Source organism: Leptospira borgpetersenii serovar Javanica (assembly GCF_003046425.1).
In the GTDB taxonomy this organism is placed as follows: domain Bacteria; phylum Spirochaetota; class Leptospiria; order Leptospirales; family Leptospiraceae; genus Leptospira; species Leptospira borgpetersenii.
The window spans coordinates 57672-115342 of sequence record NZ_QAJG01000012.1; the positions used below are offsets into that span (position 1 = coordinate 57672).

The window sequence follows — 57671 nt, forward strand, 5'->3', positions numbered from 1 at the left end:
GCCGATGATCCGAGACTTCCCAAGTATTCCGCAATTGCAAAAGCTCACGCTTCTGAGACTGCGATGAAATGCGCTCTGGATGCGGTTCAAATTTTCGGCGGATACGGTTATACAAAAGAATATCCTGTCGAAAAATTGATGAGAGATGCGAAAATTCTTTGTATTTTCGAAGGAACTACTCAGATCCAGAAAAACGAGATCGCGGCTTACGTGATTCGTGAAGCGGCGTCCGCTAAATAAGAATATTAGAATTTTTAAAAATGCGTTCTTACACTATGGGACGTGTTTAGAAATTACGGGGATTAGAAAAAAGTTTTCGAGAACCGTGACTGAATTAAAAGGCGTTCGACATTGGTCGGCGCCTTTTTTATTACGATTTTGAGTCTTTGAAGCGGAAGTTATCAATATTCACATCCAAAATGTTAAGTGATTTCAATGGGCATTGTGTTTTAATGTGAATTCGATATCAGAACCCGTCGAGCGCCAATAGAAGCGAGACGCTGAGTTTCCCGAGCGCCAATAGAAGCGAGACGCTGAGTTTCCCGAGCGCCAATAGAAGCGAGACGCTGAGTTTCCCGAGCGCCAATAGAAGCGAGATGGCTTGAGTTTCCCAAGGATTCATAAAGAGCGAAGATGCTTTCGTTTCCTTCGCGGTCTTTTTGACTCCGTCGATTAAGAATATCATACTCGGAACTGCCTTATGTTCAAGAATCATATTAATCTAAGGATCGCTTCCGCAGGCTTGGTACGTGCGGAGAAGTAAGTTTGGGCGAATTTCTAGCAAATCTCATAATATGTAATTAAAATTGTTTTCGATTCGAATTGACAGCGTGATCTTTCATTCGAACCATTGACCCAGGATGGTCCATATGTATAGGATTGTGTCCGTTTCGTTCTTTATTTTTTTTCTGCTCGTCTTTTATAACTGTAAAGAACCGGTTCAAAAAGCGGAACTGGAAAGTTTTGTTATAAAGAATATTGTTCATCCCAATAACAACCCTTATAATAAGGATAAAGTAGAGTTGGGAAAACTGCTCTACTTTGATAAACGACTTTCATTCAATGGGAATACAAATTGTGCGATTTGTCATTCTGTGGAAATACAAAACTCGGAAAAAAATTCTTTACCTAGAAATAAAATTCACAATTCCCCCGCTTCTTTTCTTACAAATGTAGGTTTGTATAAGGATGTGTTCATTGATCCTCAGGCGAAAGATTTGGAAGAAATTGTAAGAGAACGAATTTACACGGCGGTAATGCTCAAAGACGAGAAGACCATCGTAGCGAGACTCAGTCGAGTTGCAGAATATAGGGAACTTTTCGAAAAAGCGTTCGGTTCTCCGGGAATTACTATGGATCGGATCGTAAAAGCGATTTCCGCATTTGAAAGAACAATCATATCCTAGAATTCTAGATTCGATCGTTATGTGATGGGGGAAGAGTCTGCACTTTCCCCGGCTCAGAAACGGGGCTTAGACGTGTTTATGAACAAAGCCAAATGTTCCCAATGCCACAAGGGACCGAATTTTTCGGATTCTGAAAAACATACTACCGGCCTTAGCGGGATCACTCAAAGAGTAAGAACCCCGAGTCTTAGAGACGTGAGTAGGAAAAGCGAATTTATGCATAACGGAGGATTCACGAAGTTAGAAGATGTAGTGGATCATTTCGTAAACGGGGGGGCTAAGGATTCAATCGAAGATCCTCTTTTAAGACCTATGACGATTACGGAAGAAGAGAGAACGGATCTTATAGAATTCCTGAAATCTCTCGAAGGGGAATCTCATCCATTAGAAATACCTAAAATACCAAGAGCTTAAAAGAATTTCCGTTCGTTGTAAACTTGTCATACTTCGAGCCGATAGTTTTTTCTTCTTTCGACTTTTAGTCTTAATCCGGGCATAAATACTACTGGTTTAAAACTTAGAAATTTGCCCCAAAACCTTGGTAGAAGTATCATCGCGATTTTTTCACAAAACGAAGAAATTCCTCATTCTGAACTTTTCAACGATTCTAATGAAATAAGAGAAAATATCTTCGAAGTGAATTGTGTGGGATTTAGTAAAAAAAGAGGTGTGTAAAAAAAGGCTCTCAAAGAAGAGAGCCTCTTGGAAATGGAATTTTATAAATTCTATTTTTTAGAGTTCGTGTTTATAGCCAAATCTATAAATTTGCCCACCGACAACGATCGGATAAGTAGGAAAAGGAGCAAGAGTAGAAGCTCCTCCTATGGATTGCGTTTTACCGACTGAATAAGCCGCAGACATTATCGTTTCTAGTTCTAAAAATACGTGGCCTTTGTCAGTTACTCTTGCTTGAGTTCCGATTAAAAAATTCGGAGCGATTCCAGTGGCTCTGAATCGAATATGTTCTCGAGTAGTAATTGGATCGGTTCCATCGGCTAATAAGTTTGCAATGCTCGTAACTCCGGCAGCGGCTAAAATATCATGACCACCTTTGATGTTGTTCATTCCATTCAAAGACCATCCACCGTTAAAGTAGTTCAAACCAGCACCCATATAAACCGCGGCATCTTCGGTAACATTCAATTTGATACCTACGGTAGCGGGAATTACAATAGCACTGAATCCCCAAGTAATATCGACAATATTAAGACCTGCAATATCAGCCTTTGTAATACCACCTGAGATTTTCTGCGTATATTCTGCCGCAACTCTCCAAAAGAAATATTTTCCAAAATCAGACTCGTAACCTACCATTAGGTTTCCGCCGACCATTGCACCTTTGGTGGATCTTGCATTGATGATGCCGCCTGTTGTTCTATCAAGGGTAATCAGTCGGTTTTCAGCGGCAATTGCTCTTCTTGTTCCGACCCCTACGTAATTTCCTTCACCCGCCGGTTTAGAAGGGTTTTGAACACAGGTAGGATCATTTGCGTTCACGGTACAAGTATTGGTTGATCTAACCGGACCATAGTAGGTCGCAGCGTCCAAACCATCCTTAGTAATTGTTCCACCTAATTGGCCCAGGTCTAATTGTAACCCGAATCCTACAATTGCGTATGATTTTGCACTAAGACTCGCAGCCGAAGAAAACACCACAGCTAGGGCAAACAACACCTTACTCATGTTACGAATCATTGATAACTCCTTAACTCACGATTCAGTTAGAATTTAATTGTGTTTCCGGAAGCTTTTGTATTCGGTTTCCGAATCCCGGACACAGGATGAAACTTTAGAAGTTCATGGATTAGTGTCAAACAGGATTTCGTAAAAAGGCTGAAAAGTTCCTAAAATTCTTAAGGTGGGAGTAAAAATTTTTCTCATTTTATAACAATTGTTATGTACTGGCTTGAGATTTGTAAGTTGTTGTTGCGACGAAAATTTTTTTATCAATCTTTTGAGTGATTCCGAAAATTTCTATTTTATATTTTGATTTTAAAAAGAGGTAGTGGGATTTTCGGAACATATTTTGTGCCAAACGACCCGGATTGTTTTTCAAAGAATTTGAATACGATAACTTAAATTCGAGTCTAAGCAATTTTTCCACACATTCATCTTTTCCTAAAAATAAAATGTGGAAACTCTCCGTATTTGTTTTAGAGCTTACTACTTGGATGTATAAAAACAATACTGTGATAAACTGGTTTCAAAAATTAAAACGTTAGATCCCTTTCAAAAAGCCAACAATTCCCGGTTAAGCGCAATTTTTGAAAACTCCCTGTATCTTTGTAAAACCGCCCATTGATTTTTGATACTATCTTCATACATCCCAAGTAATATTTTGATTTTTGACGTTATACGTCTCCATAATAAACGACTTAACAATTCGGGGATTCACATTGACTGGCGACAACCAAATTCGTAAATAAGTGCTTCCGATTTTGTGGGAGTTTTGTTTTCGCATAAGATCCTGTCTCGCGCCAATAGAAGCGAGACGGGTTTTTGCATAATGTTACCCACAAATTAAGAAGGCTTTTGGGATCATAAGGATCAAAAACTGATATTTTTCAAGTGTTCCGACAAGAATGAGGCTTTTTACTTGCAAGAAGTATGATTTTGTGGTAAAGAAAACCTCCCGAGTCTTCCCACCGCCTCTCCCCTCCACCCAAAATCAGGGTGGGGCGTAAGTTTCACAGAGGATTTGTAGTAATTCCGACAGATTTATCTTCAGATCCAAGTATTTGTGGGTAAGGTTATGGGGTTTTTGGAGGCGCTATAAGTCGAACTCCGGTTTTATTACGCCAAACTCACGTTATGACAATGAAAAACAAAAAACTTTCCTTCGAAATGGGCAAAATAAGTTTCTAATGATTTGTCCGTAGAACTTGGAGGCTGTTTTTATGGAAACACGATAATCAGGCGAGTTGATTTCTGAAGGAACCTATTGTTCTATTTCTTTAAAAAAGAATAAAAAAATAAGAGCGAGAAATGTCAAAAGATTCGGACCGAAAATAAAAATCGGCCCGAATGAAAAAAAGAATCTACATTCTTTCTATGATTGTCGCGATTCCCATTCCTCCTCCGATACAAAGAGTAATAAGCGCATAACGCTTTTGTCTCCTTTCAAGCTCGTCTAATGCGGTCCCAAGAAGAATCGCACCGGTTGCTCCAAGAGGATGTCCGAGAGAAATAGAACCTCCGTTGACGTTGATTTTTTCCAAAGGAATATTGAGCGATTTCTGAGTGTAAAGAACCACGGAAGCAAACGCTTCGTTGATTTCCCAAAGATCGATATCGTCGGCCTTGAGTCCGGCTATTGCTAACGCTTTTTTAGAAGCGGAGACCGGCCCTGTTAACATGATCGTAGGGTCTTCACCTGTGGAAGCCATCGCGACAATTTTCGCCCGAGGTTTGAGTCCGTATTTTTTGATCCCTTCATCCGAAGCAAGAAGAACCGAAGCCGCACCGTCTACTATTCCGGAAGAGTTGCCTAACGTATGTATGTGATTGATCTTCGGAATTTCCGGGTAGGATTTAAGTGCAATCGCATCCAATTCCTTCTCACCGATTGTTTTGAAAACCGGAGCCAAATCGGAGAGCCATTCGAAAGTGGATTCGATTCTCGGATTTTCATCCGTATCGACTATAGTACCATCTTCGATTTTAACCGGGACGATGGATTTTTTGAAGTAACCTTCTTTGATTGCTTTGTCCGCTTTGATCTGGGATGATTCCGCAAAACGATCCGCTTCTTCGCGGGAAATTCCGAACTTAGTCGCGATTAAATCCGCAGAGATCCCTTGAGGCACCAAATTATAGTGTTTTTGAATATTCGGATTTCCGATATTAAAGTCTCTGCCGTTCATATCGGCTCCCATCTTTACGCGGGACATTGATTCGACTCCACCTCCGAGGGCGATTTGCATGGAACCGGATTGAACATGATTAGCGGCATTGTTGACCGCTTGAAGTCCGGAACCGCAGAAACGGTTTACGGTATAACCGGGGACCGAGTTCGGCCAGAGTGCAGACATGACCGCATAACGCGCAATACAAGCCGCTTGATCGTCCACTTGAGATACGCATCCCATAACGACTTCTTCTACTATTTCAGGCTTGATTCCGTTTCTTTCTTGGATCGCATTTAAGGTTGCAGCGGAGAGTTCTTGCGGGTGAATGCTCGCCAGGGCCCCTCTTTTTTTTCCTTTTCCTCTCGGGGTTCTGACCGCATCGATTACATAGGCGTTTGACATTGTGTTACCTCGCTGCCGATTTTCTCTTAGGATTAAATTGAACAGCTGTTTAGTGATTTTGGATATTCCGGTTTCTATTTTTGAGAAGCCAAGGAGTTTGCAATTCTTTTTGCGGGAATTCTATGAGGAGGGAAACCAGTATTGAGCTTTTTCCCACCATTCTTCTCATACTACCTGATAAGCAACTTTGTTCCGTTTCCGATGGATAAGTGTTCTCCCTTTTGATCGACTTATTTTAATTCTAAACTTGTCCTAAAATTCAAAATAAATCAACCATAATCATTTTGGTAAATTTGCAATGAAACAAAGTGCTTCTCACGGATCGGTAGGTTCTTGAATGGATAAACCCAAAAGGAAACGAAAAACCTTTTTCATATACTTTGATAATGATAGAGTGTTGGAAAACGAATTTTCCATCTGTTTAAGAACCCGTCTCAAAACCTTAGGAATGTGAGAGCTATTACAATTTTAAACGACAGGAGAAAACCTTCAATACGACGGTTTCTGTGGGAACTCCCATGTTTTTTAAAAACTTGCCGGATCGTTTAAAGATATTTTCTTTAGGTTTTGAGACAGACTCTTAGTAATTTTTCTCTGTGCTTGTTAGAGGTCATATAGCAGTAATGATAATTCGAAATCTAATTAACGTGAGTTCGGTATAACAAATGCAAATGTAGTAGAAATTCTGAAAGGATTGGAATATTAGAGTTGTTGAAAAATTAATTCTTCATCTGTTTCCGTTTCATGAAAACGGTCGATTAAAGCAGTTTTGTTAATCTGAATTATGGAGTTTTTCAACAACTCTATTATGCTACGATCTGTAGAAAGCAGCACTTTAGTTTTAGCTTGCGAGTCATTTTTGCTATAAAATTTGCGAACACTCGCCTGAACTTTCTTACACCGAACTCACGTTAATTAAAAACTTGTCCCAAAACTGTCTTCTGTGGGAGCGGCATTGCCGCGACACTGTCCTCAGTCCTCTGAATGTAAGAGTTCCTACAGATTGTACCCTACGAGCTTTCGAACAGATTTTATGATTGTTAAGTTCTCGTTGGAGCTCCTACATTTTGAGACAGACTTTTTTAATATTCGAGAGAAGCCGATTCCATGACCGAATTTTCTTATTTTTTACGTGAAAAATTATTTCGGAAATTTATTGATAAAACGGAAATTTTGAAAATAATCTCTTGAAATTTTAGGCAAGAAAATTATCTACTTCCAGTTCATAAGAGAGGAATTTTCCGTGGTTCAAAGATGGATTGAAAAAACGTTATTTGTTGCATTGATTTTAGCGGGAATTTTGTTGGTTCCCGGAAAAGTTTTTTCCCAAGCAAGCGACGCTGCAGCCGCAATTCAAGAAGCTTGCAACCGTTTGGTGAACGAGGGACTTTATAAAAGCTGTAAGGCCGCTCCCGGTTTTTCGGCGCACCAAGGTTATTACAGCCAATCCGCACAGGTAAAATGCGAGTGCATCAACAAAAAGGATAATAATAAAACCATCGTTACCATCAGTTTAGGACAGTACTACTAAGAGTTTTTGTGTAAAACGAACTCTAGAGTTCTTATCTTATTTCCGGCGTGTTTTCTCCGATGCGACTGAATAAGCAGCTCTATTTTTTTCAAAAGACTATTTAACGTGAATTCGATATAGGGTTCTGCTTGCAAAGGCTGACTGCGCTGAAACGTTTTCGTAAAAAGTGTTTCACCTGAATTTTTCAAACTAAGAGCGTGTCCCAAAACCATTCGATCTTATCGGAATTCTCACGGATTGCTGCGATTGTTCCTACATTTTAGGACAGACTCTAAAGTTCCGCTTTCTATAGATCGAAGCATAATAATTGCTTTTGCATTTGTTATGTCGAACTCACGTTGTTTAGAACTTGTCCCAAAACCTTGGAATCGTAAGAACTCCAACAAGAGTGCGCGAATAATAAAATCTATTCGAAAGCCCGTAAATTATCAAAGAGCCATGATCCGTAGGAACTCCTACGTTTTCGCTTTATTACGAGCTTTTGGAGCCGATTTCTTTTCTCAGGTTTTGGGACAGTTCTTATTAAAATCTTTTTCGAAGCCGCATTCGATTCGTTAGCCGTTTTTTCAAGGTCGTTGTTGATCTTGTTCAAGAGATTGTCGATTTTCCTTCGCCGCCTTTGATTCCCACTTTTAAATCTAGAATTTACCAACCGGTTTCATGTCGTCCATTCCCGGAAGTTTTCCGAGAAGAGACGTTTCAAAACCGCAAAGATAATTTAAAGCGACGTAATCTGTGGGGATTCCCACGTTTTTGTAAACTCGAGTTCCCATTCCCTGAACTTTCAAACGCAGAGCTTTCCTAAGGATCGCGTGAACTTAGGAGCCGCCGCTCTCTAAGGATCACGTTTCAAGTCGTTCGATGGTTTTTGAATGAGAAGTGATCTCAAAGCCGACATAGGATAAGTACGAATTAGTATTTTAGTTGTACTGAAATGGAAAAAAATCTTTTGAAAGAATGGATTTGACCAGCCAGCAATAGAAAATATTAGGGTTCCTCATGATTGAATCTCGTTGAAATTTTTTTGCTCGAAACTGTTTGCTAAAAAGTATCGATGAAAAAATGCAAAACTAATTCAGTGTGAGATCGTGGATCTTTCCAATAATGAAATTGAAAACTTACTCAAATAGGCTCTTATATGAAATCTCTTAAGGAATTAAGAATACCAGGGAATCAGATCAACCGTCCTCTGAATTTCTATGTGTCATGCCATTTATTGAACGGATCGCGGAAGTTCGATACCGAACGAAAACAAGGGAAAATGAGTGCAAAATCTGAAACAAAAAAATCCGAAACCTCAGATCAATTTCAAAGATGGATAGCGATTATGGGGATTAACATAATTAATAAAGAATTAATATTATGAATTTAGAAAGTAATTTGTTTTTGATCGCTTTGGGAGGAGCGATCGGAAGTGTGTTCCGTTATCTATTGCAATATTGGTTCGGTAACGTTCTCGGCTTTGCCCTACCCTGGGGTACATTGACTGCAAATTTACTCGGTTCTTTTGTAATCGGGACCGTATATGCCCTTTTTGATCGATTTCCGGTTTTAGATCCTCAGTGGAAGTTTTTAATTGCTTCCGGACTCTGTGGAGGTTTTACGACCTTTTCCACGTTTTCTTACGAAACCTTTCAATTGTTAAAATCCGGTCATTACGTTTTATTTTTCGGATACATCTTTTTAAGTGTCGTTGGTGGAATTGGGTTCGCTTTTGCGGGAATTTGGACGGTGAAAAATTTTTGAGAAATAACGAATAACTTCTTAAGTTATGCGTCTTTCAAAAATTCTTTCGTTTTCAATCGCTTGATTTGATACTTAAGACAACAAAATTTGAAAATCGATGCCCTTGATGGGTTGCTTAAGTATTAGATTTATTTGATATATTTTGTTTCTCCCGAATTGGAAAAATTTTTCTTTATAATTGTTTTCTTTCTCATCAATTTCAAGTCTCCTTCAAAAGAAGCTAAAACTTCAAAGGACGCAAAATGTCTGAAATAGGAAAACGAATACTTCAAAAAAAATAAATAGTATAAGGGACGTCGATGAAGAAAATTTTTTCTATTTTTCTTTCCTTGTTTTTTCAAGGTTGTATGGTTTGGCCTCTCGTAGTCGGGGCCGTGGGGTTGTCTACCGGTAATAAAGGCGGTAATAACCCTTTCTTTCTCCTTCTTGGGATCGCTTCGGATCCGGTTATCACTCGAATCGAACTGAGTGCTCGAGATTCCTCAATTGCTAAAGGAATGAGTACGGCTCTTCAAGTTACCGCGATCTTTGATGATGGAACGAATATGGATATTACGGATTCTACTTCCATCGTTTCCGATTCTCAAGCCGTCGTAGAAATTCAAGGGAATCGATCTCGAGGGATTTCGTTAGGGGTTTCCACGCTTCAAGCCGAATACAATGGTTTGAATTCTCAGCTCCGAATCACGGTAACGCCTGCGACTTTAGATTCGATCCAAGTTACGAGTTTAGATCGGGATTCCTTGCCGAAAGGTTTGAATCGTCAGTTTTCCGCAATTGGTATTTTTTCGGACGGGTCCCATCAGGATCTTTCCGACGATCCATTGACGATTTGGTCTTCCAGTGATTCGTCTTTGGTTCGTGTGAACGATTCCGGTTTGGCTTCCGGCGTTAATTTAGGAACTGCTCATATTCATGCATCCTTCGGGTCCAAAAGAGGTTCTGCAACTATGACCGTCGGGTCGGCGACTCTTTCTTCGATTGAAGTAACTCCCGTAAATTCAAATCTTCCCTTGGGAAAAAAGCAGCAATTGATCGCGACCGGAATCTATTCGGATAACTCGAATAAGGACATTTATTCTTTAGTCACTTGGGATATTTTGGATAATACGATCGCCACAATTCAGCCGAAAGGTATGGTGGAAACCGTTAGTACTGGCTCCACTACCGTTTTGGCTTCCTTCGGTTCTTCGGTCGGTTCTACGACGTTGAACGTTGTATCTGCATCGTTGGTTTCCATCTCCGTTTCTTCCGTAAATTCTTCTAAAGCCAAAGGTCTTAAGGAGAATTTTACCGCGACCGGTATTTTTTCGGACGATTCAAATTTGGATATCACGAATCAGGTTACTTGGAGTTCTTCGGATACGAACATTCTTACTATTTCCAATTCGAGCGGTAGTCACGGTTCGGGTTCCGCTTTGAATCAAGGTGTTGTTAAAGTTATTGCTTCCATCGGCGGAATCGAAGGTTCTATGGACTTTACGGTTACTCAGGCGGCATTGGTTTCGATCTCGGTTTCTCCGGTTCTTCTTTCGATGCCGAAAGGTTTGACTCAGCAATTTAAAGCGATGGGAATTTTTACGGATAACTCCAAGCAGGACCTCACTTCCTCGGTCACCTGGACTTCTTCTTCGAAGGCTTTAAGTGTGTCTAACGTATCAGGTAGGGAAGGAATGGGACAGGCTCTTGCGGTCGGAAGCGCGACTGTTGCCGCCACATTGGGGAGAACGTCCGGAAAAACTACCATTAAGGTGGCTCCTGCGGTTCTCACTTCGATTCAAATCAGCCCGATGAATACTACTACTCTCGCAAAGGGCTTAAAGAAAAGCTTTTCCGCTAGAGGAATCTACTCGGATAATTCCAGTTCCGACATCACTTCTTCCGTTACCTGGTTTTCATCCGATCCTTCGGTTGCTGTGGTTGGTAACGTTCTATCATACAAAGGAAAAGTTTGGGGAGAAAAAATCGGAACTACGAATATTAAAGCGGCATTGGGAAACGTTAGCAGTCCTATTGTCGCATTATCCGTAACTGAAGCGGAGCTCGTTTCTATCCAAGTCTCTCCCTATATAAGTGTAACGCCTAAGGGAATTACGAAAAACTTTAAGGCTACAGGTACTTTTACGGATTATTCTACGCAGGATATTACGGAACAAGTCACTTGGAAATCTTCGGATACGGAAATCATAAGTATCGAGAACGCTGCCGGAAACAAAGGATTGGCGCATATGCTCAAGCAGGGGGACAGTTATATCACCGCTACTTTAGGTTCGATTTCAAGTTCGCCCGAGTTGGCTATGGTGGCTTCGCCAACTATCGTCTCGGTTGCGGTGACACCGAGTAATCCGTCCGTTGTAAAAGGGCTAACGTGCCAATTCAAAGCAACGGCAACATATACGGATAATTCCACGGCAGATATTACAAATATGGTTTCCTGGTCCTCTTCCAACTCGAATAAAGCATTGGTTGGCAATGACATACTTTCGGGAGGTTTGGTTACCGCAGTTGCCACCGGAAGTGCGAACATTACTGCGAGATACGAAAACTTGTCGGGCTCTTCTGCTGTAAATGTCACTCCTGCGACTCTTACCTCTATCGAAGTGACGCCGGTTTTTCCCTCCGTTGCTAAAGGTCTTACGGAACAATTTACGGCGACGGGGATCTATTCGGACAAATCCACCCAGGATTTGACTCAGGTTGTGACTTGGATTTCTTCCGATTCCTTCCGTGTTGCGATTGAAAACACCGCCGGTAAAAAAGGCCTTGCACTCGCTTCTACTTTAGGAAGTTCGAATATTAGAGCAACTTACAATTCCATTCAAAGTTCTCCGATTTCGATGACGGTTACGGAGGCAAAATTGGTAAGTATTACCGTTAGTCCAGAGTCCACATCGAAAGCCCTGGGGCTGACCCAACAGCTCAAAGCAAAAGGAACCTTCACGGACGGTTCCGAGCGGGATATTACAAATCTTGTGACTTGGTTTTCCTCTGAACCGTTAGTGGCTAGTGCTCTTAACGCTGACGGGTATCAGGGATTAGTAAGCTCACTTTCCATCGGTTCCACCGAGATTCACGCGTATTACGATTCCGTAGAAAGCAACTCGGTGAATTTCAAAGTGACTTCGTCCGAATTGGTTTCTATCAAAATCAGTCCGGAGAACGGTGATCTTATAAAAGGACTTAATCAGCAATACACCGCGTTCGGTGTTTATTCGGACGGCAGTTTACAAGACATTTCCAACTCTGTTACTTGGTATAGCTCCAATACTTCATCGGTTAGCATTTCCAATGCGGTCGGAAGCAAGGGAAAAGCGACCGCTTTGCAAGTCGGAACAAGTAAAATCACCGCTACTTACCGTTCCGTTTCGGGAACTACCGATTTAAATGTCAGCGCGGCGATTCTTTCTTCAATCGTGGTATCTCCCACAAAGCCGAATGTAGAATCGACTTCAAAGACAAAGTTCTTCGCGGTGGGAATATACTCGGACGGAACCAAAAAGGATTTAACTTCTTCGGTTACTTGGTTCAGTTCCAGTACTAATGCAAGCGTGAGTAACGCTCTTAAATCGAAAGGATTGGTTGTTGCAGGATCCGGGACGGGATTTTCTACGATCACGGCGACTTACGGATCGATATCCGGAAATACGCTTCTTATAGTAAATAAATATAATAAGGCGGGTCCTACCGTTAAATCGGTTACGTCCTTGTCGCCTACTGCGATTCGAATCGTATATTCCGAATTGGTAAACAATAAGGAAGCGCTGAAACTGTCCAATTACAAGGTCGTGGATAGTTCTTCTTTGGTTGGAAGCTGTTTCAGTAGCGCGGATTTCAAAAAAAAATCTCAAACCAGAGATTTCTCCTTGAAAAGTATCAGCGGGGCCGGGGATACGTTTACGGTCACGCTTTCCGGTTCACAAAATTCGGGCAAGGTATACACGCTCATAGTAAACAAGCCGGGGATTCATGATCGCTCTTACGCTCCTAAATCCTTGGGTTGTCCGAATAACGCCGATTTTGTGGGAAAGGAGCAACTTAAACTAACAAATGCGGTTTGTAATTCCGTAAACCGGGTGATCGTTACTTTCTCCAAACCTTTATATACCGGAAAAGACATTGCAAAGTCGGCGGAATGTTCTAATCCGTCTCAATGTAAATCGAAGTATAAATTCGCAGGCGTTTCCGTTTTAGGAGATGTTACGAGTGCGAAAATTTTAAATGGGAAGGTTTGCGGCGGAGCGCCTGCGGATCCTTCTAAGGTATGTCTAACGCATACCTTACTTCAATCCGGCGGTCACTACACGGTGATGGCGGCAAATCGGTTGGACGGAGACGGATTTGACAACGACGTTTGGGGAGCGATCAGCGACTCGTCCGGTCAAGAGGCTTTGCAACCTTCTCCGAAAGATAGGGCGAATTTTGTAGGTTGCGGAGGTTCTCCCGTAAATTTCGCGGATGGTCCCGTAATTTCGGATCCTTTCGGAGATGGTTCGTCTTTCGCTTCTCTTACCAATTATGGATATCAAGTTTATCTCGGTCCGAATAGGAAAGGGAACCAAGCTGTTCGTTTTCGTTACGACGGAACCTCTCCTGAGTCGGTTTTCTTTTCCTTCGCAAAGGATACGGTTGGGGAACAATCGAGTAATACCGCTTTGTCGGGAATTTCCGCTAATTACGTTACGATGGGTCATGCAGGTTGCACTCGTAACAGCGCGGATATTGTCGCTGGATGTGGTCCGGATAACGAGGATGGAAGAGGGGTTTTCGCAACAGGATTGTTAGGCGCAAGGCCTTATATGTTCATAGCCGGTTCGAAATCATTAGGCGGCTTGGACTATCTCTATTACTCTTCGAGCATGGACGCCAACCTTGATTTTAAGTATATCGATATGGGAACGATTACCGGAGAATTGACTGCGGGGGCTTCGTCTATAGCTGTTTTTGATAGTCGAGTATATGTCGGTTTCGCTAAAAAAAATAACCGTTCCAACGCTCCCGATTTCGGTAAAATCACCTTTCATACTTCCGATTCAACTCGATGTGTGATCGACAGTAATTGTGATGCGACCGATGGACAGCGTGGACGTCGTTTTAGAATCGATAGAATGCCTTACTTCGGTGGAGAGAGTTTGGATGAGGAATATAAAGGCGGTGTAGGTTCGACTGCTCGTTCGATTCGAACTCTTGCGGCTAAAAATAACGATAACAAACCGAATCAGTTTGGCGATTCGACGATCAATTGGGGTTATTATGTGGGAATAGATTCTCTGTTTGTTTTTAAGGGAAAACTTTATGCCGCAAACGGGGGATTTCCGAATTCCTTACATAATGGAAGTATAATACGTTCCACAAGCACCAACCCCGCTCCCTGCGAGGGAAAAAATCAGTGTTCCGGTTGGGAGGATGTAGCCCCTAGATCCAATCCGAAATGGCATAACTCTCCTGATAACAATTGGTTCTCGCTCGAACTCGTAAAGGAGAGGGATTTGATTCCGGCGGATAAGGCGTTTTCCCAGTTCGCCGAATTTAACGGAAGGATGTATGCTACAAGAACGATCTGTGTAACTTCGGAGGACCGCTCCGGTCTCAGAAAAAGTTTACAAACTGTGAAAGGTTGTACGGACGGAAGTTATACGAATCGAAGACCTCAACTTTGGAAATGCGATCCGACTCTGAGCGGAAACAAATCTACTTGTGATTCTGGAGATTGGTCCGTGGTCGGAGATGACGGAACCGGTATTACGAATTTTGGAAACGTTTTCAACCACAGTATAACGATGCTGGTAGCGAATGGGTCGTATCTCTATGTGGGTTTTGATAACGAAAACGGAATTCAAATTTGGAGAACGAATCTTCAAAATCCGGGAAGTTCTTCCAATGGTTGGGAGCAAGTGGGAGGTGACGGATTGGGAGACGTTACCAACCGCCGGATTTATTCGGGTATTACCGTACCGAAATTAAGTTTAAATTACGTTTACGTAAGTACCGGGGGAAATAATCGACCGGTCAAGGTTTACAGACAACAAAACAGATAATATGCGAAATTCATTAAGAATCATTGTGACGATGACGGCTTGTATGCTTATCTACTGTCAAGTAAACGGAGGTTCCGAACGGCTCGTTTTTATTCAAAACGAGCAAGACGGAATCGTCCGTCTTCAGTCTTTCGTCCACGGGAAAATATATCCCGAAAAGAATATTCAAAATTATGAATTTACCCTCAATCAGTCCGAAAACGTGCAAGGAATTTTTCAAGTTGATTCCACGGATCCGGACTTGAGGGTTCGCTTTTTAAAAAGGGGATTTCTTTTTGATTCTAAGAGGGAATGTGCAGATACGAATTTAGGAAGCACGTATTCCTGTAAAATTGAAATTCCGTTATTGGAAAAAGGTCGGTACTATTTGACTGTTTATGGAAAAACCAATATGAATGAAACTGATTTTAATCTTTTTGTGGGAATATTCGGGAAGGGTTATGTCGATGTCGAAGCGTCTGTTGATAATTAATATTTCTATAATATTATTAATTTTAAATTTATCTGCGGGCTGTCAAAACGTAAGAGTAGGTTTTCCTCAAAAACCACTTAAATCTTGTATGCCGCCGGTTCTTAGGAGGCAATGTAAAAACGATTTAGAGGAAAGGGCCAGGCTCAACGCACGACCATCTAAAATGCACGTAGTCTCCCAATCCTTTTACTTTTGGGGAATGGTTCCGAGAGTGCGTCGGATTGACGCAACGATTTATTGTCCAAAAGGGGTTAAAGAGGCGCGTCAATATACTACGTTTTTGGATTCTATCTACGAGCAATTGACGCTCGGGATTTATTCCCCGAGAACCTTAAATCTGACTTGTTATAATTGAGTTGGGCTATGAAATTATTTAAAATAATATTCCTTATTCTTGTGATTTTAACGACCGAGGTCTGTTACAAAACTACATTACAAATTTATGATACTCCGAATTCTCTTTCTTCGAAATCTAAACCGGAGAAGACCTTTAAACAAGGAAGCTACTTGTTCGGTATCATTGACGCATTTGAGACTCCGAAGATTCAATGCGCTGAAGGAAACCCGGAAATTCTGATTCTGAGAAATTTTTGGGATAACGTCATTCATTGGACGATTGGTGGAATTTATACCCAAAGGACCGTACAAATATTTTGCAAAAAAGATACGGTTGGTCAGAAGTCTTTAGGGCCAGGGTAAAAAGTGGGATTCCAGGCGACTTCCCAGTAATATCCTTCCGGATCTTCGAAGTAACCAGAATAACCGCCCCAAAAAACGTCTTGAGGTTGTTTCACGATTATTGCTCCGGCTTGTTCCGCTTTTGCGATAACTTGATTCACTTCTTCCTTGGATTGTCCGTTGTAGGCGAGGGTAAATCCCCTGAAACCGTTTCCTTTTGCGGAAACGCCTACATCGGCGGCAAGTTCTTCCAGAGGGTACAAAGCAAACCAAGTTCCGTTTAACGTAAAAAAGGCGACGTTCCCCTCAAATTTCATTTTGGGGAATCCGAGACCTTGTTCGTAAAAACGAACTGCTTTTTCGAAGTTTTTTACACCGAGAGTGATGATGTTGATTCTTGGCTGCATGAGACTGAGATTCGGTCAATTGAATGGTTCGAAAAGTAAAAAATTAGATTTATTGTTTTTCGAAAAGTTCGAGTGGCATAAGGTCTGTATTTTTGTGAAGACTATCGAATTTTCTAAAAGCTAGAATTCGTCTAAGATTGTCGCTTCGACGAATTGATTCTCTTGAGAAATCGTCGATCCTAATTTTCAGAGTTTTTTCCAATTCCTCGAAATCAATATCATTAAAACTAAGGGGTGTTTTGTTTTTTATTTTGTTATAAGAAATCATCGAATGTGTCTCCCATTCACCGAGGATAATTTGTCCGACAAAAAAAAATGGAATCAATACTAACAATTTGCTTGGTCTTAACTTAAAATGTCTTGGTATGAATCGAATTCTCAATGGAGTTAATTTCTCTGGCTGTAATTTGATTTCAGGCTCTGTATTCAATGTATGACTGGGGTCATGCGTGTCTTTCTCCGTATGCAGAAATGCAGAATAAAATGCGGTGTAGTTTAAAACCGATTGTTGGATGCGGGAGATAATGAGATTTTCGCCGGAATACGAAAGTGGAAATAACATTGAAAAGAAGTTGGTTGGGGAATCTCGTTTTATGAATTGAATGTCTCTATAATTTTTCTTCAAAAGAAAGAATAAGGTTTTGTTGTTAAATAGGTATATTCCTTGAAGGAATTTAGATTGCATAATTCGAGTGATTCTATTCAATACTATGAATGGACTGTAATATTCCTTCTGCATGGCGATTAACTGATTTTTATGCTCTATGCATAAAAATCAAGAAAAAAATATTATTTTGTAATGCGATTAGATGGAACTAAAAACACCAGGGCAAAGGGTCAAATTCATTCGAACCGAAGGAACCGGGGAAAAAATAACGCAAAATCAATTCGCTTCTGCGATTTTTATTTCTCAGGCACTTTTGAGTAGAATAGAATCGGATGATATTGAGGTAACGGAACAAACCGCTTTTATTATTGAAGTAGTTTTTAATTATAAAAAAGATTGGGTCCTTAATGGAGCGGGGCCGAGAGTGACGAATGTTGCCAAATTTCGGGAGGATCTTGCAGTTAAAATAGAGGAGTGGAGTCGTTTAATCCGTAGGGTTGAAAGAATTCCAAACGCAAAGTCAATGATCGAAAAATATATAAATTTAATAGAAAAAGATCGAGACACGATTAATTTGATTGTAACGCGGCTTTCAGAGAAATAAAGTTTTCAAGACCGGAAAAGATAGAAAGATTACTTAATATATCGATAGTATTTTCTTGCTAATACTTCGGCTCGTCTATCTAATTCAAAATCCGTATTAAATAAAAGATTCATATCAGTATAAAGCATGTCCGTCGTGAGAGCCGTCTTGAACGCAATGGATTTATCTCTGAATTCGTTCGGATCTAAATAACGAAAAAGAATTAGAAATGGAATTAAGACTACTCGATTGAAAAAAGAAACCTTTTGACCGGAAAGAACGGCAGCTTTGATTTCAAAAGCATTGTATTGTAAAATGGCAACTGCCCAAAATGTAAAAAATATCAATGCACCTATCGAAGATAAGAATCCATAAAAGATTCCTAATAGAGGAAGTATATATATAAAGATAAGCGTAAAAATTAGAATAATAAAAACCCCGATTACCATCAAAGTTAACCGAACTCTTTGTTCCCCGGAGAATAAAAAGATGGATCTGATTAATTTTAGGATGTTATATCCCACAAATCCTATTTGGTACCCGATAAAGATATGATAATGGATCGTGGAAGTATATTTGAATCCGTCTTTGTCATCCAAAATGCTAAACGAGCAGGAAATTGCCGCCCATAAAAAATACATTACAAAAATCGAAATAATTACTAAGTGCCACTTCGGCGATTTATGATCTGGGTTGGAAATAAGAGAAACAATCCGATCAAACAGAATTGGAAAGAAAATCGTAGGGATTAACATCCAATCAAAAGCATAATGACGATACTCATAACTTATAAATTGGCGTATTACAAAGGCCGAAATCCAAATCGAAAAAAAACCAGATAATATCAGAAAATATCTTTGTATCTTTTTACGATCCGGAAATCTAAAAATATACATCCCTAAGAAGAAAATATACAGCGAGACGCCAATACAAAGATAATTCGAAAAATTCATGTCTATTTACAACAGAAATACTACAATTTTGACGCGATATTTTGTAAAGCGTTTTCTCTGATTTCGATCAACTGAAAAAGAGCTAGTTTACCATTGAGAAAACATCCGGGGTAATATACCATTTCTGAATGTTCCTTGGAAGGGATGGCTCCGTTGTCAAAATACACTCGTTGTAATCCTTTCCATGCTGGATTAATCATACCGTAAACTATGTTGAATTTTCGAATCAAGCAGTACTGAGCCAATTCACTTGCGGCAATTTTGAAAGCTTGAAATCCGATAATTGTTTGTTTAAAACTAACTGAATTCCAATCGGCAACGTTCATATCTTTGAGATTATAGTGTTCTCCGGATGGAAATCTTTTGACGATTTCCAAAGGAATCAGGTTTTCTTGTGTTTTTTCTACAACTCTAGTCGCAGCTTGAAGATGTCCATCGAAGGTTACAAAAAACCATTTTGACCAGTTGTCTAAGTCGACGGTTTCATATTCCGAGTAACCTGCATCTTTGTAGATTTGTTTACTAAATTCTTTTACCGGTCTTAAGGATTCTTTGTTTTGTGTGTTATCCCAAATGTGTAATTGGAATCCGTTTGATCTTGATTTGATTTTTTGGTTTTCTAAGGAGGTTTCTAGGGTTTTCATCATTATATAATTATGTCACATTGCAATATTAATTCAAATCTTTCTTAATTTTTGTATAATTACAGGAATAGGACGTTTAATTCGCTCAAATTCCTTCTTTTTGAATTTCTGTTTTTATATAAGTCTAAAATATGGCAAATTTGAAAAATTTTGGAAATAAAAGACTCTCAGATTTAACTTAGAAACCATCTCAAAAATATCTTGGAAGAGTCGGAATCGGTATTTTAAGCAAAGATAATAAAGTATTTTTGAGATAGGCTTTGGGGTAAAAGGGTTTGGCCTGAATCGAACCAAAAGGGAAAAAAGATTCAAAGGGCAATGGATTAGAAAAGAAACATCCATTCATAACGGTAATTTTGAGCCGGACTTTTATTTGTAAAGTCCTGAAATCAAATTTACGGAAATCAGGCTGCTTGATGAACGAAATGAGGAGTAAAAAACCCCAACACTTATCCACTAACGTATAGCGAGATTTTGGAACGGACTCAAAATATTGGAAAGGCGGCGCTTAAAAGCACTGAGTCATTTTTGTAGGATGAGTTGCACTTGTCGTTTCATGCCTTTTGCAAAGATACTTGATTTTAGAACAAACATGGTTCAATAAATGTATGATCGAAAAACGGCTTGGATTCGATATTTGTCCGAAAAGGAAATCTTATCGTTTCAGACCGTATCTTGCTTTTACAAGATGAATCTTTTTTTCCATTTCCGACCAAAGTGATTCTTTGTTCGGATGAAAAGAAGCGAAAACTCCCTGGCGGATTAGATCCACGATTTCATCCAAAGAGAAATCCAAGAATCTCCATAATTTATAATATTCGTATGTAAGATTTACGTTGAATATTTCCGGATCGTCCGTGTTGATGCTGAGAGGAAGTCCCTGATCATAATAATAACGAACGGGGTGGTTCTGTTCTTTTCGGACGTATTTTCCGGTGAACACATTAGACGTCACACAAATTTCAATAGGGATGTGATTCTCCCTCAGATATTTTACCAGTTCGGGGTCTTGGATAGCGGAGGTTCCGTGTCCTATCCTTTCAGCTTTGAGAAGTTCCACTGCTTCCCAGATTGCCCAAGGGCCGTCGTCTTCTCCGGAATGTGCCACCACTCTCAAACCTGCTTCTCTTGCCTTTTGGAAAACGGCTTGGTAGTCTCTTGCAGGTCCCATAAGCTCCGCGCCACCTAACCCGATCCCGATCACCTCGGGATGTCTGAGTTTCAAAACTCGGTTCAAATTATTCATCGCGTTTTCCGGTCCGAAAGAACGGGATACGTCGACTAACAATCGTATGGTGATTCCGTCGTTTTCCTTTTCCTCTCGGATGCGATTTACGAGAAAGTTTACCATCTCTTCGAAATCGAGCCCGTTCTGAATGAACTTCGACGGAGCAAAAAATACTTCCGTATATACGATGTTGTTGGCTCTCATATATTCCGAGAGACTTCCCACGAAAAATGAAAAATCGGCGGGTTCTTTTACGAGGGATTGGATGAAAAAAAATACCTGAATAAATCCATTGAGATCTTTGAAGTTGAATTTAGCTTCGAACTCTTCATCCGTTACACTGATTCCGTTCTTTGCCATCAACCGTTTCATCGTGTCTTTGTTGACGCAAGCCTCGAGATGGAGATGGATTTCCGTTTTGGGAAGTTCCCGAAGGAAATTGATTACGTCTTGGTCGTCCGGTTTTTCCTTGGATAAATCTCCGGATGGAAAAAGTCCTTTGATCGGAACCGGTGTTTCTTGTGGAACCCCGATTGTGGGAACCCCTAAAATCCAAGAAGGTGGATCTATAATTTCGAGCTCCATGAGCCCGACCCTCTCGTTTAAGAGTTCGTTGATCTGTTTGTCGAAAGAAATTTGTAAAGAAGACGAATAAGGTCGATCTGCAGGAAGCCTGGATTTTAGGCGACTCAGCTCGGTAACATCCCGGTCGATGATCCGAATTCTGTCTAGAATTTCCCCAAAAGTTAAAGCCACTAAGGCAAAATATATTTTCTGGGAAAAGATTTCAATTCTGATTCAAAACTTAGGTATAGGAACGGGGATTCCGGAAGGGGAATGGATATAGAGAAGGTGGGGAATCGCTTGCGAATTTCATAACAAAACTATGCTGAACACGTTTTCCAACTTCAATTTCGCCTAAAAATCTTTTTGAAGAAGAGTGTGCTCGGAATACGATCGCTTCACATTTTTCACTTTCACGATTCTATTTCCAACTCAGGAAAACCGCTAATCTGCCGAAATTAAAAAAGCACCGGAGGTTATGTCCGATATATGATTACAGCACGCCAAACCTTTCTACCATTTGCTCTTCCTTGTATTTCTGAAAGGGCCATCGAAGAGGTTTCCGCGGTCCTCCGCTCTGGATGGATTACTTCCGGGCCAAAAGTAAAAGAATTCGAGGAAGAATTTGCGCGTTACACCGGAGCCGATTATGCACTTGCTCTCAATTCAGCGACTGCCGGACTTCACTTGGCTTTGGAAGCGATCGGAATGAGTCGCGAAGACGCCGCTATCTGTCCTGCGGTGACATTCACCGCAACCGCTGAAGTAATCTGTTACTTCGATGCGGAACCGATTCTTACGGATGTGGATCCGATTTTCAATTTGATGACCCCCTCAACCCTTCGCACCACCATTGAAAGGGAATGCATTTATCAAAACGGAACCCTATTTCACAAAAAAACCGGTAAAACGGTAAGGGCGATTCTGCCCGTTCATCTTGCGGGAGTTATCTGCGACATGGAAGGTATATTAGAAATCGCTAAAGAATATCATCTTTATGTGATAGAGGACGCAGCCCACGCTTTCCCTGCCGTTCATAAAGGAAGAAAGATCGGAACTTTCGGCGATTTTACCGTTTTTAGTTTTTATGCGACCAAAGGAATCACAACCGGAGAAGGAGGAATGGTAACGACCAACCATTCTCACTTTGCAGAAAGAATCAAACTCATGCGCCTGCACGGAATCAATCGGGCAACCTACGATCGTCCGGGTTGGTATTACGAAGTTGTTTCTCCCGGATTCAAATATAATATGACCGATGTGGCCGCAGCTCTCGGCATCGTTCAACTTTCCGAAGCGGACGATCTTTGGAAACGAAGGATTTCAATAGCCGAGTTATACAAAAAAGAATTTTCCGATCTTCCATTTTTACACCTTCCTCTGAACGCGCCGGACGGGGAACATTCCTGGCATCTTTTCAGAGTGGAAGTGGATCGTGTTTCTTCGAAAATGGATCGCGATATCTTCTCATTTGAATTAAAAAAACGAAATATAGGTTCGAGTCTTCATTTCATTCCACTTTACGAGCATCCTTTTTACGGTTCTCGTTTCGGTTTTAAAAAAGAATTTTTCCCCAATTCGAACGCAATGTATGCGAGATCACTTTCCATTCCGCTCTTTCCCGGAATGAAAGAAGAAGACGTTCAAGACGTAATCAAAGCGGTCAAAGAAATTTTCAGCGGACTTTAAGGAGACCGTCTCAAATGTCTTCTGTGGAGCGGATTGCGGCGACACTGTCATTAGTTTTCTGAATATGGGAGTCCCACAGAAACCGTCTCATTAACGGTTTTTTCCTGTCGTTTAAAATTGTAGTAGTCTCTACATTTTTGTTAAACTCAAGCCGTCTCGCTTCTCCTACGTTTCTTGTGTCAAGTCCTTCCGCAATTGATTACACAAGACCATAAAGTTTATACTTACAAAACATAGAATCTTTACCCCTACTATTTATACGAAGCAGAGGACTTAACAAGCTCGAGTTCTAATACCCAAACTCCTATCGAGCGATTCATAAAGAGCGAAGATGCTTCACGGTCGACAGAATACCTCATAAGTTGAGTTGGAATAGTAAGGATCAAAAAGCACATTTTTTCAAGTGTTCCGACAAGAACGAGGTTTTTTACTTGTAAAAAGTATGATTTGCTGATAGAGAAAAATTTCCCGAGTCTTCCCACCACCTCTCCCCTCCACCCAAAACGCGGGTGGGGCCGAGCCTGTTTCACGGAGGATTGTCGGAAGAGATCTAAGTAATTGTGGGGATAGAGAGCATTATACCTCAAGTTCAGAAAGCGCCCCCGCCGGGAGCGAAGATGCTTTCGTTTCCTTCACCGGCCTTCTTGACTCCGTCGAATCAAGAATATCATACTCGGAACTGTCTTATGTTCAAGAAACATAGGGAATCTATTGTCGCGGGTAACCCAAGCCGTCTCGCTTCTATTGTCGCTCGGCGAGATCTAAAAAGACGATCACCGGGGAGTTTCACTCGAAAAAAATTCAGGATCTGTTTCGTTTAAAAAATCTCGGGCGTTGAATTCGGTATCGTTGGAAATCGCGACGGTTGCTATCCTTAGTTCGGGGTAAATCCTCATTTCACTATGGAAACCGGCTCCGCCACCTTCCTTGAAATAATACCTATTCCCGTTCAAAGATCGGATGTGCCAACCCAAACTCATTTCCACGGGTTTTCCAGTGTTGTCGTTTTGTTGCTGATAAAACAAATCCTTTGTATCTTTAGAAAAAAGAACGGAATCGTTCCTTAACTGATCCCTTAAAAAACGCTTACCGATTCGGCATTCGAGACGATTCCCCCGAAAGGCGGGCCGTTTAGATAATGATCTCGGACATGCAACCAATCCCCTTCGTATTTGCCGAAGAACTTGGAATCTAGTAAAAAATTTTTCAATAGATTAAAGAAAGAGAATTTTCTTAAATATCCTTTTACGTGCTTCGTTCCGGTTGGAATCAAAAATCCCATCTCAGAATCCGAAATATTTAATTTTTTGAATATTTCGGAAATCATATATTCCTTATAGGAAACGCCGGATACCTTTTCCACAATCTTGCCTAGAAGCCAATAGGATATGTTGGAATAGGCGTATTTTTTTCCCGGCTCGAAATTCAGTTTGGAATATTCTTCCAAGATTTCGCGGAGTGTTCGGTTCTCGTCGAACGAATCGTCCTCTTTTGCGGTATGAACCCATCTTAAAGGAATCGGATCAGGGATACCGGAGGTTTGCGACAATAAATTTCGGATCGTTACCCGCTCATCGTAGGGTATATACGGTAGATATTTGCGTGCAGGATCGTCGAGAGACAATTTTCCCTTATCTATCAATCGGAGAACAGCCGCCGCCGTAAAGATTTTCGTCATAGAATGGAGCATCATTTGTGAGTCCTTAGCCAAAGGTACATTTCCTTCTATATCCGCTGATCCCACACTTGAACTATAAATCAGGCCTTTCGAAGTCGTTACCGAATACTGTATACCGGGGCAATCATCCTTTCCGGCACGCTTCAAAAGATGATTGTGTATCCTTTTTTCCCTATCCACTATTTTATGACCTACCGGACTGCACGTTACAATAAACCAAACCACAAAAAAGAGGGAGATCAATTTGAATTTACGGGTCATGTTCATTTTTCGAAAAGACTGCTTCAATATGACGGATTTCAATTGAGATAACGGTTGATTTCCAAGGAAAGTTCTTCCGGTTTTTCCATGTGAATTGCATGTTTCGCTTCGGGAAGTAGAACGAGCTTGCTTTTTTTCAGATAGGAATGCAGTTTCTTTGTCATTGTGACGTCCGTTATCGGATCTTCTTTGCCCGACACGATCAAGGCCGGAATTTTGATTTCTCTCAGTCTTTTCCCGAGAAAAATTTCATCCTCTCTTTCCAAAGTGTTTACGGTAAGAAATTGATTCGGAAGTTCGTTCCAAGATCGAATGAGAGCCTTTCTGGCGATTTTTCCTGGCAATTCCGGAGTTTCGTAATACAAAGCCTCGATCAATTTTAAAAGATCGTTTTCGTTTTTGGGGAATAGAAGTTCCTTCATCTCGTCCCGTTGGGGATGCGGAATTCCTCCGGGAGAGATGAGAACTAATTTAGAAATTCTTTTTTCGCGGTCTCGGAGAGCGACGTGCATTGCAATCAAGGCTCCCATCGAATGGCCGCCTAATACCAGTTTGGTGAGCTTCAGTTTTCGGATCGCCTCGTAGATCAAATTTCCAAATACGTCTATTTGATACAGATACTTTAACGGCGGGAGTTTACTTTTCCCGAATCCGGGTATATCCGGAATCAATATTCGATAGTCCTGCCGAATTTTAGGAGCCACTTTTCTAAGCCCCGTTGCCGAGTCCAGAAGACCGTGGATCAAAAGAATCGTCTTATTTTGCTTCTGGTTTTTTTCCAAAAAATAAATCGAATTTCCTCCGGTTTCCACTTTGAAGTCCCGAAACCCGAGAGTTTCTTTCATGTATTTCTTCTTTTTCCAATGATAATAGTCGAGGAATAATTCGTACATCAATTTCATAAATGCAGATTCTCTATTTCATTTTTGCCTTCTCTTTTCGGAACTCTTCTTAAAGCTCGACCAATTAGAAAAAGGCATAGCCGAAAACGGTTTGTTTGAATCCTATCTCAGCCGGATTGAAAGTTTCCTTTCAAGCAGTTTTTTGCTTAGATGTTTGTCGAAATCGGTAAAAATAGAATTTCGGAATTAGTTCTTGCAAAGAATCAAAAGTAAGTCGAGACTCACTCCAGGTTTTACCCGGAATCAGGATGTTAGACTCTTTATCTTCCGTGCTTCATTCCTTTTTCCATCCGATTCAGGAAGGGATTCTCGTTTTGGACATGGAAACCGAATCCATTCTCTATTTGAATCCCGCTCTTGAAAATATCCTAGGTTATTCTTCCGAAGAGCTCCAAGGGGAATCACGCGATTTCATTCTTTTTAGTTCCGCATATCCGAGGAAAACTTTTACGATCAAACACGACGAACCGCCTTTAAAAACTTATTGGCAACTCCGACATAAAAACGGAGAGAAGAAATTCGTCAATTGTACGATCAACGCTTCTACTTTCGCCGGGCAAGGAATACTTATATTTTATTTCACCGATCGGTCCGAAATTCAACAGACCGAGCTTAGACTTTATTATATGCAAAGTATCTTAAGGACCTTAAGGCTTTTAAGGCAAAACCTACGATACTTGACTTCGGAAGTCGCCATCTTTCAGAAACTCTGCGATACTTTGAAGGAAAATCCTCATTACTTTTTAGTCTGGGCCTTTTTTTACAAGGACGGCGAACTTCAAGTTTTAGGACAAAGCGGTATAAGTTCGGAGTTGAAACTCAAAATTCATTCATTCGTTTCTTCGAATATTCCGTTTCCTATGAGAAGACTGATCGATACGAAGGATAACTTTATCATTCACGAGTTCGGAAACGGAAAGTATCCCGAATGGGAATCGATCTTTGCGGATTATAAATTCCGTAGAAGTCTTTCGATCGGAATTCGGGAAAAGGGGCAATTTCTCGTCGGAATCGAGATTCTATCCTTGGAAGGAATGGCTTTCGATTCCGGAGAGAATTTTCTCTATGAGGAAATTATTTCCGATGTCCATAGTTCTCTTCAAAACGCGAAAACCGAAAGGACGAGAATTGAAAATTCCAAAAAACTGCAATTCCAAGGAGCGCTTCTTAATTCCATAGAAGTTCCTCTCATTTCCACCGACGACGAGGGTTATATAACCTATGGTAATCGGAGCCTCGAAAGAATATTAGGAGTTTATAAAGAGGATTTTATCGACCTTCCTCTGGGAAAATTGTTAGATTTATCCCCTACGATTTTGGAAAGGCTTGCCAAAGAGGAATTAAGGACCGAAATCAAAATGAAAATTTTTCCGAATGTCGAGGCACCTATGCTTCTTGCTTCGTCCAGAATCAGGGATGAATACGGAAACCCGATCGGAACGATTCTTTTGCTTCTTGACATCACCGAACAAAAGAAAAACGAGGAACTCATTCGTTCTTCTGAAATCAAACTTAGAAATTTATTTTCCGCGATGAACAACGGGATTGTGATTCTCACCCCGGAGGGGATTGTTCTGGAAGTAGCTCCGATTCTTAAATTTCTTTTATTCCAGGTTTTGAATGTGACTTCCGGAGAGAATTTCTTTTCTCTTTTTGAAAGAGATGTAGAGGAAGAACTTAAGGCCGGAATCAAAAATTGTCTTGATTCTCGAAGGGCGGTCTTTTTGGATCTTAGGATTCGATACATTGAAGAAGAGGAAAACTTCTTCTCGATCAAAATTCTTCCTCTTAAAAAATATAGAGAGGACGGAGAGACCGTAATGTTGATCTTTTCGGATGTTACCCAGACAAAACTTTTGGACAAACAACTCTACGAGACCGCCAGGTTCGCTTCCATCGGAGAACTCGCCGCCGGAATCGCACACGAGGTGAACAATCCTCTTCAGGCGAGTCTTCTCTATCTTGAAGAACTCATCGAAACCGAAGAATCCGGTCCGGAGGAAAGATTGGAAATTTATAAAAGAATTGAAGCGGCTAACGTTCGAATTCGCGATCTCATTAAATCTCTCCTGGATCTAGGAAGAACCGTCGCAAGAGAAAAAGAGTCGGTCTCTCCTTATTATATTCTCCTCAGGGCTTGCGAGTTGATTGAAGTTTCGTGCAAAAAGAACGGGATCGAATTAAAACGAATCGCTAATCCGGATCTCCCTAAAATTCGAGTGTCTTGGCAGGAAATAGAACAAGTTCTGATCAATTGTTTGGTGAATGCGGTCAATGCGATCTCCGAAATGGAAATCAAACCTTCCTTTCCAAAAATTTCGATCACAGTTCAGAAAGAATTTCATTTGAACCGGGACTCGATTCTTTTTATAATTTCAGATAACGGTCCCGGTATGACGAAAGACATTTTGGATAAAGCGTTTCTTCCCCTTTTTACGACTCGAAGAGGAAAACAGGGAACCGGTTTGGGGCTTGCAATTTCTCAAAGAATTATTTCCGAGCACGATGGGACGATATCTTTGGAATCTTTGCCCGGAAACGGAACGAGGGTTTTGATTCGCCTTCCTGTTTAGGACGTTTTTTTTGGTAAAATAAGGTTTTCCCAGGCTTAAAAGTCATGGAATCAAAGTCTACAACAGTGCTCGTTATCGACGACGAATTCGAAATTCGTACGGTTTTAGAAAGGGTTATTTCCAGAGAAGGGTATCGAGTATTATTGGCGAAGGATTTCGATTCTGCTCTTGAAATTATCCGAAGTCAAAAAATCGACGTGGTAATTTCGGATATCGTTATGAACGGTAAAAACGGCATCGAAGTCACGAAAGAAGTTCGCAAAATCAACGAGAACATTCCGGTCGTCTTAATGACCGGAAATCCTGATCTTGCCACCGCAGAAGAAGCCGTCCGTAACCGCGTGTTCGATTATATTTCCAAACCGATCCGTCGCACGAGTATTTTGGAAGTTTTAAAAAAAGCTACAATAGAAAAGGAAATTCGGGATCAACACACGGAAACCCTGATCAGATCCGAGACTGAAAATACCAAACTCGCACAAAGAGCCAAGGATTTATATTTACAAAATTATAATATTCTAAACGCAACGAGCGATTGTGTAATTACGTTGGATCGGGATTTGAGATTCTCCGGTTTAAACCAATCCGCTTTGGACGCGTTCGGATATATCGAAGAGGAAATTCTCGGAAAACATTTCAACATACTGATCCCCCCGGAAAAAGAAAAACTCTATATGGAAAAAGTGGCTCTGCTTTTAAAAAGAAAAAATAAGAGACAAATCGCCAGAATTAGCCGCTCCGACTTGATGAGCAGGGACGGAGAGGTGAGAACCTACGATATTTCCGTTTGTTATTACGACATCGAAGGCCAGACGTATTATACCGGAATTGCAAGGGATATCACGAATCAACTTTTGATTTCGGAAAAACTCATAGATGCGGAGCGGCGCGCATTTCTTTCTGTTCTCGCTTCAAGCATCGGACACGAGATCAACAACTCACTGACTGCGATTCAGGGACATATTGAAATCGCGAAACTTCCCGACGCCACGGAACAGATCCGTCAAAAGACGATCCAAATTACCTGGGGCCAATTGATTAAGTTGAAAACTCTCACGAACAACCTTTTACAATTGGGAAAACCCGGAGAAAGTTTGAGTAAATCTTTGGAATCGATCCATCTGAATGATTCCGTGGAAAGTGTGATCGACGTTTTTCAAAAAACTTCCAGACTTAAAGACTGTAGGATCTATTTTAAACCCGGACCGGCTTCGGTAATCGTGAAGTCGGATCAGGACCAGCTTTCCCTCTTACTTTCCAACATCGTTTTAAACTCCGCGGACGCGACTGGCAATCGAGGAAATATTCAAATTTCCGTATATATTAGAAATCATCACCCGGTCGTCTCCGTTTTGGACGACGGTGTTGGAATGAGTAAAGAAGTGATTCAAAAAATTTATCAACCTTATTTTACGACAAAAGGAATCGGAAAAGGAACAGGACTTGGAATGTTCGTTGCCAAAGAGATAGCGGATCAGCGTGGAATCAAAATCGAAATCGAATCGGAACCGAATTTAGGAACGGAATTTCGTTTGGTTTTTCCGGATAAGGTATAAATGATATGAATACTTCCGTCTCTTTAACGGATCAAGAATTGAAGTTTCTGGATTTCTCCGGAAAACATCCTCAAAAAATTTATCCGATCATCTCGGAAGCTTCGGATCGAAAATACTTTCGTGTCGTTTATCCGGACAGAACTCTCATCCTTTGTAAGGATGTTCGTTTTCAATACGACTTCGTCGAGATAGCGGATTTTCTGGGTCAGGAACAATTCATTGTTCCCGAAATTCTCAAAAAGGATCTGATTCATTTTTTGATCCTAATGACTGATGGTGGAGAAAAGGATCTGACTTCGGTCACGGACGACTTGGAATACAGGGAGTGGCTTGTAAAATCGATCGAAATCCTAGTTAGATTACAAAAGACGAATCCGATCCCGCCTGTAAGCTCGAGGGAATTTGATTTGGAAAAATTCGAATTTGAAAGCACATTTACGTATTCCAATTATTTAAAGCTTCAGAAAGAATTTCGTCTTAGAACTCAATTTCGAAGTGAAGTGAAAATTTTCATCGAGGAATGTTCCTCCTTTCTCGCCGAATATCCGGTGAAGGTTTTTTGTCATAGAGATTTCCACGGAAGAAATCTTTTGATCAATTCCGAGAATCAAATTTGTATGATTGATTTTCAGGATGCGAGGATGGGGACTCCCTTTTACGACCTTTCAAGTATTCTTTACGATGCATACAGACCGATTTCGTTTGGAATGAGGCAAGGACTTTATCAGCTTTTTTTAAAGCTTAGTGAGCAGGACTTTCCGAGATTCAAGGAATGTTATTATATCCAGTGTCTTCAACGTTCTTACAAAGCGCTCGGCTCTTACTTCTATTTGGTGGCCGATAAGAAGATGGACAAATATAGAATGAGCGTTTTAAACGCGCTCGATAATCTTTTGGAAGTTGTTCAAGCCGGTTTGTTTCCGGATCAACTTTATGTGTTCTTTTATTTGTTAAAAGAAGAACTTTTGTCTAATTCCTTATTTATGAAAGGAATAAAACGATGAAGGTCCCATTTTGAAATTTTTTATTCCTGCGGCCGGCTTCGGAACAAGAATGAAGGAGCTGACAAAAGACATTCCGAAGCCCTTACTTCCCGTAAACGGAATCCCCCTCATCTATTATTCTTTGTTCCAGGTTTGGAAACAAAACGCGGAAGGTGCGGTCATCAACACGCATTACATGGGAGAAAAGATCCGCAAAGAACTCGAAACGTTTTCTCTTTTTCCTTTGGTATTCTCGGAGGAAAAAAAAGGAATCCTAGGAACCGCAGGAGGAATTAGAACCGGGCTGGAAAAAGCCGGTTGGATGGGAGAAACGATCGGGATCGTAAACCCGGACTTTCTTTATTTTCCGGAAAATCTTTTCCAAATTCCAAATTCCCTATCGGAAAACGATTGCCTTTTGTATCTTCTGCCCCGACCGGAATCCGCGAATTATACCGGACTAGAGCTCAATGACGGAAAGATTATCTTTGGAAAGGGTAGTCTATTTTATATCGGAATTTCCGTGTTGAACAGCGGGGTTCTAAGCGGAATTCAACCGGAGACCTTTTTCGATCTTTCTTATATTTTTAAAGAGCTTGCCGCAAAACAAAGATTAGCCGGAAGATTATTTCCCGGAGAAACGCTCGACTTGGGAGAAAAAGAATATTATCTTTCTTTAAAGGGAAAAGATTTTTCGGGACGTTTCGGTTCTCGCTGGGAAGAATTTTTGGAACTTTGTCGTGTTCCCACTCAGAGATAAGAAGCAACGCACCAAGCGCAGATTTTGCTTTTCGTCCGGATGGACTTCGGGATATTTTTGATCGGAATATCGTCCGGAATTTTAGAAAATAAAATCCGATCGTCCACGGTTCTTCCGCAATGACTACAAGGGTTCGTTTGCCAAGGAGGTTCGTTCTCTTGTTTATGATTGCTCTTCGGGAAGGGAAAAATTTCCTCGTCGTTCAAGATTTGTTTACGAATACTTCCGTATTCCTCTTCGAGAGGGATCTCCATTCTATAAGTATATATTTCGTCTCCGGTACTGATTCGAAACAACTTTGGTTTTAATCCGATTTCCCGGAGCATTCGGATTGAAAATGCGAGTCCTAAGTCCTTACCTTCCTTGTCTTCGGGATAAAATTCATAGTAATCCATTAAATTCTTATATTCCATCGAGAATGCAAGATATTGTTTCAGAAATTCCTCCGTAAAAGGAATCGCTTTAGAGTTATTTAATACTTCGGCGATAAGCTTCGTGCGATTGTGACGGATGATTACTTTTAAGAATAAACCTTGTGCCTTTAGGGAATTTCGTACCGAACGTAAGTCTAAAGTATTTAGGAATTTTCTAAATGCTTCCTCGTTGTAATCGGACGAATCTTGATCCGAGAGATCGATTTCCCGGGAAAAGTATTCTCTCAGGTTGGAAATTCCTGCACGTAAAAGCATCTCCTGGATCACGGAACAAACAAAGGGGGTTAGATCGTTTTTGTCGTAGTTTTCAAGACAGAGTTTTACGAATTTTTCCAGATGAAGTCGGAAGGTATTGTTGAATATATATCCCGTAAGTTCAATTCGTGTACCGGCTTCGATCATCTTGAGAAGATGAGGCCATCTTTTAAATTCTTGGTCCATTTTTTTTAAGAAGAAAATTCCCCAAAAAAACTATCCAAGTTTTTCGAGAAAGAAAACCTATTTTTAGCTCGGTTAGGAAAAAGAATATATTCTAACTTTAGAATTTAGGAAATCGATTTTTTTCAGGTTGAAATCTCGTTATGCTCGACTCCACGGGAAAAAGTGTGCCAATTCCGATCGAAAAAAACGAGTAGGCTCTTAAAGAACCAGGATTGACAAAATTGGGAAATCTGTAAATTGCAAATGATAAAGACAATATCTGGAATCAACTGTGACAAAAATGGGATAGAATACCTAAGTAACGTGGGTTGGCAAATGCGAAAGTGATTGGTGGAAATTCCGTTGGAACATTTTGCTGCGATCCGTAGATTTGTATGATATTTTTGAGTCGATGAAATCAAGAAGGCCTGTTGAGGAGACGAAAGCATCTCGCTCTTTATCATAACCTTACCCACAAGTATTTGGATCTCAATATAAATCTGTCGGAATTACTACAAATCCTCTGTGAAACTTACGCCCCACCCTGATTTTGGGTGGAGGGGAGAGGCGGTGGGAAGACTCGGGAGGTTTTCTTTACCACAAAATCATACTTCTTGCAAGTAAAAAGCCTCATTCTTGTCGGAACACTTGAAAAATATCAGTTTTTGATCCTTATGATCCCAAAAGCCTTCTTAACTTGTGGGTAAGGTTATGGCTCTTTATGAATCGCTCGATGGATCTCTGAAGAACTTGAGGCATAATGCTCTATCCCCACAATTACTTGGCTCTGAAGCAATCCGTCGGAATTCCGACAAATCCTCCGTGAAACCTCTGCATTGAGTTTTTCAGAGCGCCCACTTTAGTTTTTTTGGGTGGAGCGAAAACTAAAGCCGCATTGTTCCCTAAGGGTCGCAAAGCGAGGAGGCGGGAAAACTCGGGAGATTTTTCTATATTAGAAAATCATACTTTCTGCAAGTAAAAAGGTTCGTCTCAAACTGTCTTCTGAATGTGGGAACTCCACAGAGTTGCATTGGCAGTTTTCCTTATCGTTTAAAATTATAGTAGTCCCTACATTTTTATTAAACTCAAGTTGTCTCGCTTTTATTGACGCTCGAAGAAATTTAAGCCGTCACGACGGCAGAGGGTTTTGAGATGGGGTCTTCATTGCAAGCTACTCTAACGCGAAGCGCTTTTTACGAAAGCGTTTCACGTTAAGAGCCATTTTAGGTATGAAATTTGTGAGCGATTTACCCCAACTTTAGTTATACGAGAGAAGGAGGAGGCAAATTCGAAAGATTAAGAGTTTGGATGTTACAGAAATGGAATTGGAACCTATCCTGGAGGGAAGTGATTTTGCCTTTGAATACGAATGGGATGTTTTTATGGGTTAAAGAGAGGGAACCAAGAAGGAATTCGAATTCTTCCCCCAACTGAACCGGCTCTTTGTATTCGGATTCAACCCCGTTTATTGTCTTTTTGTGAGGATGGAACTTCCCAGGAGAATTGCTGGAAGAGAGGATTGAAATAGACAGAAACGAAAACGCTAAAATAAAGGCTGTTAGAGAAAAACCGATTTTGTTTCTGCACCTCTGCATTCTTTCATCCATCTCTTAATTTTAAAAGATGTCAAGTAAGAAAGTTGTTTCATTGAAAAGAAATTCAACCGAGGTCCTCTTTACTTCCGAACATTATGGAAGAATAACTTTGATTTTTAGTTTCCGAGAATTCTTTTGCGAAGAAAATCTCCCTCTTTTTCAAAACCGACCTTATTCAAAAGGGCGAACATATTTTTTTTATATGCGTCTACTCCGGGTTGATCGAAAGGATTTACACCTAAAGAATAACCGGAGATCGCGCAGGAATATTCAAAAAAATACATCACTTCTCCCAAGGATTCGGGTGATATATCCGGAAAAATGAGTTCCAAACAGGGAACTCCGCCGTCCGCATGTGCAAGTAAGGTTCCGAGTCTGGCTTGTTCATTTACGTGCCCGAGCGTATTTCCCGAAAGAAAATTCAGAGAATCCAAATTGTCCGGAGTCGGCTTCAAAATCAGGTTTGAGTGAACGTCGGAAGGGCTTAGGACTGTTTCGAATAAAATTCGTTTGCCTTCTTGAACGTACTGCCCCAGAGAATGTAGATCGGTTGTAAAATCCATAGAGGCGGGAAAAATCCCTTTGTTCTCTTTTCCTTCGCTTTCCCCGAACAATTGTTTCCACCACTCTGAAATATATCGTAGTGAAGGATTAAAGTTCGCTAATATTTCTATGTGTCTTCCTTCGGATAAAAAATAATTCCTGAAGGCGGAATAATAGGTGGCCGGATTCCGGGCGGGATCGGTTTCGGCGTGAAGATCTTTTAAGATATTCTGGGATCCTAATATGAATTTTCGAATCGGAATCCCCGCCGCCGCCAGCGGAAATAATCCGACCGGGGTTAAAACGGAATATCTTCCACCTACGTTATCCGGGATTGTAAATGTCTCGAACCCTTCCACATTCGCAAACGTTTTTAGGGCACCTTTCGAAGAATCCGTAGTAGCCACAACTCTCGAAGCGGCGGACGCTCCGTACTTTTTACGAAGTAGTTCCCAAAATAGGCGGAATGCGATTGCAGGTTCGGTTGTCGTTCCCGACTTGGAGATGACGTTCACTGAAAAATCTCGGTCTTTGAGATACTCCATCAATTCGGACAAATATCTGGATTCGAGATGATGTCCCGCAAAAAAGATTTCCGGATTTCCTTTAGAGGACCGTCTGAAAAAGGGAAGGGTCGCTTCTAGTACGGCTCGGGAACCGAGATAAGAACCTCCGATTCCGATTACAACGATTACTTCGGAAGAGTCTCTTAATCTCTGAGCGACTTGGATGATTTTTTCGATTTCCGATTCTTTGATTTCTTTGGGAAGATTCAACCATCCTAAATATTCATTTCCTTTTCCCTGGAAAGAATTAAGTGTACGTCTAGAAGATTCCGCTTCCGTTAAAAAAGATTCGAATTTCCGGGAATTTACAAAGGAAGAGGCGAATCTGGTTTCTAATCGAATCATAATTTATTACGAAATTCCCTTTTCACATTTCCAATGACGAAACGTTCTTAATTCTCCCTAAAGGGGAACGATTGCACAGTTTGGAAAAACGAAATTGGCGGGCAAGAAAAAACTGGGGCTGGGTAGAAGTGAGACGCTTTAGTTGCCAGCTTGATCTTTCCGACAAAGCGAAAAACTCAAGTCGTTTCGCTCCGCGGGTTTTGGGACACGCTGTGGATCAATGGCTTCCAAAGTTTGGGGTTTTTGTGTCGGGAAATTACGATTTAGGACGGATTACAAAAATGCGGAGAAGGGTTGACCAGAACAAAAGTTTCCTAGAATATCTTCGGGGTTTCTAAAAAGAATAGAATGAATCAAGAGAACTTAGCAAAAATTTTTAAAAGCGAATTCCCTTCGAACGGGGGAAACATTCGTTTTTTCTTGGCTCCTGGAAGAATCAACATAATCGGCGAACATGTGGACTACGTGGGAGGCATCGTCCTTCCCGCGGCGATCGACTTTTCGGTTCGAATTGCGATTTGTAAAAATAAAGAACAAAAATTTAGAATTTATTCCGTTTCTTCCGGAGAAAAAGTTGAAACGGAATCAATCGTGTTCGATCCCAAACGTTCTTGGGTAAATTACGTCTATGGAGTGATCAATGAGTTTAGAAAGCTCAATTTTATTTCGGATTTTTTTGACCTGGTCGTCTGGGGAAATATTCCTCAAGGTGCGGGGCTTTCTTCTTCCGCTGCATTTGAAGTTGCGGTTGCGTTTGCTCTTTGTGAAATTCACGATTGGAAACTTTCCAGAGAAGAAATTGCCTTATTAGGTCAAAGGGCTGAGAATCATTTCGTAGGTGTTGATTGTGGAATAATGGATCAGTTCGTAGTTTCCACCGCAAAGGAAGGGTTCTGTATTTCTCTCGATACGGAAAGTTTACGATACAATTTTCATAAGATGGATTTGGAAGGTTGCGAGTTTTATCTGATCGACTCTAAAGTAAAACATTCTTTGAAAGACAGTGCCTACAATCTTCGTAGAAAAGAAGTGGAATCGGCGTTTCGTAAAATCAAAAAACACAAACCTTCCATTCGAACGCTTTATCAAGCCGAGCTGGAGGATTTAGGAAAAGGTCTTAATGAGATCGAAATAAAGAGAGCAATACATGTCATCGGAGAAAGATTAAGAACTTCGAAAGTAATCGAAAATTTAAAGAGCGGTAATGCGAAAACGATGGGCGAGCTTCTTTTCGAATGCCACGATTCTCTTTCCGAAAATTACGAAGTCTCTTGTGACGAAACGGATTTCATAGTAGAAGAACTTAAAGTCCAAGGAACTCTAGGCGCAAGGATGATCGGAGGTGGTTTTGGAGGTTGTATTTTGATACTGGACAAAGTGGGCAGGAAAAATACTTTGTTTGAAAGGATAAAAACCCGCTACTTTGGAAAGTTCGGAACCGAGCCGGGATTATATTCGGTTCGAATCTCCGATGGAGTCAGGGAATTTTAAAAATCCGAAAACCGAGTGATATATAATAGGAGCAGGTTTTAAATTCTTGAATCCAAGTGGAATGGGATTGAACGTGCATACTCGGAATATTTCCAGCGCGCGATCCTTAGGAGAGAGCGACACTTGATTTTTCTGCTTAATCAGAAAATCAAGCTGGTAATTAAAGCGTCTCGCTTCTATTGGCGCTTGAAGGGTTCTTATCAATTTAGTCCCTCCGTCCTATGAAAAGTAGAAAATTAGAATATTCGAATCATATTCATCATCTTTTGAGTTGTAGGAAATGTCCCAAAATGCAGGGCAATCCGGTTCACGGCTGTATTCCTTCCTCAAGAATTATCAGTCTAGGTCAAGCTCCCGGAATTCACGAAGAAAGATTCGGCAAACCTTTTGCCTATACGGCTGGAAAAACCCTTTTCGGTTGGTTCAAAAAAATAGGGATCGAAGAGGAAACTTTTCGAAGTAAAGTGAACATGTCCGCTGTTTGCAGATGTTTTCCCGGTAAGGCGAAAAGCGGGGATCGTAAACCGGACTTGGAAGAAGTAAAAAACTGTTCCGGGTTTCTTGAATTTGAAGTTCGTTTTCATAAACCGGAACTTTTGATTCCTATCGGCAAACTCGCGATCGACCAGTTATTTGAGTTTGGAAAATACAAACTGGAAGACGTAATCGGTAAAACTTTTTCACGGGAATTTTATGGAGTCCGACTCGATTGGATTCCGTTGCCACACCCGTCCGGGCTCAATGTATGGAACCATACGGAAACCGGTAAAAAATTGATACAAGAGGCGTTGGATATACTCAAAAATCATCCGGTGATTCGGGAGGAATTTTCTCTTTGATCGAAGTTTTTTGAGCGACTTGTTGTTCCTTTAGTTTTTTTGTTTTGTGGTAAATGCTCGCATCTAAACCTCAAATTAATTCTTCATCTGTTTCATGGAAACGATCGGTTAAAGTAGTTTTGTTAATCTGAACTATGGAATTTTTCAACAACTCTAATATAGAAAAGTGAAACGGTGCAATTCTCATCGACGAGAATCGTTCTTTCGACGATTCTTGCTTGTATGGAACTGAATCCCGGGAATCCTATCTTCGATTATTGTGTTCTTCCTTGTTTTATTTTTCTTGCCCGAGTCACCGACGTGTCGATCGGAACGATTCGAGTGATTCTTCTCACTAGAGAGAAGAAGGTCATTGCGGCTTCTCTCGGATTTTTAGAAGTTCTTCTCTGGGTCATCGTGATCACTCAGGTCATTAAAAATCTGAACAATGCCCTTTGTTATCTGGCGTATGCGGGAGGATTTGCCGCCGGCACTTTTATCGGAATGATTCTCGAAGAAAAACTGGCGATCGGTTTTTCTCTTTTGAGAATCATTTCTCCCCGAAACGGAGATGAAATCGCAAATAAACTTTCCGAAGCCGGATACGGAGTTACGGCGATGAGCGGGCAGGGCAGCCGAGGTCCGGTAAAAATCGTTTTTACGGTTTTAAAAAGAAAAAAAATTGGTCAGGCAATGACGATCGTCAAGAGCGTGGAACCGGACGTATTCTATTCAATAGAAAACGCCCGAAGCACCAATACTGCAGTGTCGGAAGATTCGCCAGGACTTCTGAGAATAGGCATCCTGGAAAAGATTCTAAAGGTTAGAAAGTAATATTTTCGTTTTGAACTTCTTTAGACCGGAATTTTGGCATAAAGCTTTTTGATTTCTTTTTGGATGAATTTCGGAAAATTCATCTGATATTCATGAATCAGAAGTTTCCAATCGTCCTTGCGAATAAATTTTCTACAGTTTGACGACCCACAACCGCACTCAAAGGTTTGGTCGAAGTTTACGATGAAATTCGCGTAGTCGATGGTAAGCTCTTCTCCCGCTTGAATTTCCCTTTTTGCTACGATGTTGTCATCCTGATCATACCACATATTCGGATCACAGGAGTGGTTCATAAAATTGGAATGATTGATGACATACTGTTCACTGGTAGGTCCGGTCACTAACCCGAAATCCACATCGTATCCGTATTTCATGAAAATGTCCTTTTCGGCTTCGGGAAGCGATTCGGCTTCGTCGACCGTTAGAACTTTCCATCCAAATTCTTCGTCCTCGATCCACTCGCTGTAACTGAACAGCAAGGTTCCCTTGGGGATGGTCTTCGTTGCGAAGGTTCCGTTTTCCCCGAATTTGTTGATTCGTTTTTCGATCATGCAGAAAGATCCCTGCGTTTATTGCCAATGGCAAAATTTTTATCTATCAAGAATGGTATAAAAAAAACTTCAATTAAAATACTTAATCCGAGTAATATTTAATGCAAGTTCTCGCTGACTTATTTCGTAAAAGGAAAACCCATTCTAAAAACATAAATAAATTTTCCAAGATCAACTTTCGAACAGACTTCCCGGGGCCGCGGGTTTCAAGAAAGTCTCTCCTTCTTGTGTTTGAGACGAATCTATTCGTAAAATCTTAAAATTATTTCTCTTGACCAAGAAGAACTTGCGAAGGGACCTAATTCCAATTGTTGGATCTTTCTAGTTTCTCTAAAAAACGAATCGCCGAAAATCGATCTTTGATTTTTTCTTAGAGAAGTTTCACTGGTCCTTCGAAGTTCTCTCTTTGAAAAGAGAACCAAAGATCGAAAATTTTTTTCTGACATAGGAAGTTTTTCCGGATAATCGAGCATTGGAAAATCGGATAAGCTTTTTTGCCGCTTGAATTTTTTTCCGAGTTAAATCGGATTTAAAAGTGTGATGAAGAGGATCGAATTCGGTTTTTTTCCAGCGGACTTCGGGAGATAGACTTGAAGATATCGATCGGGCTAAATATATGTATAGCCGTTTGTTAATGCGACATGAGAACTTACATTGAAATTTTACGAAAGAAAATCTTTCCAAGATAAGACTAGGAACTTCGTAGAATTATTCAAATCGTCGATTGGATGCAAAATTTCGATCATTTCTCTAAGAGTTTGTCCCAATACTTCGATAGAAATATTATCGCAAATTTTTCACAAAACGAAGAGGCTCCCACAGACTGGCTATTTATCTGCTTTCGAATAGACTTACTGTTGGAATATTTTTGTAGGAGTTCCTACATCCGAGGTTTAGGAACGAGTTTTTAGGGAAGTTTTTTTGAATATGAGACTTTTTAGAAAAATAAAATCGGAAGAAGCTCCGGATACTCTAGCACATCTTTATCTCAATCCGGAAAATTCTTCCTGGGGAAATTTTGGTTATTGGAAAAATACGGCGGATTATCCGACCGCTTGTAAAACGTTGGCTCGACTCTTAGGCGAAAGAGCGGATCTCAAACGAGGGCTCAAGGTATTGGACTTAGGTTTTGGATGTGGGGATCAGTTCTTTGTCTGGAGGGAAGAATTTTCCGTAAACTTTACCGATCTCATCGGAGTGAACGGTTCCTCTGTTCAAGTGAGGTTTGCAAAAAATCTGTTAGAATCTCGATCCGATACTTCGCCCGAATTGATTTGTTCTCCCGTCGAAACGGCAATCGTTTCCTTTCCATATCAGTCCTTCGATCGAATCCTTTGTTTGGACAGTGCTTCTTTTTTTTCCGATCGAAAAGAATTTTGCAGGCAAGTTTTTCGCGTATTAAAACCCGGAGGTAGGTTTGTTTCCGCGGAGTTGGTCTTAAAAAATTCTAGATTGGGAATTATAGACTCTTGGCTAAGAGATCTAGTTTGTACATTGAGTTCTATTCCTAAAAATAACCGAGTCACACCCGATTCTCTTTCCCGACTTTTAAGGTCTTCCGGATTCATATCGGATGGTTTCGATTTTTTAGAAGCGGATGTCTTCGGAGGGTTCTCGAGTTTTCTCAAAAAGAAAACGAAAGAGCCTTACATTCCGCAAAGGATCGCTCGTAAGTATTCCCGTTTTGCGGAATTTCTCGGCGGGGAAAGAATGAAAAGATATTTTCAGTTCGTTCTTTACGCGGCCGTGAAACCCGGTTAAGAACGTATTGAATTCTCGACCCAACGTCTTACGTCCAGGGAAGTGGAAACTCCCGCTTCCAAAAGAGGAATTCCGTACCTTGCATAAGAACCGCAGAACCAGATTTTTCTTCCCGGTTGTTCCTGAAGGGCCTTCAATTCTTCGATAATCTTTCGATTTTTCAGATCGATAATCGGTCTCTCAAATCTAGAACGGGAAATCAGCGTTCCTTGTTGAGGTTCTTCTAATGGATTCCAGGTTTGAAAGATTTCGATCTTTCCGATTTCGGGAAGTACCTTGTTCAAACGAATGGTAGCCGAAGGTTTATCCGTTTCCGGGGAAAGAGTGAAACAAAGAGGGGCCCAATGTCTTTTTTTATTGGGCATAAAAGAGGAATCGGTGTGCATCAAAACTTCCGATTCTTCGTAGCGAAATGAGGAAAGAAGTTTCTTCTCCTGAATCATCTCATTCGGAAGAAGCGGAATCGCCTGATTTGCCGGAGTGGCGACCACGATCCGATCGAATTCCTCCTTTCCATCATCGAAAGAAACGAAAACTTTTTTACCGTTCTGTTCGATTCTTTTGGGATTAGACTTCAGTCTAAGTTCCTTCGCTCCGATTGAAAGTTTTTCCGTGATGTCCCTCGTTCCCCGGCTGGCGGTTAAAAATCGCAGAAACTTCAATCCATTTGAGTGGTATCGAATCACCGCTTCCGCCGGATAATTCTTAGCGCTTTTGAGCGTGCATGTATTGATTGTGGCAAACATAGGAATCAGATACTTATCTTCGAATTCTTTCGAATATCCGAATCTTTGTAGGAATCCGGAGATCGTAAGTTGTTCTCCTTTGAGAAGTTCCCATTGATTTGCGGATTCGCTGTAAAAACGAATCATGTCGGAAAAAATTTTTCTGGATTCCGCGTTCTTGAAACAAACAGGAGAAATGAACGGATAGAAGTTCCCGCCAAACCCAAAGGTGCTGAACTGAAAATATGTGGATCCGTCTCTTTCGCTCAAAGAGAAGGAATAATCCACAGGTCTGAATGCAATTCCAGCTTCGTTATACATTTCGATCAGACAAGGGTAATAATTCTGTTTGAACGCTCGGAAAGGAACGTCGAAACGGAAAGTTCCGTCTTTTAATTCTATGTCCGTTCCATGTGCGTCCATTCCCGGAAGTGAATGCCGCTCGATCAGAACGACATCGTGTTCCTTGCTTAAGTACCAACATGCGCTAAGCCCTGCGATTCCGGTTCCCAAGATTGCGATTTTCATATTCCGTTCTTAAAATTAGATTTGTTAAAAGAAAACATAGAAATTTTTTTCTTTCGAAATGAAAATCATATCGAAAAGGAAGACATAAAATTTGAAAGCCCGAAGATTCGCGGATCGAATTCGATCCTTCTAAGATTCGTTACTTACTACTCGGCCGCATGAAAATGATACTGAAAATTAACAGGCGATTTTTGTAAAGGTTAGAAGTCCTCGTAAAATTGTGCCGAATTTGGCTTTTTTGAAGAAGACCAACATTCTAACTTTTGAAACAAACATATTATGGTATTCTTTTCATGTGTCCGAGTAGTAAAAATGTTTTGGAAGCAAATCGATCCGACGGAGAACAATTTGCGGACCATCAGTATAAATCGGGTACTTTTTATCGCAATAAATCTCAAAAAAAGTGACGGAAGAATCCGAACGATCAATTGAAAAGTCCGAGAAGTATCGTAATCCTTCGTTTGTCCTGCGGAAGATTATCATTAAAATGTTTGTAAAACGAATCCGGAGAATTGTGAACCGTATCGAAAAGGTTGGGAAGAGAGGCAGGTTTTCTTTGGAAAAGATTTTGGGAAAACATTGAAACGCAAAGGATCAAAATCCTTTGTGCGATCCTTTGCGTTCTTAATTTCTATATCAGCAAAGACGAATCAAAAACATAGTGAGTCTTTGTAATTTATCTCTTCCTTGGCCCGGCTGGGCTAAATCTTTTTCAATCGTCTTTCTGTAAATCGCCTTAAGATGATTCTTTAGAGTTCCTGAATGTACTCCGAGTTGTTGAATCAGAGGGGCCCTTGTTTGACCTGCGACTAAACGCTCGCAGATCTTTGCTTCTTGGCATGTTAGACCGTAATCTTTTTGAAGTTGAGAAAAAAGTAGCTCTCTCGCTTTTTCGCTCTGACCACCATTTGCAGAAATCAAATTCTCTTCGGGCGTATTCGTTACTTTCTCATCTTGCGAAGGAATGTCCACTTTACACAGGAAATTCGAAATGTTTCCCGTTTCGTCCCGAAGAGGTGTGATTCTTTCTTTCCAGGAAATTGTTTCCCCTGACCCATTTCGGTTTAAAAAATTTCCTTCGTATTCTTTTCCGGAAAGAATAGTTTTCCATAATTCTTCATAAAAATTCGGGTCATGAACACCCGCTTGAAATAATCTTGGATTCTTCCCGATCAACTCGTTTCGGTTATAGCCGGAAATAGTTTCAAAAACTGGGTTGATGTACTCAATCATACCGCACCGGTTCGTGATGAACATCGCGTGAGGATATTGATAAAAATAAGAAATTAAAATCGAGGAAAGATTCATATTTTTCTTACCTCCTCAATTTTGATTTTCATGGTAGACATAGATCCCTCCCTATCTCTTAAGGAATAAACGATTCTTCTTTATATTGAACCGCTATAAACATACCTAAGTATTTCGTTCGATTCGTCAACTAAGAGGTCTTTGAAAATCCTTCGAAATGTCGATAAAATCGGAAAATTGAATGAGTTAAGTGATGGACACTCGAGTTCAAACGAAAATATTCATCAAATTAATATTGTGATTTTATAAAGAAGAATTCATATACTTTTTCTTGTATGATATTAGACGAACGAAAATAAATTTATGAAACAAAGTTTAATGCCGAGAAAGAATCTGATCGGAATCGGAACCCGCACAAAAAATGCGGACGAAATGGATGAGAACGGAAAAATTCCGGCACTCTGGGGAAAATTTGTTTCCGAAGTTTTACCGAAACTTAAAAGAACGGAGGACTTTATCTATGCGGTTTATAAGGATTATGAAAGCGATGAAAACGGAGAGTATTTTTACTTCATTGGAATTCCTTCCGATGAAAAAGGTCTTTTCGAAACCGTTCAACTTCCGGAAGGGCGATATTTAGAACTATCTTCTTTCAAAGGGAAAATTCCGGAGATCATCGTTGAACTCTGGCAGAACGTTTGGTCTAACCTGGAATTAAAAAATAGAAGAGCTTTTAAAGTGGATTACGAAATCTATCCGATGGACTTTTCAACCAATCCCGAAACACAGGTGCTATTGTTTCTTTCGGATAAGTTTTAGATGCTAACTCGGTTGGGAATTCAGGGGATAAGATTTTACAAGGAGTCGGGTTCCTTGATGACAACTTCGGTTCCGCCGATGAATTTGGCCGTATGATAGATCTTCAACTCGTTATCGGAGATAAAAAATTCTCCTCTTGGTCCATGCGTCCTTGGATTCTATTAAAAGAAAATAATATACCTTTCACGGAAATTTCACTTACTTTGAATACTCCCGAGTTTCACGAAAAAATCGGATTTTATTCCGACGCGGGCAAAGTTCCGGTTCTTGTGGTCGGTGATGTCAAAATCTGGGACACTTACAGCATTGTGGAGTATTTGGCTGAGACTTTTCCCGAAAAAAATCTTTGGCCGAAAAACAAAGTTTTACGAGCCGTTGCCCGGTCGATTGTTGCAGAGATGCATTCTGGTTTTACCGATCTCAGAAGGAATTTATCGATGAACTTGGTCGAAAAACTGCATGGGAAAACGTTTTCCGAAGAGGTTTGGAAGGATATTAGAAGAATTGAATCTATCTGGAAAAAATGTTTGAGTTCTTATCAAGGCCCTTTTTTGTTCGGAAAAGAATTTACGATTGCGGATGCGTTTTATGCGCCTGTCGTGGGAAGGTTTATCACTTATGGAATCAAAACCGGTCCGGAAACGAGTGAATATATTTCTAAGATCAGCGATCTTTCTTCTTACAAGGAATGGGTCAACGAGGCTTTGAAGGAAAGCTAGAAACTATCTCAAAAATATCCGAGAATGATAGGACCGACGTTTTAAATAACGTGAGTTCAGCGTAACAGATGTGAAAGCGATTATTATGCTGCGATTCGTAGAACAGCACAAAAACTCAGGTGAAACGCTTTTTACGAAAGCGTTTCAGGTCACGAGCTATTTTAGCTATGAAATTTGCGAGCGACTTGCCCGAACTTTCTTACAACGCGTCCCAAAACCCCGGTTTACTTTGTCAGAAAGATCAAGCTGCAAGATTCTGTCTCATTTTTGGGACAGAATCTTATATCGAATTCATTAGAGTTGTTGAAAAATTCCATAATTCAAATTAACAAAACTGCTTTAATCGACCGTTTTCATGAAACGGAAACAGATGGAAAATTAATTTTTCAACAACTCTAATTTAAATAAAGATAAAGTATTTTTGAGATAGGTTTTAATCGTAATCAAATAGTCTACGTCCCTGTTTTTTAATCTAACTTTCTGTAAAATAGTTAATTCAAACATTCTAATGTATTTTCCGTATAGTACAAAGAAAGCCGGGACTATCTTTGTCGTCCCGTTGCCGTTGTCTGACGGATTGGATTCATTTTCTTTGTAAACGGAGTGCGTTCAGGACTACGGAAACCGAACTGAGAGCCATCGCTCCGCCTGCGATCCAAGGAGTTAGCAGTCCTGCGGCGGCGATCGGAATTCCAAGTGTATTGTAGAACAAGGCCCAGAATAGATTTTGTCGAATATTGTAAACGGTTTTCTTGCTTATGGAAAACGCGTTTACGATCGAAACTAGATCCCCGTTTACAATTACCACGTCTGAAGATTCCATCGCTACATCCGTTCCGGTTCCCATACTTATTCCAAGATCCGCAATAACCAGAGCGGGGGCGTCGTTGATTCCGTCTCCTACCATTGCCACTACTTTTCCGGCATCCATTAATTTCTTTATTTCCTTCGCCTTCTCTTGGGGAAGGATTTCGGCTAACACTTGTTTAATGCCGCAGACGTTCGCGATCGCTCGGGCCGTCCTTTCGTTATCTCCCGTGATTATGTAAATTTTCATACCGAGAGATTTTAGTTTTTCGACTGCGGTTGGAGTCGATTCTTTGATTCTATCCGCCAAAGAAAGAATCGCCGAGTGAGTTCCGTTCAGACTTAGGTGAACGACTGTGTTTCCTTCTTTTTCCCTGATTCGTTTCAGATCTAGGAGTTTAGGATTCAATTCGATTCCCCTTTCGCAAAACAATCGATCTGTGCCGATCACGATCTTTTCCCCCTGCACCGAAGCGGAAATTCCTCCTCCCGGTATTGTTTCGAAATCTTCCGGCATCGAAAGCAAAAGCCCTTTTTTTTGGGCGGATTCTACAATCGCTTTAGATAGAGGATGCTCCGATCCTTGTTCTGCAGAAGCGGCTAACGTGAGTAAGAAATTTTCCTCCTGAGAATTTAAACTTTCCAGATCTTTAAGAATGTGCTTTCCTAGAGTTAGGGTCCCGGTCTTATCAAAAACGATTGTGTCTACTTTATGAGCGATTTCTAATGCTTCTGCCGTTCGAAACAAAATTCCTAGAGTTGCCGCTTTTCCCGAGCCTGTTAGAATGGAAATCGGAGTTGCTAAGCCTAGGGCACAAGGACAAGCAATTACGAGAACCGCAATCGCCTTTTCCAGTGCTCCGGAAAAATGAGAGGGCTCTATCCAAAAATACCACAAAAACAACGTAAGAATCGAAATTAAAACGACTACTGGAACAAAAATTCCGGAAATTTGGTCCGCGATTCTTTGGATCGGAGCTTTGGAACCTTGCGCTTCCCGAACCACTCGGATAATCTCGGAAAGTAAAGTATCTTTTCCTACTTTAGAAGCCCTGAGTTTTAAAACTCCGTTTTGATTTAAAGAACCTCCGTAAAGAGGGCTGGAAACCGTCTTTTCTACGGGAATACTTTCTCCGGTTAACATTGATTCATCGACGGAGGAACTGCCTTCCTCTACGGTTCCGTCAACAGGAATCGTTTCTCCCGCTTTTATCAAAAGTAGATCTCCGGGACGAACGGCAAACAATGGGATCTCTTGAATTTCTCCGTTTCGAATGATTCTTGCGCTTTTAGGTTGTAAACCGACTAAGGATTGAATCGCTTTCGAGGATTTACCTTTTGCGATATGTTCCAAAAATTTTCCGAAAAGTATCAAAGTAATCAGTATGGAAGAGGTTTCGTAATAGAGCGGAATTTCCCCGTGAGCATACGTTCCGAATTCAAGAAAGGTCCAATAGACGCTGTAAAAATATGCGGCCGAGGTTCCTAAAACGACGAGTACGTCCATATTTGCCCCTTTGTTTCGAATAGCCCGAAAACCTCCTTTGTAGAAAGATGCGCCGATCCAAAATTGGACCGGTGTGGCGAGGGCGAACTGTAGCCAAGGGTTCATTATAAAAGAAAAATATTCAAAAATTTGATTGTTTCCGATATGTCCGATCATGCCGGAAACCATAGGAAAGGACAAAAGGGCGGATATGAAAACACGGACTTTTAGGTCTTTGAATTCTTTTGCGTGTGCTTTTTCAGCTTCTCCGTGAATTTCAAAGTCCTCTTGGACAAAGGCTCGGTAACCGAGAGAATCGATCTTGTCTAACAGAAGTTCTTTCTTTACCGAAGATTCGAATTCTACCGTTGCGGTTTCCATCGCGAAGTTGACTCTCGCATCTTTTACTCCCGGAACTTTCTTGAGTCCTTTTTCAATTCTAAGAGCGCAATTTGAACAAGTCATTCCGATGACGTCTAATGTGATCTCGCCCGGAAAAATTTCGTTTTTAACGTTCATTTTATTTCACCCGGAATATATCCTTCCTCCAGAAGAATCGATTTAATTTTAGATAATTCTTCCGGAGTCCCTTCTCCTTGATAAACGACTTCCTTTTTCTCCAGATTCGCTTTTCCAGTTAATCCGATTTTTTTTAGAGCTGATTCTACGGTTTTTAAACAATGGGTACAGGTCATCCCTTCCAATGCTAGTTTGATTTCTTTCATTTCATTTTCCTTTTATTTTCATTTAAGAATGTGATTTATGGTGGTCATAAACTCTTCTAAGATTTTAGAATCGTTTTCTTTAAATCTTTTGATTACACTGGTTTGGATATGATTTCTGATTAGAATTTTAGACATACCGTCCAAGGCCGATTTTATAGAGGATAACTGATTGAGTACGTCGTCGCAATATTCTTCCCTCTCTATCATTCCCTGAATTCCGCGGATCTGTCCCTCAATTATTCTCAGTCTTAAAATTAGATTGTTCGTAATCTTGGGATCCGAACTCAGTTTATGTTTTGGTTTCATATATGATATCCTCCCTATGTTATAGACCATATGGACATTTAAGTATTCTTTGTTAAGAGAAAATGTTTTAATCCGAAATTAGAAACTATCTCAAAAATATCCGAGAATGATCGGCATTCTAAGCAAAGATAAAGTATTTTTGAGATAGTTTCTATTATTTCAAGGTAGACTTTTACTTAAAAGCTACATGTAGGTTTCGATCAATTTTCACTGGGCAGATATCCTTTACAAACGATTCTATTTTATAGAAGTGCCTTTAAATAAGTGATCTTTTTGTTTGGAATGTGCCGACAACTTTGAAGTTTCTTGCGATTGACTGTCTCAGAACGTTGAATGTCACGGCAAAGACGTACAATCGAAGCCGTTTAATTTTCCGAAGTTTTTTCCAACCAATAATAAAAAACTGGGAGAATCACCAGAGTTAATAATGTGGAAGATACGATTCCTCCGATCACTACGGTTGCCAGAGGTTTTTGCACTTCCGATCCGAGCCCCGAACCGAACGCCATCGGTATAAATCCGAAAGACGCTACGAGCGCCGTCATGATTACGGGGCGAATTCGGCTCGTAGCTCCTTTTAAAACCGCTTCTTTTAGGGGAATGTTTTTTTCTTCGCGAATCCTGTGAATCGTATCCAATTTGACGAGTCCGTTTAATACAGATATTCCGCATAACGCGATACATCCCACGAAAGCGGAAACGCTTAAATCCATCCCTCTTAAAAAGAGAAACCAAATCCCTCCGGTTAATGCGAACGGAACACAAAAGAATACGAGCAAGGCTTGACGAATCGATTTCAGACCTAGATAGAGAACCACGAAAATCATCAAAAATGTAGTAGGGAGTATGACGGATAATTTTTCTTTCGCCTTCGAAAGATTTTCAATCTGTCCGCCCCAGTACACGGAATAACCCTGAGGGATATTTATATTTGAAATTTTATCCTTCGCTTCGGAATAAAATCCCTCTAAATCTCTTCCACGTAAATTCACCGAAACTGCTACGAATCTTCTGGATTTATTTCTAGAAATGGTCATGATTTTTTCTTTTTTTTCGATAGAAGCAAGAAGTTTAATCGGAATCATCCCTCCGTCCTGTGTGCCCACTCCTATATTCGATATTTCGGATTCACGATTTCTGAATTCTTCGGAGAGTCGGATTTTAATCGGAAACCGGACTTCCTCCTCGTAGTATCCTCCCAATTCGAATCCGCTCATAGAGGCCTCGACTACGTTGTTGAATAAAGGAAGTGATACGTTATAATATTTTAATTTAGATGGATCGGGAACGATATCGATCACTGTGGATTTTCGGAGAGCCATTATCGGGTCGAGTTCCACTTCCATTGCTCCCGGAATCTTATGTAGATTTTCTTTCAAAGAATTCTGTAAATCTAAGAGTGTATTTAGATCTTTTCCGAGAATTCTTACGCTGATATCTGCTCTACTTCCTTCCAGAAGCTCGTTGAATCTCGCTTCCAAAGGTTGGCTAAGAGTCAGTTCTGATTTTGGATAGTTTTCCTGGACTTTTTTATGGATTCGGTTTAAAAAATTCTCCCAATTTTTTTCCTTTAACAGATCCTCCAAAGATTCCTTTTTAAGAATGATAAACGTGTCGGCGTTAAAGGTTCCCATTGGGTCGTTTGCCACGGAACTGGTTCCGATTCTGGAGAACACACTCTGAATCTCGGGCATTTGCATTAGGATTTTTTCCACTTCCTTTTGCTCTTTCAAACTTTCTTCTATACTAATGTTTCCTTCTCTTACAATTACGAGCATCAAATCTCCTTCCATCAATTTCGGAAGAAAAACCGTTCCCATTCTGAAATAGATAAATAGGGTAAGCAGGAAAAACGAGATGGATCCGATTACAATCGGTTTCGGTTTATTCAATAGGATCGAAAGCAAGGTTTCATACAACGCTACAATTTTACTTTTTTTTATCTCTCGGTTCGAGATATTTCTTGTCGGGGCGATAAAAAAGAACAACAAAGGAGGAAGAAAAAACACCGCCAAAATCAAACTAAAACCTAAGGCTAGAAGAACTGTTTGGGCCATCGGACGAAACATCTTTCCTGGTATTCCGTCTAATGTTATAATCGGAACATATACGAGCATAATGACTATGATTCCGAAAGAGACGGGTTTTAAAACTTCCAAAGACGCGTTCAGGATTGTTTTGATCTTCTCTTCTCGATTGACGATGGAATTCCTTTCAAATCGTATCAGAACGTTTTCGGTAATCACGATGGAGGCGTCCACAAGGAGGCCAAAATCGATTGCTCCTAGACTCATTAGGTTTGCGGAAATTCCGAAAACCCTCATAAAAATCGCCGTCAAAAGCATCGATCCCGGAATGATCGTCGCGACAATGACCGAAGCTTTTATGTTGAAAAGAATGAAACATAAGGTCAAAATTACTAGAATCGCGCCTTCGGAAAGATTTTTAGTCACGGTTCGAATTGTGGAATGGATCAGAAACGATCTTTCTAGAAGAATTCTGACTTGTACGTCCTCCGGAAGATCTAAACGGAGCACCGCTCGATTCAGGTCCGCATTGACTTGATAACTGTTTTCTCCCCGCAACATCATAGCGGTTCCTAAAACGATTTCCTTTCCTTCGGAACTTGCTCCGCCTAATCTTTGTTTGCCGTGTTCCTTTACCTGCGCTATATCGGAAACTCGGATCGGTGAACCGGTGAAAGTACGACGAACCGTAACCTCGGACAAAGAGTTTAGGTTTTTCTTGATTCCATACGCTCTAACGATGGAGAGTTTTCCTTCGTCTTCGATAAAACCTCCCCCGAAACTTTCTCCGATTGTAGATAATTCTCCGATCAGTTGATCGATTGTGATTCCCAAAGTCCTCATTTTGGAAGGATTGAGATCGATATGAATTTCTTTTTCGTACCCTCCGTTGGAATCCACTTCTACGATTCCAGGCACAAGAGATTTTAACTGAGGACGAACCGTATAATCTTGCACAGTTCTCAAGTAAAGTAGCCGATCCTTTTCCGGAAGAGACATTAGGCGGCTTCCAGGTTTTGCCTCCACGGTATAAAAAAGAATTTCCCCGAGTCCGGTCGTATTCGGAACGATCGTGGGAACGATTCCTTTCGGAAGTTTTTCTTTAGCGCTTGTGATTCTCTCTAAAACCGTACTTCTGGCTTGGTAGATATCCGTTCCCTCCTTGAAGATCAAAGATATATTAGAAAGTCCGAATTTAGATATGGAACGAACGTCGATCAGATTCGGAATTCCCATCAGTTCGGTTTCAAGCGGAAATGTGATCACTTTTTCGATTTGCTCCGGATCCAAGGAACCCGTTTTAATGGTTACAATTACCTGCGTGTTCGTAATGTCCGGAACCGCGTCGATCGGCACTTCGTTCAAAGTAAAAAAAGAATATATAAATAAAAATAATGCGGTTCCAATGGAGAGGATCGGATTATTTAAGCTGATATTCAAAAGTTTGGACAGCATGTTGAAACGTTCCTATGATTTCTTTTTCGTTCGTAATGTGTAGTAGATTGAGTAGCGCTTCGAGGTGAGCGATTTGTGCGTCCAATATGGCGTGATGAGTTTCATGAAGTTGGTTTTCCAATTCCAGGTAACTCAACATTAAAATTCTCCCTTTTTTAAATTCCACATCCGCATAAATCAGATCTTTTTCTATTTCGTCTAACTTTGATAAATTAAAAAGTTTGAGATTGGTCTTGGATTGTTCGTAATCTAAAAAGGCTTGTTTAAAGGCCGTCTTTACGAGGTTTTCCTGATGGTGAAAAATCCCCTGCTTGGATTTTACGTTGACCTCGGCAGCCGAAATTTTATTTTGAAATTGGTCCCATACCGGAATCCTAAATTTAAGACCGAAGTCGTAAAATCGGTTGGATACTCCCGATCGGTCTTCTCCTACCTGACTGATGATGGAATAGTCTGGATATTTTTCTAAGTTAGCAAGATTGAGTTCCGTCTTTGCCTTTTCGATTTCTTCTTTGGCTGCCATTAAAATCAGGTTTTGTGAAAGCGCTTTGATTTGAAGTTCGTTGAAATTAAACTTCACTCCTTCCGAAAAAAAAGGGATTCGAAACGAAGGAATCGATTCGAGCATAAGATATAAATTCATAGCCTCGTATTGTTTGTGCGAATCCAATTCGAGATCATTGAAATGTTTTCGCAGGGCTAGAATTTTCCTTTGAATGATAAATAGGTCCGTTTTCGCCTGCGGGGTTACGAAAGGTCTCGCACGGATATAACTTTCCAAGATCGATAATCTTTTAAGACGTTCTTTAACGTGATTTCTTTTACCCATGGAAACTAAATAACGATAAGTGAACCTAAGCGCGTTAAACCGAATCGAATTGTTTGCTTCCGCGAGTTGAATCTCCTTAATTTTGGAATCGTTATCCACCAATAGTTGACGTAGTTCTTTGCGGCCCGGAAAATATACGGGTTGTTCGAACTGAAACGCATATTCCGCTCCGCTTTCGTTGGCCGCACTTCTTCGACCGTAATCCAGAGTCAAAAAAGGATTTTGAGTTTTTCCCTGTTGTTTACGCTGATAAAAAAGCGATTCCAAATCCGCATTCAAAGAAAGAAGCAACGGAGAATTTTTTTCCGCCAAGTCAAGAATAGTTTGAATGTCCAGCTCGGAACGAACTTCGGATCGAATTGGGAAAAAGAAAAGAACGGAAAGAAATATGAAACGTTTCAAAACGCATCTGACCCAAAAAATATTTTTTATCGAGTTCGATACTAATTTAAAAAAACGGAATATGTTTTCGGGAGTTCGACTCCGTTGCATCTGCATAATTTGCCTCGCATTTGAGTCCCTTAGGGTGAAAAATTTGCGTTTTAGGAACAAGCGGTAAAAGACATTTACTTCGAACTTGAAACGAAAGAACGTATATCCGTTTCATCCGATCTCAAAATCGAAAAAATAAAGAGTTTAGAGATTAAAGATTAAATTAAAAGACGGACGGAAGCGAGAGATCGAATTTCATTCGAACCATTTTCGACAAAATCGAACTCCATCTGTGCTGTGAAAGGAAAGAATGAAAAGGACGGGTTTGCGGAATAAATACGCAGCGGTATAAAGAACCTTAAAAGTTTGAAAAGGTAGGAATCCGTGAGAACGATTGAACTGGAATCCCATTCACAACCGGAAGTCTTTTCCGAATTCGATTCTTGATGACAAGAAGCTGAAGATAGCGGAGTTTGGACAATTCTATTTATTTTAGAATCGAATCCGCAGATTGGCCCGCAATTCAAAATCAATATAAGAACGGATAACAAAGTACATCCGATCCATATTTTAAAAATTGAGGAGACCATATCTCCAGCTTACTATACCTCAGAACTTGTCAACGGAAAAAACAATCTTGAGGCTTTTCAATCACTGTTTATCATTTCCCGAAACTTCTTTTTAAAAACGAAAGGAGCATTTTTGAAAATTCGAATGAGCGGCTGTCGAGCCTATTTTGAAGTCGTTTTTTATCGTCCTTCGAAATAAATTCCTTGTTAGAATATTCAAAAATATGAATTTACTCCCTTTTCTAAACGGTAAATGTCTTATCGCGTTCTTTTTCATATATGATCATTAATTCGTTTCGAATTTATAGCGAAAAATGTCATAGTCGCGAAAATCCTTGTTTATATCTATGTTGAGATCCAGGAGGATACCTTCTTTGAGGTTGTACACCCAGCCGTGAAGCTGAAGATTATTTCCCTGACTCCACGCGTTTTGAACGATCGTAGTCATACAAAGGTTATAAACCTGTTCTCTCACGTTTAACTCTACGAGTTTTTTGTGTTTTTCATCCTCGTCTAAAATTCCGGAAAGTTCTTTTCGGTTCATTCGGTAAACCTGTTTGATATGCCTAAGCCAAGCGTCGATCAATCCGTGGTATTTACCGTCTATTGCCGCCTTGACCCCACCGCAACCGTAATGACCACAAACGACGATATGTTTGACTTTTAGAACTTCGACGGAATATTGAAGAACCGACATCAGATTCATATCCGTATCGATTACCAGGTTTGCGATGTTTCTGTGAACAAAAAGTTCGCCTGCGTTTGTACCCGTCATTTCATTGACCGAAATTCTACTGTCGGAGCACGATATGAGAAGATATTTCGGAGTCTGGCCTAAAGCGAGATTCTTAAAGTAATTCGGGTCTTTTAAAAGTTTTTCTTCCACCCAAATCCGATTGTTCTCGAAAAGTTTTTGATAATCCTGTTGGATGATCGGGTCCAAGGGTTTGTTTTTGACTTTCTGATAAGTAGAGGTCACGTCGATAATCTCCACTTTGATATTGCGGAACTCGGCTACGATCTTAAAGTCTTCGATGATTTCCAAAACGTCCGGATCGATATATTTGGACTTGGAACCGTCTATGATCAAGTGCGCGTTATCCGGAACCTTATCTAGTTTGTACAACATGCTCGATTTGTTCAAAAAAGACACGTCTTCGGAAAGATCGATCTTTACCTCGACTCCGTAAGTCATTTCCTTTTTGTTGAATTCATAAGGATTCAGAATATTCCTTCTTACTATAAAGAACACGGAAAATAAACAACCGATTCCGATTCCTATAAGAACGTCCGAGAAAACGATTCCGATCAACGTTGAGATGAACGGAATAAATTGATCCATTCCTTTTCGGTATTGTGTTTGCAGAATTTTATAATCCGTAAGTTTGTAGCCTACGACCAAAAGTACGGCCGCCAAAGAAGCCAAAGGGATTTTTGAGATCCAAGTCGGGATCAGAATCAGAGATAAAAGAATCAACAAGCCGTGTAGGAATGCGGAGAATCTAGTCTTCGCTCCGGCTTGTAAATTCGTGGAACTTCGAATGATTACGGACGTGATGGGCAGTCCGCCAAAAATCGCAGAGAATAAATTTCCGGTTCCTTGGGCAATCAACTCGCGGTTTTTAGAGACGATTCTTCTTTGAGGATCCAATTTTTCGATCGCATCCAGGTTCAATAGGGTTTCAAGACTCATCACCAGACAAATCTTAATCGCGGTCAGATAAATTGCCTGATTTTTCCATTGAGAAAAACTCGGGAAATAATTCCCCCGAAAAAAATCCGTAATCCCGTTTAGTTGAATCGGCTGGATCATATGTTCCGAGCCTACGGCGATACCCAATTCGAAAGTTTTAAAAACTTCGTTTAACAAAACACTAACTAGAATCGCGACTAAAGATCCATGAATTATGAGTTTTTTATGTAGTTTCAGCTTTTCCCAGATCAAAATCAAAGCTAAGGAAACAGAAGATAGTATGATTGCTCCAGGAGTAAAACGATGAAATGCGGTCAGGATCTCCGAAAAAGTATTCTCCTGATCTTGTTGAAAAAAGACCATATCTCCTTCGTAATCCATATCGTAACCGATTGCGTGTGGAATCTGTTTTAAGATTAAAACCATTCCGATTGCTGCTAACATCCCCTTGATCACCGAAGACGGGAAAAAATTACTTAGAATTCCCGCTTTCAAAAAACCTAATGTGATTTGTAAAACTCCGGCCAAACAAAAAGCGAAAAGAAAATCGTTAAAACTTCCTAATGTTTGAATCGAATCGAAGACAATCACCGTAAGTCCCATGGCGGGACCGCTCACGGATAAAGGTGATTTACTGATCAGAGAAATTACGATACCCCCCACGATACCACTGATCAAACCGGAAACAATAGGTGTACCTGATGCAAATGCAACTCCGATACAAAGAGGAAGAGCGACCAAAAAGACGACGATACTAGAAGAAAGATCGTGTCTCAAATCGTTCCAAGAAACGTTAGGAAAAAAGTATAAGATATTCATATAGACAGACTCCTTGGGGTCAGGCCCCAAAATTTCGAAATTGTTAAATCGAGAGATAAAGGTTTTCTGGAGGTGGGTTTTCTATTTCCGAAAAGTATTGAATAAGAATTTGTTGGACCGGCTTACCGTAATGGACCATTTCTAAATCGTAATCGAATGTAAACTTATCTTCTTGAGATACGAGATCTTCTAATTTGAATTCAGTCGTTTCTTCCTTTTCTTCTTCTGGGGTTGATTCGTTTACGGTTGTTGATGGCGGGACATTTTTACCGAAAACACTGGATTTGGTCCATACAGTCGTACAATAGAAAATCAGAGCAATGTAGAGAAAAACAAAAAGTTTATGGTCCAAGTAGCTTAGAAATTTCATAGGCTTTTTAATGAGAACACTTTGGAAATTGTTTTTCAATGGAAAAGCATTTTAAAACAGTTCGTTTTTAATTTGAATCGTATCTCTTTAGGTGCGATTCAAATTAAAAATATGTGTTATTCCTTTCTTCTAGATGCCTTACAAGCTGAAGTTCGTTCGTTTTTGATGAGAATCGACGTACTTGTATCAAATAGAAAATCTTTTGTTTGAAATCTGACTAAAGCCTATGATTTAGAGTTTGTTCCCGAACCTTTAAGAAAAATTAGTTACAATCATTCCATAAATTCGTAAAAAAATGTAGGAGTTTTTACAAATTACGTCCCTTTGGTAGTTTATGAACTTTTTAACGAACTTTATTGTTGTTAAACTTCCGTGGAAGTTTCTACATCCGAGATTTTGGGACAAATTTTTAATTTTTGTTTTAAATTGGATTCAGTACATTCAAATCAATATCGAATTTACGAAAAAATTCGATTCAAACCGTTGCGGCTTTTACTTGAATCCTAATTTTTATATTTAGTAGATCGTTCCATGAGTATTTTCAAGCATTTTTTAACATTATAATAAACTTCATCTTTTTATAATTTAAATTTTTTCGTTTACTGAATTTTTCCCAAGAAGATACTCTATCTTAAATCGATTTTGAAAGTGGATTACTGATGGAATATTTGCAAAAAACTGAAAGAGAAATGGACATCATCACTTCTGTTGAACAAAAGCATCATGTCATTGCAAAGTATCTTTTAGAACAAGAACTCACTTTTAAAATTTATCCCTTTGATCGAAAGGCGGTGATTAAAAAAATTCTGGAAAAGGACGAAAAGATTCTCATTCAATTCTTGAACGTGGAAAATTTTCAGGAAGGAAGTTCTTTTACTCTTTATATGATTCTTGCAAAATACATCGAACTGGAATGTGTCTTCCTTCAGAAATTGGAAAATTCGCTTTTTATTGTTAAGGTGACAAAGCTCGCAATCGCTAGAAAAGATAGGGATAATCAAAGGTTTGCGGTCGAACCGGAAGCTATGTATGTGACTAATGTGGTATCTTCCAAGACTATAATCGAAGCGAATATGTTCAGTATTCCGACCTTGGTCAAAGTAAATTTCGAGGATTATAAGAGTCGTCTCAATCAAAAAACGGAAAATATCGTGGACATTGATATTTTTAAACCGGATTTGGATCGTAAGTTCCAAATCGTTAAAAAAACGCTCAAATATCTTCTCATAGAAAATACCCAAGATGAAAAT

At 40.3% G+C, this 57671-nt stretch carries 46 protein-coding genes and 2 pseudogenes (2 of these 48 cut by a window edge); 21 read left to right on the plus strand and 27 right to left on the minus strand.

All coding sequences use genetic code 11. From position 1 onward, the window contains the following. On the plus strand, positions 1-240 hold the end of the coding sequence (locus CLV95_RS11380; RefSeq protein ID WP_002729082.1) for an acyl-CoA dehydrogenase family protein. 924 nt of this gene lie to the left of the window's left edge; the window shows 240 of its 1164 coding nt (coding positions 925-1164); the start codon falls outside the window, past its left edge; it ends in the stop codon at positions 238-240. A 226-nt stretch (positions 241-466) separates the two neighbouring features. On the opposite strand, the gene CLV95_RS11385 is transcribed toward CLV95_RS11380, so the two are convergent. Beyond that, positions 467-715 (minus strand): hypothetical protein, encoded by a 249-nt coding sequence (locus CLV95_RS11385; protein WP_243406612.1) that lies wholly within the window; start codon positions 713-715, stop codon positions 467-469. 154 nt (positions 716-869) lie between these two features. Between CLV95_RS11385 and CLV95_RS11390 the strand changes: the two are divergent. Next, positions 870-1820 (plus strand): annotated as a pseudogene (locus tag CLV95_RS11390) (cytochrome-c peroxidase). Positions 1821-2138: 318 nt separating this feature from the next. On the opposite strand, the gene CLV95_RS11395 reads toward CLV95_RS11390, so the two are convergent. The 3 genes from CLV95_RS11395 to CLV95_RS11405 form a co-directional block, all read right to left on the minus strand. Then, positions 2139-3101 (minus strand): porin OmpL1, encoded by a 963-nt coding sequence (locus tag CLV95_RS11395; RefSeq protein WP_002738042.1) that lies wholly within the window; start codon positions 3099-3101, stop codon positions 2139-2141. Positions 3102-3300: 199 nt separating this feature from the next. Continuing rightward, on the minus strand, positions 3301-3510 hold the full coding sequence (locus CLV95_RS20090; protein WP_002729751.1) for a hypothetical protein: 210 nt from the start codon (positions 3508-3510) through the stop codon (positions 3301-3303). 934 nt (positions 3511-4444) lie between these two features. Further along, positions 4445-5656 (minus strand): acetyl-CoA C-acetyltransferase, encoded by a 1212-nt coding sequence (locus CLV95_RS11405; protein WP_002728978.1) that lies wholly within the window; start codon positions 5654-5656, stop codon positions 4445-4447. A gap of 1243 nt (positions 5657-6899) precedes the next feature. Here CLV95_RS11405 and CLV95_RS11410 point away from each other — a divergent pair. Then, positions 6900-7187 (plus strand): hypothetical protein, encoded by a 288-nt coding sequence (locus CLV95_RS11410; protein ID WP_002729086.1) that lies wholly within the window; start codon positions 6900-6902, stop codon positions 7185-7187. Positions 7188-7825: 638 nt separating this feature from the next. Here CLV95_RS11410 and CLV95_RS18875 read toward each other — a convergent pair. Next, positions 7826-7975 carry a hypothetical protein gene (locus CLV95_RS18875; protein ID WP_002733241.1) on the minus strand — a complete coding sequence of 50 codons (150 nt, stop codon included), beginning with the start codon at positions 7973-7975 and terminating at the stop codon, positions 7826-7828. Positions 7976-8549: 574 nt separating this feature from the next. Between CLV95_RS18875 and crcB the strand changes: the two genes are divergently transcribed. The 5 genes from crcB (at position 8550) to CLV95_RS11450 (ending at position 16139) form a co-directional block, all read left to right on the plus strand. Continuing rightward, positions 8550-8933 carry a fluoride efflux transporter CrcB gene (crcB, locus tag CLV95_RS11425; protein ID WP_002729009.1) on the plus strand — a complete coding sequence of 128 codons (384 nt, stop codon included), beginning with the start codon at positions 8550-8552 and terminating at the stop codon, positions 8931-8933. Between the two features lie 299 nt (positions 8934-9232). Then, positions 9233-14968, plus strand: a complete 5736-nt coding sequence (locus CLV95_RS11435; RefSeq protein WP_107694959.1) for an Ig-like domain-containing protein — start codon at positions 9233-9235, stop codon at positions 14966-14968. A gap of 1 nt (position 14969) precedes the next feature. Then, entirely contained in the window at positions 14970-15440 is a 471-nt protein-coding gene (locus tag CLV95_RS11440) for an LIC_10463 family lipoprotein (RefSeq protein WP_016757994.1), read from the plus strand. Continuing rightward, entirely contained in the window at positions 15415-15795 is a 381-nt protein-coding gene (locus CLV95_RS11445) for a Bor/Iss family lipoprotein (RefSeq protein WP_016749507.1), read from the plus strand. Before CLV95_RS11440 ends, CLV95_RS11445 begins: the two co-directional genes overlap by 26 nt. Positions 15796-15803: 8 nt before the next feature. After that, entirely contained in the window at positions 15804-16139 is a 336-nt protein-coding gene (locus tag CLV95_RS11450) for an LA_3781 family PerA/PerB upregulated protein (RefSeq protein WP_002728979.1), read from the plus strand. Here CLV95_RS11450 and CLV95_RS11455 read toward each other — a convergent pair. Both CLV95_RS11455 and CLV95_RS11460 read right to left on the minus strand, forming a co-directional pair. After that, positions 16115-16525 (minus strand): VOC family protein, encoded by a 411-nt coding sequence (locus tag CLV95_RS11455; RefSeq protein WP_002729074.1) that lies wholly within the window; start codon positions 16523-16525, stop codon positions 16115-16117. The genes CLV95_RS11450 and CLV95_RS11455 overlap by 25 nt on opposite strands. A 49-nt stretch (positions 16526-16574) precedes the next feature. Next, positions 16575-16793, minus strand: a complete 219-nt coding sequence (locus tag CLV95_RS11460) for a B9T54_RS14040 family protein (RefSeq protein WP_002729096.1) — start codon at positions 16791-16793, stop codon at positions 16575-16577. A gap of 541 nt (positions 16794-17334) precedes the next feature. Between CLV95_RS11460 and CLV95_RS11470 the strand changes: the two genes are divergently transcribed. Then, on the plus strand, positions 17335-17736 hold the full coding sequence (locus CLV95_RS11470) for a helix-turn-helix domain-containing protein (protein ID WP_002733289.1): 402 nt from the start codon (positions 17335-17337) through the stop codon (positions 17734-17736). Between the two features lie 29 nt (positions 17737-17765). Here CLV95_RS11470 and CLV95_RS11475 read toward each other — a convergent pair whose 3' ends face one another. The 3 genes from CLV95_RS11475 to add form a co-directional block, all read right to left on the minus strand. Continuing rightward, entirely contained in the window at positions 17766-18668 is a 903-nt protein-coding gene (locus CLV95_RS11475) for an LIC10906 family membrane protein (protein ID WP_002753036.1), read from the minus strand. Positions 18669-18688: 20 nt separating this feature from the next. After that, positions 18689-19315 (minus strand): LBL_2463 family protein, encoded by a 627-nt coding sequence (locus tag CLV95_RS11480; protein WP_002729072.1) that lies wholly within the window; start codon positions 19313-19315, stop codon positions 18689-18691. 652 nt (positions 19316-19967) lie between these two features. Continuing rightward, the gene (gene add, locus CLV95_RS11485) at positions 19968-21296 is read right to left on the minus strand and encodes an adenosine deaminase (RefSeq protein ID WP_002729039.1); all 1329 of its coding nucleotides are present in this window, start codon (positions 21294-21296) and stop codon (positions 19968-19970) included. A 297-nt stretch (positions 21297-21593) separates the two neighbouring features. On the opposite strand from add, the gene CLV95_RS11490 reads away from it, so the two are divergent. After that, the gene (locus CLV95_RS11490) at positions 21594-22793 is read left to right on the plus strand and encodes a DegT/DnrJ/EryC1/StrS family aminotransferase (protein ID WP_002728994.1); all 1200 of its coding nucleotides are present in this window, start codon (positions 21594-21596) and stop codon (positions 22791-22793) included. A gap of 773 nt (positions 22794-23566) precedes the next feature. Here the strand turns inward: CLV95_RS11490 and CLV95_RS11500 are convergent. Then, positions 23567-24732, minus strand: a pseudogene (locus tag CLV95_RS11500) (serine hydrolase domain-containing protein). Positions 24733-24770: 38 nt separating this feature from the next. Next, positions 24771-25634 carry an alpha/beta fold hydrolase gene (locus CLV95_RS11505; protein WP_002729114.1) on the minus strand — a complete coding sequence of 288 codons (864 nt, stop codon included), beginning with the start codon at positions 25632-25634 and terminating at the stop codon, positions 24771-24773. A 248-nt stretch (positions 25635-25882) separates the two neighbouring features. Between CLV95_RS11505 and CLV95_RS11510 the strand changes: the two genes are divergently transcribed. The 4 genes from CLV95_RS11510 to CLV95_RS11525 are packed head-to-tail and all read left to right on the plus strand — an operon-like array spanning position 25883 to position 31506. Continuing rightward, positions 25883-28207: a PAS domain S-box protein gene (locus CLV95_RS11510; protein ID WP_002729116.1), complete on the plus strand. Its 2325-nt coding sequence runs from the start codon at positions 25883-25885 to the stop codon at positions 28205-28207. Positions 28208-28251: 44 nt separating this feature from the next. After that, positions 28252-29763 (plus strand): hybrid sensor histidine kinase/response regulator, encoded by a 1512-nt coding sequence (locus tag CLV95_RS11515; protein ID WP_002740422.1) that lies wholly within the window; start codon positions 28252-28254, stop codon positions 29761-29763. A 5-nt stretch (positions 29764-29768) separates the two neighbouring features. Continuing rightward, a complete protein-coding gene (locus tag CLV95_RS11520; protein ID WP_002729016.1) occupies positions 29769-30767 on the plus strand; it encodes an aminoglycoside phosphotransferase family protein in 999 nt (332 codons plus the stop codon). A 10-nt stretch (positions 30768-30777) separates the two neighbouring features. Beyond that, complete coding sequence (locus CLV95_RS11525) at positions 30778-31506, plus strand: nucleotidyltransferase family protein (protein WP_002729040.1); 729 nt, start codon at positions 30778-30780, stop codon at positions 31504-31506. Here CLV95_RS11525 and CLV95_RS11530 read toward each other — a convergent pair. The 3 genes from CLV95_RS11530 to CLV95_RS11540 form a co-directional block, all read right to left on the minus strand. Further along, complete coding sequence (locus CLV95_RS11530) at positions 31497-32381, minus strand: hypothetical protein (protein WP_002733234.1); 885 nt, start codon at positions 32379-32381, stop codon at positions 31497-31499. The genes CLV95_RS11525 and CLV95_RS11530 overlap by 10 nt on opposite strands. Positions 32382-33622: 1241 nt before the next feature. Continuing rightward, positions 33623-33955, minus strand: a complete 333-nt coding sequence (locus CLV95_RS11535; RefSeq protein ID WP_002733223.1) for a hypothetical protein — start codon at positions 33953-33955, stop codon at positions 33623-33625. Between the two features lie 116 nt (positions 33956-34071). Then, a complete protein-coding gene (locus CLV95_RS11540) occupies positions 34072-35409 on the minus strand; it encodes a glucose-6-phosphate isomerase (RefSeq protein ID WP_002733305.1) in 1338 nt (445 codons plus the stop codon). 348 nt (positions 35410-35757) lie between these two features. Between CLV95_RS11540 and galK the strand changes: the two genes are divergently transcribed. The 3 genes from galK to CLV95_RS11560 all read left to right on the plus strand — a co-directional run bounded on the left by galK (position 35758) and on the right by CLV95_RS11560 (position 38552). Continuing rightward, complete coding sequence (gene galK, locus CLV95_RS11550) at positions 35758-36900, plus strand: galactokinase (protein WP_002733225.1); 1143 nt, start codon at positions 35758-35760, stop codon at positions 36898-36900. A gap of 290 nt (positions 36901-37190) precedes the next feature. Further along, on the plus strand, positions 37191-37739 hold the full coding sequence (locus CLV95_RS11555; protein WP_002738034.1) for a uracil-DNA glycosylase family protein: 549 nt from the start codon (positions 37191-37193) through the stop codon (positions 37737-37739). A gap of 222 nt (positions 37740-37961) precedes the next feature. Then, positions 37962-38552: a DUF2179 domain-containing protein gene (locus tag CLV95_RS11560; protein WP_026054031.1), complete on the plus strand. Its 591-nt coding sequence runs from the start codon at positions 37962-37964 to the stop codon at positions 38550-38552. Positions 38553-38572: 20 nt separating this feature from the next. On the opposite strand, the gene CLV95_RS11565 is transcribed toward CLV95_RS11560, so the two are convergent. Next, positions 38573-39103: an SET domain-containing protein gene (locus tag CLV95_RS11565; protein WP_002723261.1), complete on the minus strand. Its 531-nt coding sequence runs from the start codon at positions 39101-39103 to the stop codon at positions 38573-38575. 927 nt (positions 39104-40030) lie between these two features. Here CLV95_RS11565 and CLV95_RS11580 point away from each other — a divergent pair. Next, a complete protein-coding gene (locus CLV95_RS11580) occupies positions 40031-40864 on the plus strand; it encodes a class I SAM-dependent methyltransferase (protein WP_002733230.1) in 834 nt (277 codons plus the stop codon). Here CLV95_RS11580 and CLV95_RS11585 read toward each other — a convergent pair. The 3 genes from CLV95_RS11585 to CLV95_RS11590 form a co-directional block, all read right to left on the minus strand. Further along, positions 40861-42117, minus strand: a complete 1257-nt coding sequence (locus tag CLV95_RS11585) for an NAD(P)-binding protein (protein WP_002726559.1) — start codon at positions 42115-42117, stop codon at positions 40861-40863. The two genes, CLV95_RS11580 and CLV95_RS11585, sit on opposite strands and share 4 nt — an antisense overlap. Positions 42118-42541: 424 nt before the next feature. Further along, positions 42542-42697, minus strand: coding sequence for a hypothetical protein (locus tag CLV95_RS18880; RefSeq protein ID WP_002726537.1), 156 nt, complete (start codon positions 42695-42697; stop codon positions 42542-42544). Positions 42698-42753: 56 nt separating this feature from the next. Beyond that, positions 42754-43425, minus strand: a complete 672-nt coding sequence (locus CLV95_RS11590) for a PAS domain-containing protein (protein ID WP_107694962.1) — start codon at positions 43423-43425, stop codon at positions 42754-42756. Between the two features lie 303 nt (positions 43426-43728). Here CLV95_RS11590 and CLV95_RS11595 point away from each other — a divergent pair, with 303 nt between their 5' ends. Together CLV95_RS11595 and CLV95_RS11600 are read left to right on the plus strand one after the other, a co-directional pair. Then, entirely contained in the window at positions 43729-44184 is a 456-nt protein-coding gene (locus CLV95_RS11595) for a GyrI-like domain-containing protein (RefSeq protein ID WP_002726547.1), read from the plus strand. 92 nt (positions 44185-44276) lie between these two features. Continuing rightward, positions 44277-44903 carry a glutathione S-transferase family protein gene (locus CLV95_RS11600; RefSeq protein WP_002726564.1) on the plus strand — a complete coding sequence of 209 codons (627 nt, stop codon included), beginning with the start codon at positions 44277-44279 and terminating at the stop codon, positions 44901-44903. 583 nt (positions 44904-45486) lie between these two features. Here the strand turns inward: CLV95_RS11600 and CLV95_RS11610 are convergent. From CLV95_RS11610 to CLV95_RS11650, 8 genes are all read right to left on the minus strand, one after another. Beyond that, entirely contained in the window at positions 45487-47715 is a 2229-nt protein-coding gene (locus CLV95_RS11610) for a heavy metal translocating P-type ATPase (protein WP_002733264.1), read from the minus strand. Next, positions 47712-47921, minus strand: a complete 210-nt coding sequence (locus CLV95_RS11615; RefSeq protein WP_002733302.1) for a heavy-metal-associated domain-containing protein — start codon at positions 47919-47921, stop codon at positions 47712-47714. The genes CLV95_RS11610 and CLV95_RS11615 overlap by 4 nt, the downstream gene beginning before the upstream one ends. Before the next feature lie 18 nt (positions 47922-47939). Beyond that, positions 47940-48227, minus strand: a complete 288-nt coding sequence (locus CLV95_RS11620) for a metal-sensing transcriptional repressor (RefSeq protein WP_002727782.1) — start codon at positions 48225-48227, stop codon at positions 47940-47942. A gap of 365 nt (positions 48228-48592) precedes the next feature. Continuing rightward, a complete protein-coding gene (locus CLV95_RS11625) occupies positions 48593-51709 on the minus strand; it encodes an efflux RND transporter permease subunit (protein WP_002727786.1) in 3117 nt (1038 codons plus the stop codon). After that, positions 51675-53036, minus strand: coding sequence for a TolC family protein (locus CLV95_RS11630; protein WP_026054890.1), 1362 nt, complete (start codon positions 53034-53036; stop codon positions 51675-51677). The genes CLV95_RS11625 and CLV95_RS11630 overlap by 35 nt, the downstream gene beginning before the upstream one ends. Before the next feature lie 152 nt (positions 53037-53188). Next, positions 53189-53560, minus strand: coding sequence for a hypothetical protein (locus CLV95_RS11635; protein WP_016749515.1), 372 nt, complete (start codon positions 53558-53560; stop codon positions 53189-53191). A gap of 265 nt (positions 53561-53825) precedes the next feature. Continuing rightward, a complete protein-coding gene (locus CLV95_RS11645) occupies positions 53826-56051 on the minus strand; it encodes a SulP family inorganic anion transporter (protein ID WP_002727765.1) in 2226 nt (741 codons plus the stop codon). Positions 56052-56094: 43 nt separating this feature from the next. Further along, positions 56095-56421, minus strand: a complete 327-nt coding sequence (locus CLV95_RS11650) for a hypothetical protein (protein WP_016749516.1) — start codon at positions 56419-56421, stop codon at positions 56095-56097. A gap of 659 nt (positions 56422-57080) precedes the next feature. On the opposite strand from CLV95_RS11650, the gene CLV95_RS11665 reads away from it, so the two are divergent. Beyond that, a protein-coding gene (locus tag CLV95_RS11665) for a DUF1577 domain-containing protein (protein ID WP_002727776.1) crosses the window boundary here: on the plus strand, positions 57081-57671 show its 5' portion. The gene runs 549 nt beyond the window's last position; only the first 591 of its 1140 coding nucleotides appear in the window; its start codon is at positions 57081-57083; the stop codon falls past the right edge of the window.

Bases quoted from the DNA above. Each gene is read 5' to 3' on its own strand.
- CLV95_RS11405 (WP_002728978.1), bottom strand. From the start codon at position 5,656: ATGTCAAACGCCTATGTAATCGATGCGGTCAGAACCCCGAGAGGAAAA.
- CLV95_RS11555 (WP_002738034.1), top strand. From the start codon at position 37,191: ATGCAGGGCAATCCGGTTCACGGCTGTATTCCTTCCTCAAGAATTATC.
- CLV95_RS11630 (WP_026054890.1), bottom strand. From the start codon at position 53,036: ATGCAGATGCAACGGAGTCGAACTCCCGAAAACATATTCCGTTTTTTT.
- CLV95_RS11455 (WP_002729074.1), bottom strand. From the start codon at position 16,525: ATGCAGCCAAGAATCAACATCATCACTCTCGGTGTAAAAAACTTCGAA.
- CLV95_RS11610 (WP_002733264.1), bottom strand. From the start codon at position 47,715: ATGAACGTTAAAAACGAAATTTTTCCGGGCGAGATCACATTAGACGTC.
- CLV95_RS11445 (WP_016749507.1), top strand. From the start codon at position 15,415: ATGTCGAAGCGTCTGTTGATAATTAATATTTCTATAATATTATTAATT.
- CLV95_RS11540 (WP_002733305.1), bottom strand. From the start codon at position 35,409: ATGATTCGATTAGAAACCAGATTCGCCTCTTCCTTTGTAAATTCCCGG.
- CLV95_RS11490 (WP_002728994.1), top strand. From the start codon at position 21,594: ATGATTACAGCACGCCAAACCTTTCTACCATTTGCTCTTCCTTGTATT.
- CLV95_RS11585 (WP_002726559.1), bottom strand. From the start codon at position 42,117: ATGAAAATCGCAATCTTGGGAACCGGAATCGCAGGGCTTAGCGCATGT.
- CLV95_RS11450 (WP_002728979.1), top strand. From the start codon at position 15,804: ATGAAATTATTTAAAATAATATTCCTTATTCTTGTGATTTTAACGACC.
- CLV95_RS11440 (WP_016757994.1), top strand. From the start codon at position 14,970: ATGCGAAATTCATTAAGAATCATTGTGACGATGACGGCTTGTATGCTT.
- CLV95_RS11625 (WP_002727786.1), bottom strand. From the start codon at position 51,709: ATGCTGTCCAAACTTTTGAATATCAGCTTAAATAATCCGATCCTCTCC.
- CLV95_RS11535 (WP_002733223.1), bottom strand. From the start codon at position 33,955: ATGCAGAGGTGCAGAAACAAAATCGGTTTTTCTCTAACAGCCTTTATT.
- CLV95_RS11580 (WP_002733230.1), top strand. From the start codon at position 40,031: ATGAGACTTTTTAGAAAAATAAAATCGGAAGAAGCTCCGGATACTCTA.
- CLV95_RS11565 (WP_002723261.1), bottom strand. From the start codon at position 39,103: ATGATCGAAAAACGAATCAACAAATTCGGGGAAAACGGAACCTTCGCA.
- CLV95_RS11590 (WP_107694962.1), bottom strand. From the start codon at position 43,425: ATGAATCTTTCCTCGATTTTAATTTCTTATTTTTATCAATATCCTCAC.
- CLV95_RS11505 (WP_002729114.1), bottom strand. From the start codon at position 25,634: ATGAAATTGATGTACGAATTATTCCTCGACTATTATCATTGGAAAAAG.
- CLV95_RS11470 (WP_002733289.1), top strand. From the start codon at position 17,335: ATGGAACTAAAAACACCAGGGCAAAGGGTCAAATTCATTCGAACCGAA.
- CLV95_RS11385 (WP_243406612.1), bottom strand. From the start codon at position 715: ATGATTCTTGAACATAAGGCAGTTCCGAGTATGATATTCTTAATCGAC.
- CLV95_RS11530 (WP_002733234.1), bottom strand. From the start codon at position 32,381: ATGGACCAAGAATTTAAAAGATGGCCTCATCTTCTCAAGATGATCGAA.
- CLV95_RS11395 (WP_002738042.1), bottom strand. From the start codon at position 3,101: ATGATTCGTAACATGAGTAAGGTGTTGTTTGCCCTAGCTGTGGTGTTT.
- CLV95_RS11645 (WP_002727765.1), bottom strand. From the start codon at position 56,051: ATGAATATCTTATACTTTTTTCCTAACGTTTCTTGGAACGATTTGAGA.
- CLV95_RS11480 (WP_002729072.1), bottom strand. From the start codon at position 19,315: ATGATGAAAACCCTAGAAACCTCCTTAGAAAACCAAAAAATCAAATCA.
- CLV95_RS11615 (WP_002733302.1), bottom strand. From the start codon at position 47,921: ATGAAAGAAATCAAACTAGCATTGGAAGGGATGACCTGTACCCATTGT.
- CLV95_RS11510 (WP_002729116.1), top strand. From the start codon at position 25,883: ATGTTAGACTCTTTATCTTCCGTGCTTCATTCCTTTTTCCATCCGATT.
- CLV95_RS11635 (WP_016749515.1), bottom strand. From the start codon at position 53,560: ATGGTCTCCTCAATTTTTAAAATATGGATCGGATGTACTTTGTTATCC.
- CLV95_RS11595 (WP_002726547.1), top strand. From the start codon at position 43,729: ATGAAACAAAGTTTAATGCCGAGAAAGAATCTGATCGGAATCGGAACC.
- CLV95_RS11515 (WP_002740422.1), top strand. From the start codon at position 28,252: ATGGAATCAAAGTCTACAACAGTGCTCGTTATCGACGACGAATTCGAA.
- CLV95_RS11460 (WP_002729096.1), bottom strand. From the start codon at position 16,793: ATGATTTCTTATAACAAAATAAAAAACAAAACACCCCTTAGTTTTAAT.
- crcB (WP_002729009.1), top strand. From the start codon at position 8,550: ATGAATTTAGAAAGTAATTTGTTTTTGATCGCTTTGGGAGGAGCGATC.
- CLV95_RS11435 (WP_107694959.1), top strand. From the start codon at position 9,233: ATGAAGAAAATTTTTTCTATTTTTCTTTCCTTGTTTTTTCAAGGTTGT.
- CLV95_RS11600 (WP_002726564.1), top strand. From the start codon at position 44,277: ATGATAGATCTTCAACTCGTTATCGGAGATAAAAAATTCTCCTCTTGG.
- CLV95_RS11560 (WP_026054031.1), top strand. From the start codon at position 37,962: ATGGAACTGAATCCCGGGAATCCTATCTTCGATTATTGTGTTCTTCCT.
- CLV95_RS11475 (WP_002753036.1), bottom strand. From the start codon at position 18,668: ATGAATTTTTCGAATTATCTTTGTATTGGCGTCTCGCTGTATATTTTC.
- CLV95_RS11620 (WP_002727782.1), bottom strand. From the start codon at position 48,227: ATGAAACCAAAACATAAACTGAGTTCGGATCCCAAGATTACGAACAAT.
- galK (WP_002733225.1), top strand. From the start codon at position 35,758: ATGAATCAAGAGAACTTAGCAAAAATTTTTAAAAGCGAATTCCCTTCG.
- CLV95_RS18880 (WP_002726537.1), bottom strand. From the start codon at position 42,697: ATGTTTTCCCAAAATCTTTTCCAAAGAAAACCTGCCTCTCTTCCCAAC.
- CLV95_RS11520 (WP_002729016.1), top strand. From the start codon at position 29,769: ATGAATACTTCCGTCTCTTTAACGGATCAAGAATTGAAGTTTCTGGAT.
- CLV95_RS11650 (WP_016749516.1), bottom strand. From the start codon at position 56,421: ATGAAATTTCTAAGCTACTTGGACCATAAACTTTTTGTTTTTCTCTAC.